This window comes from Verrucomicrobiia bacterium (assembly GCA_019634625.1).
Classification (GTDB): domain Bacteria; phylum Verrucomicrobiota; class Verrucomicrobiia; order Limisphaerales; family CAIMTB01; genus CAIMTB01.
Genome location: JAHCBA010000002.1, coordinates 1 through 57,671, shown reverse-complemented (window position 1 = coordinate 57,671; position 57,671 = coordinate 1). Strand labels below are relative to the sequence as shown.

The window sequence follows — 57,671 nt, the reverse complement described above, 5'->3', positions numbered from 1 at the left end:
GAGTTCCGGGGCTTCGCAAGGGTCGAGGAACGGAGGGTGGGCGATGCCGGTGCGCCCACCCTGGTGGTGCGGTCCGAGTTCGACACCGGACGCGGGTTCGCCGGGCGCAAGGGACGGCTGTTGCGCGAATCGCACGAGACGGAGGACGGCGCGGTGTTCTGGGAGGAGGCGACCGTGTGGACCGATCCGCCACGGGTTCTCCACCTCGGAACCAACGGCGTGCCCGTGACCCACGTGGCGCCGGTCGAGCGCACCCGGATCGTCCGCGAACTGGGGAGCGGTCCGCCGCGCACGATCCGGACGCGGTTCGAGTTCGATGCCTACGGCAATGCCACGCTCGAGGCGCAGTTCGGAGTCGTCGAGGGCGACGATCCCTCGGCGCTGGGGGACGAGCGCATCGTGAAGGCGACCCACGCGATCAACACCCGCGACTGGCTCGTGCGGTTCCCCCACCGCATCGAGACGACCGACCTCGCGGGCCATGTCCTCTCGCGCTCGGAATCCTTCTACGACGACCCGACGTTCTCCGGATCGAACCCGGGTTCGGTGACGGCCGGCCTTCTCACGCTGCGCCGGGAATGGGTGCATCCGGACCGGCCCGAGGCGTTCGTCGAGGCGGCCCGGTACCGGTACGATGCCTTCGGCAACCGGGTGTGGAGTCTCGATCCCCTGGCCGTCGCCCCGGGCGGCATCCTCGATCTGTCGGCCGGGCATGGGCGCGAAGTCACCTTCGATCCCCGCTTCCGGTCGTACCCGGTTCGGGAAACGCTCCATGTCGGAGGCGGTTCGGAGCCCCTGATCTTCGAAGCCGGCCACGACGAGGGGTTCGGTGTGGTGAGCAGCTCGACGGACTTCAACGGGCATCGCACGCGGTACGAACACGACGCCCTGGCGCGTCTGGTGCGCATCTTCAAACCGGGCGACGCCGCCGACCGGCCAACCAGCGTGTTCAGTTATGGCGTGGCGGTGCCGGTTCCCCTGCCCGGGCACGGAGAAGCCGCCGGAACGGACGCCAGCCGGCGGGTGAACTTCGTCGAGACCCGCCGTCTGGATGTCGCGCCGGACGCCCCACCGGGGCTCACGGACGATGCGGCGTATCCATGGGCGCGACAGTACTTCGATGGACTCGGCCGTCCGCGCCAGACCCGGTTGGAAGCCGAGCCGGCCACGCCCGGAGGCCCGGCGCGGGTGGTGGTGCGGGACGCCGTCCGGTTCAATGCACGACAGGGAATCGCCGCCCGGCTCAATCCGTTCTTCAGCCAGGTGGAAGGCGCGACTCTCGAGGCGCGGCTGGCCTGGGAATCCCTCGACGCGCCGGGCTGGACCGGACGGTTCGAGGAGGAAGGTGTCGAGCGGATCCTTGGTCTCGATGAGGCGCCCCGCACCACGCACGCCTGGGACGCCACCCTGCGCGAACTTTCGGTAACCCATCCCGACGGCACTCAACGTCGCCGCGCGTACACGCCGCTGGCCACCCGGTTCATCGACGAGAACGCCACCGCGCCGACCTCGCCCCATCGCGACACGGCGGTGGTTCATGACACCGACGGACTCGGACGCCTGGTGCGCGTCGAGGAGATCACCCGCTTGAACGACGACGGCACCTCGACGGCGCCCGTTGATCCGAAGGGGGCGGGTCCCGATCCCACCCTGCGCACCTGGACCACGCGACACACCTACGACGCCAACGACCAGCTCGTCCGCATCGAGGACGCCCTGGGCAACGTGAAACGGTACGCCTACGACGGGCTGCGACGTCTGGTCCTCCTCGACGATCCCGATCGGGGCCGGACGGAGTTCGAATACGACGCCGCCTCGAACCGGGTCCGCACCCGCGACGCGTCCGGCCGGGAGACGCGCTACACCTACGATGGTGCCAACCGGATGCGGACGGAGGATGACCTCGATGACGACCTGCCGTTTCCGGCCGGCTTCCGCTACGATCCCGCGCTGCCCATCACCGCGGAGAACCGGCCGGAGGTGGTGTACTTCCACGATGGGCCGGCCTCGTTTCCGGGCGCGGACACCGGGGGCGTTCCCGCCAACACCCGCGGCAAGCTCGCGAGCGTTTGGGATCTTTCCGGCGAGGAACACCGATCCTACGACGACCGCGGGCGCACGACCTGGCTGCTCAAGCGGGTGCGGGATCCGCTCCACGGGGAACTGGTCCCGTTCCTCACACGGTTCGAGCACGATGCCCTCGACCGGCTGACCCGGCTGGTGTACCCGGACAACGACGCCGTCGATTTTGGCTACAACGAGCGCCGGTTGCTGGAGACAATCCGCGGCGAGACGGCGGGCGTGGTGTACCGGGTGGAGGATTACAACGCCGCCGACCTGCCGGCCCGCGTCGCCTTCGGCAACGGGGTGAGCACCACCCACACCTACGACGCGCGACTGCGTCTCCGGTCCAGCCGCACGGTCCCCGGCGAGCCCGGGGCGGTGCCGTTCTTCGATCTGGCCTTCCGACTCGACGGCACCGGCAACGTGGTGGGAATCGACGATCGGCGTTCCTCCCCCGTTGGGGAAGGTTCCGCTTCGCCAGGCCGGACCCGCGAGTTCACCTACGACGACCGGCATCGGCTCACGGAAGTCATGTATCGCGGCGGCGCGGACGGACAATCACCGGACGGGACGATGGGGTTCCGCTACGACCGCATCGGGAATCTCATCGCCCGAACGGCGACGCCTCCTTCGACTCCGGGAACGGAGGGCAGTTCCAGCCCCGGCACGCTGCACCACGGTGGGGCGCGTGGATCGAGCGGCCGGGTTGGGGCCGATCCCGCGCATCCGGGGCCCCATGCCCTGACGGAGATCCGACCCGACACCGGACCCGCACTGACCCTGGAGTACGACCCCAACGGGAACCTGGTCCGGCGCGGCGACACGGCGTACCGCTGGGACTTCCGCAATCGGCTCGTGGGCATCGAGACGCCCCGGGAACGGTACCTGTACACCTATGACCACGCCGACCGGCGCGTCAGCCGGCATCGCGAACCGCGCGGCACGGACACCAACGGCACCGGAGGGGCACCGTCCGTGGTCCTCGAAGTGAACCGCCACTTCGAAGTCCGCGAGAACGAAGCTCCGACCAAGTATGTCCACGACGGCGAATCGCGACGGCTCCAGACCACGGGGTCCTTCTCGGCCCGGCCGCGCCGGCAATACCTGAGGCTGGCCAAGGGATGGAACCTCGTCACTCTCGCCGTCGAGCTGCCGGCGTCCGACGTCACCTTGCAGACCGGGGAGGCATCCGGGATCGGTGCGATTGCCGTGTGGGAGGCCGGGGCGGGCCGGTTTGGAGCCCTCAATCCGGCGCTCAGCCTGCCCGCCGGAACCGTTCTCTGGGTCCGCGCCAACCGGGCGTTCACCTGGATCCTGCATGGGTTCGCCGGGGACCATGAAGAGCCCGGACGGACCACGACGGAGGGCTTCGCGGGGGCCGCCGCACTGGCTCCGATCGACCTCGACGCCGCTGGATGGAACGGGACATCCGTCTGGCGGTTCGAGACGTCCGGTCAGCGCTGGGTGGCGCGTTGGAACGACGAGGGGGCGCCGCCCGCCGACGGACCGTTCCCCCGCTTTCTGCCCCAGGGCGCCGCGGCCTTCGTCCGGGGCACGCCTCCGGCCACGCCCGCCCAGGACCCGGCGCGCTGGCGGTATCTCCATGCGGACCCTCTCGGTTCGGTGATCGGGGTCACCGACGCGCTCGGGCGGTTGGTGGAGGAAATCGATTACCATCCGTTCGGGGAGGTGCGCCGGGTGCGGCGCGATCTCGCGGTGGCGACCCCGTTCGGGTTCAACGGCAAGGAGGCCGAAGCGGACCTGCACGCCTTCGAGGCGCGCCAGGTCGCGGTGGAAGTGGGGCGGTTCGTTTCGCCCGATCCCCTCTACGCCGAACCGTCGGCTCTCGATCCGGGGCGACGGGCGGAGTTCCTCGGCAATCCCCAGTCGCTGAACGCCTACGCCTTCGTCCTCAACAACCCGCTGACCTACCGGGATCCGACCGGACTCGAACCCGAACGGGCGATGGTGGCGCACAGGGGCGTGAAGGGCTTCCTCAGGAATGCGCAGCGGCGCGAGGCGGAGAATGCCGGCCAGGCGCAGACCGTCCTCTCCGGCCACGGCGAATTCCCGTACAACCGGACCGAAACCGACCCTGCGCTCCGCCAGGAGATCCAGAACCGGCCCCGGTTCATCGAGGTGCCCGAAGGCACCCGGGTGACCTTCTACGCCCGGCACGGCCAGGTCATCACCGATTCCCTGGGCCAGGCCATCGAGAAGAACCAGGTGCCGGTGAACCAGTACGCCGAGACCTTCGGCCCGGGCCAGCTCATTCCCAACTACCTGCTCCATCCCCCCACCGGACTTACCATCTCCTTCCGGGTCGGGGACGCCGCACCGGTCATCGTGGACCGGCCGGTGTTCCTCCAGGACCTGCTCAAACCCGGCATGGGCGAAGTCCACTGGGCCGCCTGCCTCGAAGATCGCGGCGGCGCCTCCGTGATCAAACAGCGCTCCGTCGATATCGCCAAACCGCCGGAACCCTGAAACGACCTCCAACACCCCCACAACCCACCGCAGCTCCTGGTCCGTCCCTTTCGTCCCTTTCGTCCCTTGAACCAGACCCGCGTGACCTCAACGCGAGCTTGCCCTGGGACTGCTTGCGCTGCTCAGTGTTCGGGGTCCGCGAAACGGTTGGAGGCCAATCGCGGATACCTGGAGGGCTTGGGCCATGCATGAGAACAAAGGGACAGGAGGGACATTGTCCAAGGACGGAACACCGCACCTTTCCCCAGGGTCCCTCCGGTCCCGTTCCGAAGGTGAGGGCTTCATTCCGCCCCACGGCGGCTACGAGCAACTCCTCTCCTTCCAGAAGGCCCGCATCGTCTATGACGGCACCGTGAAATTCTGTGACCGCTTCGTGGACCCGCGTTCCCGCACCCACGACCAGATGGTCCAGGCCGCCCGCTCCGGCAAACAAAACATCCTCGAAGGCAGCCAGGCCAGCGGCACCTCCAAGGAAATGGAGATCAAGTTGACCAACGTCGCCCGCGCCAGCCTCGAAGAACTGATCGAAGACTACCGCGACTTCCTGCGCGTACGCGGAATGGCCGAATGGCCCAGGGAACATTCCCACACCCGCCGCCTCCGGGAACTCAACCGCCAGCCTGACGCCAGCTACGACACCTTCAGGAAGGGCATCGAGCATCCCGACCCGGCCATCGCCGCCAACGTGATGATTGGCCTCATCAAGCTCACCAACTACCTGCTCGACCAGCAACTCCGCCGCCTCGAACAGGATTTCCTGAAAGAGGGCGGCCTCCGTGAACGCATGACCCGCGCCCGCCTCGCCGCCCGAGCCCAACCCCACCCCAGACGCCCGCCGGAACCCTGAAACGACCTCCTACACTCCCACAACCCGCCGCAGCTCCCGGTCCGTCCCCTTCGTCCCTTTCGTCCCTTTCGTCCCTTGATCCAGACCAGCGCGACTCTGCTTGCCATGCCGCCTTGCGCCGGCACCAGCGCAGGACCGCCTGACAACGTTTGCGCGTGACGCGGCCGGTGGGCGGATGAGAATGCCGGCCCGCCATGCAGTACGCCTCTTCGCGACGAACGTTCCTTCGGCAGATGGCCGCCGCCGTGGCGGTTCCCACGGTGATTCCAGGGCGGGTGCTGGGGGCCCGGGCGCCCAGCCGGCGCATTGCCCTGGGCTTCATCGGGGTGGGGGACCACGGGATCAGCCGGAATCTGCGGGGACTCCTCGCCCAGCCCGACACCCAGGTGGTGGCACTGTGCGACGTGGATGCACACCATCTCGCCCGGGCACGCCAGACGGTCGAGGAACACGCGGCCGCCAAGGGCGATGGCGGTGGGGCCAAGGGCCTGGTGCTGAGCCGCGATTTCCGCGACGTCACGGACCGCCCGGACATCGATGCGGTGGTGGTTTCCACCCCCGATCATTGGCATGTGCTGCCCTCCCTCCGCGCGGCTCGCGCGGGGAAGGATGTCCTGTGTGAGAAGCCGCTCTCCCTCACCGTCCAGGAGGGAAGGGTCCTGAGCGACACCATCGCCCGGACAGGGCGCATTTTTCAGACCGCGACGGAGAACCGGTCGCTGGCTCCCTACCGGCGCCTGGTCGAACTCGTCCGCAACGGGAGGCTTGGAAAGGTCCGCAGCATCCATGTGGAGCTGCCTTCCGGCCACTGGACGCGCCCGGCCAACCGGGAACCCGAGCCGCCGCCGCCGGAGCTGGATTACGATTTCTGGCTGGGACCGGCCCCGGAGGCGCCCTACTGCCAGGCGCGATGCCACTGGAACTTCCGTTGGATCCTCGACTATTCGGGCGGGATGCTCACGGACTGGGGGGCCCACATGATCGACCTGGCCCAGTGGTGCCTCGACCGCGAACGAACCGGGCCGGTGCAGGTCGAGGGGACTGGCGTGTTTCCAGCCGCGGGCCTGTTCAACACCGCGACCGAGTTCGACCTCCACTACACCTACGCCGACGGCGTCACCCTGCGCGTCTCCTCGAATCGCCCCGGGATCCGGGTCGTGGGCAGCGCGGGAACCGTATGGAACACCGACTGGAACGCGCCGCTCCAGGCCGACCCGGTCTCGATCCTGGAGGAACGGATCGGCCCGGAAGAGTGGCAGCCCTACACGGCCCCCGACGAACATCGCAACTTCCTCGATGGCGTGCGGTCACGGAAGGAATGCTACGCGCCTGCCGAGGTGGGACACCGAACCATCTCCATTGCCCACATCGGTCACATCGCCCTGCGTCTCGGGCGGCGACTCGACTGGGATCCCGCCACGGAACGGTTCCGCAATGACCCGGCCGCCGATGCCATGCTCAGCCGCCCCATGCGCCGTCCGTGGTCGTTGGAAGTTTAGAGCCTGACTGAAAACTGGAAGGGGCCCTGCGACGAGGGGTTTTGGTCTGGGCCAAGGCGGCGAGGCCGGCGCATCCCCTCAACGGGCTGTCACGGTCGAGCCAGCGCAGGCCCAGGCCGAAAGGACCGTCGCCCGAAGGGCCGTTTTCGGAGGGCCGAGTTCCACGAGGCCGCAACGGAGTGGAGCGATGGGATGCAGGAGTCGCGGAGCGACATCCCTCCGGAGGGATGTCGTTCTGGCGGCGTGCGGTGCGTTTCGATCAGGCCCCCATGCCGTCCTCGAAGGAGCCGGACGCAACCGGGAAGCACAGGTGATCGCGGACGTAGGCGATGCCGTTGGCGCTGGTGGCGTCGATGTCGCGGTAGGCGCTTTCGGCCTCGACCACCAGGGGGGCGGTGGAAGTGCCCATCAGGTCGCAGTACCGCTTCGGGTAGCCGGCGAGAATCAGCATCTCGACGTACCGGGCCATGTTCAGGTCGCCGCTGGGAAGGTCGGTGAACTGCATGCCGCGCCTCGGCCAGTCGGGTTCCATGGCGCGCACGGGGACATTGGGGCGGACCACGTGGTTCTTCACATGGGCGGCGTAGATGCGGGGCGCGACGGAGAGGAAGCGGGCCTCGAAGCCTTCATTCTCCCAGCAGTGGGAAGGGTCTGCATTGACGCCCAGGCAGGGATCGCCGTCGCAGATCTTCACCAGCAGGTGGAAGTCGTCGGCGCACATGGCGGCGGTGCCAGGGTGGATTTCGTGGCAGATCTTGATCCCGCGTTCGTTGGCGGCCTTGCGGAGTTTGGCGGTCTTCTTGACGAAGCGTTCCTTGCCGGCCTCGATGAGATCGTAGCCGGGCCCCTTCCAGAAGCCCCACGGGTAGCCGGTGGCCATTTCCCAGCCGAAGGCCACGCCCCAGAACATCGGCACCACGGCGATCTTCAGTTCCGCCGACAGATCGAGAAGTTTGAGGAGATAGGTCTCGGCCCACTTCTCGAGCTTCTCCGGGCTCAAATCCTGGGCCTCGGGCGGGATGAAGGGATGACCCGACTTGGTGCCGGTCCAGGCGCTCGTATGCACCCAGAACGGGCAGTGGGCCGAAATGCCGTCCAAGGTCATCCCTCGCGACTCGAAGGTCTCGCGGATTTCCTTCGCGGACTTAAACAGCTTGCCGCCCTGCAACATGTAGTTGCTCGGCTGGGCCCCGGTGGCGCCGGCGCGCTTGGCGTAATCGAGGAATTCCGCCAGGGACTTCGCCCCGTGCTGGGCGCCTTCAATCGACGGGTGATAGCAGACGTTGGCCATAGATGGTCCTTCGCGTGGTCAAACGGATGATTGCGGTCGGGCACCCAGCAATAAGAGAGGCCCCCCCTCGGGCGCAATCCGGAAGTGGCCTTCGACACGGGGAAATGCGGCGCGTGGACCAAACCGGAGGGCCGGGCCCCGCGCGGTCGCCATGGGCATGGAGCCGAGGCATGAGGATTTGCGAGGCTCGTCCCCTCGAACCCGGGCACCCGGTCCCGGCCCCTTGGCATGGTTCATCACCGGCCGGGCCGACGGCCGGACGGCTGTGGAGCCGGGTCCTCCTGGAGTGCGGGCAGGACCCTCTCCTGCGCGTAGGCGATGTCCTCGGGATAGTCGATCTCCGTCCATGGAAGGCCGGTGATGTCCTCATATCCGAACCGGCCCGCCCGGACGAGGGCTCGCAGGATTTCGTCCATGGAATCCAGCCGTCCGATCCCGGTGGCGCGTGCGTGGGTCTCGTGTTCGAGCAGGGGCCGGTCGGCGGGATCGAGCTTGAAGAAGCCGACCGATTCCCCGACCCGGTCGGCCTCGCCCGACCAGCGTTTGAGGAACTCGAACGGACGGTCGTTCCGGATCGGCACCAGAACCGGGTCGTCGTCGGTGCTCGAATAGGCGAAATCCACCAGCAACGCCGAGGGATGTGGGGACCCGAGGAGGCGTGGCAGCATCCGGCTGTCGTACAGGACATCGCCGTCCATCAGGAGGACCGGGCCGCCGGCGCGCTCGATGACGGGCAGCGAGACCAGCATGCTCACGGCGCTGCCTTCGCCGAAGTCGGGATTGAACAGTTCGACGGTTTCGACGCCATGGGACCGGGCAAGGGCGGGCAAGCGATCGGCAATGGCCTGCCGGCAGTGCCCCGTCACCACGGTGATCCGCCGCACCCCGGCGGCAGCAAGGCGGTGGACGTGCCGTTCGAGCAGCGATCGGCCGCCGATTTCGAGGAGGATCTTGGGCTGCTGCGCGAAGGCGATTCCAAGGCGCGTGGCCCGTCCGGCGGCGTAAATGATGGCGTTCATCCGGCGAGGGACATGGGAAGCCGTCCACAAGGGCCGGACTTCGCCGCGTCACGGAGGCTATGCAAGCCGGTAACGAATCCGCGACGCAAGCCCTGCTTCGCGGCGCGGGGCAGGGACAGGGTCCGTGCATCCTGGAGTTGTGGGTGAGGTGCGAACTTCGCCAGGCAGCGCTGTGGAAGGCCGGGTTCCATGAGGCCGCAACGGTGTGGAGCGTTGGGTTGGGGACTCGCTAAACCCGTCCCTCCGATTCGCGGCCGCCTCACCCGCAACCCGGGGATGCACCTGGAGATGGTTTGGCAGGTGAAACGGTTTGACTTGGCGGCACGCGGCCCGGACATACTTCGCCACCCGCTCCCACCATGGCAAAGCTCGTCGTCCTGAATGAATCCCTGAAAGGGCTCGCCCATGAGCTGAAGGTCGAGCGCACGACCGTCGGTCGAGTGGAAGACAACACCTTCCAGATCGCCGAACCGTCGGTATCCAGTCATCACTGCGAGATTCTCCTCAAGGGGAACGAAGTGGTGATCAAGGATCTGAACTCGACCAACGGCACCTTCATCAACGGGGAGCGGATCGCTGAAGCCGCCCTGAAGCCGGGCCAGACCCTCCGCCTGGGTCAGATCGAGTTGAAGCTCGACGGGCCGGCCCCGGCCAACCGGAAGCAGTTGGATGCCACCATGGTGATTCCGCAGGGAGTCAAACGGGACGAAATCGGGACGGCAGTCCACGCCGCGGCGTTGAGCGAGAAGGCCGGCTTCCACAAGAAGTCCAACAAGCTCAACCGGATCTTCTTCATCGGTGGCGGGATCGTTCTGCTGATTATCATCGGCCTGATCATCTACGCCTTCATCCAGCAAAGCGCGGGTCCGGGTTGACCCCGGCCCGGCAAGGTTGCCCGACGCGCCGACTCGGAGGCAGGGCAGGGGTCCATGCGGGCAAGGCTGCCCCCGATCCGAACGAAGGGAGGCTTCGGATCGCGATGAACGGTCACGCGACCTTCGATTCCATCTGAACCCTCGACCGCCTGCTGGATCACCGGATCATCGAACGGCTTCCGGACGACCGCGAACCAGCCGCAGCAGAAACGGCAGCGTGGCAAGAACGACTCCGCTCAGGACGGCGAGGGACTCGGGCTCCGGAACGGTGGTGATGAACAGGAGGTTGTCGACGTGATTATTGCCGACCCCGCCACCCGTCCTTCCGGCCATCACGATTTGCAGGGCGGATGGCGTCAGCCCGTAAGGTTCCAGGTCCAGATTGTCCAGGATGGTTGTGTCCTTGTAGCGAACGGTAAGCCGTTGATCGAGGCTCATCGAAATCTCGAAGCGCGCCCACCCAAGCCCGTCCGGCGATCCCGTGCCGACGTCGAGAGCGCCCCCTTCGGCCGCGCCATCGAACGGGCCTGTCTGGAGGCTGGTCGGATCGGTGACATCGCCATTCCGGACGGGCATGTCGTGTCGAAGGACTGTCGTGTTGTTGACGCGCACGATCAGTCCCTCAACGTCGGGCCCGTCCGGGAGTGTGTTGCCGCTCCACGAATCGAATCCCACGGCGATTCCGGTGGTGGTTCCCGCTTCGGGAATGCCGCCCGCAAAGGATGCATAGCTGGAGAGATTGCCGACCGCCTGATCGGCTGAACGGGCGATGCTGATGCTGAAGCCATCGGCTGGATGCCGACTGCCATTGCCGATCCGCACATCGCACGCGAACTGAAAGGCCAGCACCTCCTGCCCATCGTCGAAATCCGGAAACGCAATGCTCCGGAAGTGGCCTCCTGTCGCGTCGGTGACGGCCAGATAGCCGCCCGCGGCCGGATTGCCGCCGGAGGAGCGCAGCAGTCCGGCCCCGCTCGAGTCGTAGAACGCCGTCCCGACGGGCAGCGCCGAATCGAAGTCGATCAGGAACGTCCCGGACCCGGCAGTCGTCGCAGACAGGCAGAAAAGAAAGGCGGTTACCGCGAGGGACCGAAGGCGCATCCGGCCGGACGCACATTCATCCGCGGGTGGGGCCGATGCCGAATCCACCATCCAATAGTGCATGTTCATACGGAATTTGAGTATGCCGGGGGCCGGCTTGCTTATGCCGCCGTGCTCGCTCGCAAGGAACTCCATTGGGGCGAATCGGTGTGTCCGGATGGTGAACGGGCTGCTCCGCAGGGCGATCCGCCTGCGCATGGGGAACGGGTACCGGAAGGCAGACGCTGGGCATCCGTAAGTTGTGGGGGAGGATCGCGATGCGGTGGAACCAGCTCCGCGAGGCTGGCCGGCGGTTGATTTCATTCGGCAATCGTCCCCGCTCCCTCCCTCCCCCCCCCGCGCCCGGCCCCCGGAACGTGCTCGGAGCGCATCCGGATCCTCACTTGGGGTTCCGCCTTGGCAACAAATAGCAAGTCAGGCTCAAAGTAGATGACTTAAATAATAGAAAGTCAGGCTCAAAATTGCTGACGCGACACTCCGCTACATACCCTATCGGAGAGCTGGGGATAATCTTGTCGGGTTAGGCGTCAACAGTAACCAAATAAATGATAATAAACCGGACACTACATTTATTGACCATTGACCAAGTCAATAAAACACTGGGCTCCCGATTCAGCTTGTCCGGTGAACGAACCCGCTCGGCCTCGGCCAATTCCTCCCCGTGGGGCTGGATCGAAATCTCTGGCCCCCAAGAATGGCCCACCCCTGCCTGAGCCAGGACGGTCGCTGAGGACTTGGGCTCCGATGGTGGTTCGCGCATAGGCTTGCGCGGGCCGCGGGCGATCGAGAATGCTCCCGCTTCATGATCCCTCGGCGGCAGGACCGTGTTGACGCGCGCCGTGTGTCCCCCCGATGCACTTCTCCCACAGCACGCCTCCCGCCGGCCGTCGGCCGCATGACGTCGTGGCTGGCGGCCACGGGAAGCGTGCTCCTGGCTCTTCCCGCTCTGGGGCTGGGGAACGACGACGCTTTTCGTCGCCACATCGAACCCCTTCTCAAGGAGCATTGCTACGAGTGCCACAGCCATGAGGGAGGGCGCACTCGCGGTGGCCTGACCCTCGATTCGCGCCGGGGCTGGGAGGTGGGCGGTGATGGCGGGCCCGCCATCGTCCCGGGTCAGCCCGATGCCAGCCTCCTGATCCGGGCTATTCGTCGCATGGACACCGAGGCGCCGATGCCGCCCCGGACGGCGTTGCCGGAAGAGGCTGTTCGGGTGCTGGTCGAATGGGTTCGCCAAGGCGCCCATGACCCGAGGGTTTCCGAGGTGGCCGACCTGCACGGGGAACCCTGGTGGGCGGTGCAGCCGCTGATCCGGCCGGCGGTGCCGTCCGCAGGCGCTCCGCACCCGATCGACGCTTTCCTGGCGGCGGCGGGTGCTGAAGCCTCCCTGCCGCCCGAGGCGGATCGGCGTACGCTCCTTCGGCGGATGACCGTTGATCTGCACGGCTTGTTGCCGACGCCGGAGGCGGTCGAGTCCTTTGCGGCCGATCCCGATCCCCACGCGCTGGATCGGGTCATCGATCGCCTGCTGGCATCGCCGCGGTACGGCGAACGATGGGCCCGCCACTGGCTCGACGTGGTGCACTTCGCGGAGACCCACGGGCACGACCAGGACCGACCGCGCGATGCGGCGTGGCCGTACCGGGACTACGTCATCGACGCCTTCAATGCCGACACCCCCTACGGCCGGTTTGTCCAGGAACAGGTGGCGGCGGATGTGCTCTTTCCGGAACAGCCGACGCTGATCCCCGCGCTGGGATTCCTGGCGGCAGGGCCTTGGGACGAGAGTTCCCTGCGGGACATCCGGGAGGACACGCTGGACCGCGAGATCGGCCGGTATCTGGACCGGGACAACATCGTCGCCAATGTGTTCTCGACCTTTGCGGGGGTGACGGTTCACTGCGCACGCTGCCACGATCACAAGTTCGATCCGGTGTCGCAGGCGGATTACTACGCCTTGCAGGCTGTCTTTGCCGGCACCGAGAAGGCCGAGCGCCTCTACGACGACGACCCGGAACTCCATGCCCGGCGCCAGACGTTGATGCGTTGGAAGGTGGCCTTGGACCGGGGCGACCGGGAACGCATCGAGGAATTGCTGTCGTCCGCCTGGCGCCGGGACCTGATCGAGTGGCTTGCCTCGGCACAACCGGAACCCGGCGGGACCGGGGGTGCGCCGGCCGATGCTGCTCTGGCCGGGCCGGACCCGGTTCGGGACGCGCTGGGGAAGGCGCCTGCCGACCGCACCGCGGAAGAGACCTGGACCCTGAGCGCCCATTTCCTGCGTCGCCGGGTCGAAGCCGAACTGAACTCCCTTCCCACCCCGCGCCGAGTGTATGCTGGGGCCCATCTGTTTCCCGACAACGCGGGTCAAAAGCCCCTTGGCCGGGTGCGTCCGGTGAAGGTGTTGCGGCGGGGCGAGATCACCCAACCGCTGGGCGAGGCGGAGCCCGGGGCGCTGAGTTGCGTGGAGGGATTGCCGGCGCGATTTGGAGGCGACCTGGAGGAAGGCGCCCGCCGGTCCGCTCTGGCGCAGTGGCTCACCCACCGGGACAACCCGCTGCTGTGGCGCACGATCGTCAACCGGGTGTGGCATTACCATTTCGGTCGCGGCCTGGTGGACTCCCCGAACGACCTGGGCCGCATGGGAGGAACGCCCTCCCACCCGGAACTGCTCGACTGGCTGGCGGTGACCTTCCGGGACGATCTCGAGGGATCTTTCAAGCGGCTCCACCGGCTCATCCTGACCAGTCGCGCCTGGCGTCAGAACTCTGCGCCTCCGGACCGGGCAGCGCCCCTGCAACCCATCCGGCGTCGTCTCGATGCGGAGACATTCAGGGATTCGGTCCTGCAGATGGCTGGCCGGCTTGACCTCACCATGGGCGGACCGTCGGCACGGCACTTTGCCATGTCACCCGGGATCCACGTGACCCCGGTCGTGGACTATGCCGCCTTCGATGCGGATGCCCCGGCCGGGGCGCGGCGCGCGATCTATCGGTTTCTCTTTCGCACCCTGCCCGATCCCTTGATGGACGCCCTCGACAGTCCGCCTGGCGACCAATCGGCGCCGGTCCGCAGCGAATCCTTCACCGCCCTCCAGGCGTTCGCGCTCCTCCATCATCCGTTTGTGGTACGCCTGAGCGAACACTTCGCCCGGCACCTCGAGACGACGGCCCCCGGCGATCCCGTCCGCCAGGCCTATCGAGCCGCCCTGCAACGCGAACCGTCCCCCGAGGAACTGGCGGAAGCCCGGCACCACGCCGGCACCCACGGTCTCGCCCCGTTCTGCCGGCTTCTTCTCAACAGCAACCCCTTCCACTTCATCGACTGACGGCTGAGAACCGCTTCCACCGCCCCCGTCCCGCCCCCCGGACGAGACCGAAGCCGAGGCAGATCCCGGCCAGGACCATGGCCACCTCCGCAGGCTCGGGCACCGGGGCGAAACCGAGATCCCGGAACGACTCGAGGGTCGTGGCGCTGACGAACGTCGGCGCGTTCAACCAACCGGTCATGAGTTCGAACCGCATGTCCAGTCCGGTGCCGGTCTGGGTGATGCCCGTGTCCAAGGCGCCTCCATGAACTTCGTCCCAGTGGGCGTGGGCGGTTCCCGCCCCCCCGGTGGTTTCGACCGGCACGAAGGTGGCATCGGGCTGGTTGAATTCGGTGCGCCAGGCATTCAGCGCATGGGTGCCCGTGTACTGGCCGGCGGTAAGGTACAGGCCATTGTCCACCCACAAGGTCCCGAAGCCGAGCACGTGGGCCAGCTCATGCAGCACCACGTCGTAGAAGGTCCCGGAGGATTCCAGGCCCGGCAGATCCGCCGTGTCGAACAGCATGATCCCCTCGGTCGCCAGCACAAACCCCCCCTGCGAAATCGCCTCGGTCGGACCGGCCTGGGCGAGCACTCCCCCCAACGCATCGGTGAAGGTCTGCACCGTCACCACCGGGTTGGGACGCGGCCCGGCCTCCAGCACCGCCGGCTGATAGTCGTACAGCCACGATTGCCAGGCGTCCCGCGCGGCATGAATGGCCGAGACTTGCGAGGGCGAGAAACCGCTCCCCAGGTCGAGGGTGATGCTCAGGCTGACGGCACCGGCGCCCGGTGCCACGGCAATCGCCAGAAGTGGTGCCAGGGCAAGCCAGCGGGTCAGAGGGCCGGATCGGTGAGGGATGGCGATGACGTCGGATCGACTCGAAGGGTGGGTGGGATGAGCGTTCATGACAGGCGGGGCGATCCCGGAGGCTGAAGGGAGTCTGTCGGGAGGCGCGAACTGGCGCGCAGCATGGGCAAGCCCAGTTCCCCCTGTCAAACCGCCTCCCGTGCCCGGACGCCTGCCCGGCGTGGACATCCACACGCGCTCCGCACCATCCTTGGCGTCGTTCCCATGAAACCCACGCGCCGCGTCTTCCTTCAGCGCAGTCTGGTCGCCTCCGGCGCCCTTGCCGCCGCCCCGTCCCTCATCGCCCAGTCCCTTCCCCGGGCGCGCGTCCGCCCAACCACCCTCCCCCCGCATCAACCTCATCACGTTCCGGGTGTCCATGCCTACGCCGACGCCGAAAGCGTCCGGCCCGGCGAGGACCTCGTGTTTCGCATCAGCACGGAGGTCCCGGTGCGTGCGACGGTCTGCCGTCTCGGGACCGCGGTCGATGATCCGGATCAGGACGAGGTGCTGCACGATTTCGGGATCCTGCCGGCGCGCCTTCAACCGATCCACCCGGGCTCGTATGTCCACGTCGCCCGCGGGTTGTCCGGGCGCCTTGACGCCTTTGCCGCCGAACTTTGGGTCCGTCCCTGGCGGGTGGATCGTTCCATGGGCCTGATTTCCCAACACGATGCGGCGGCTGCGGACGGCTTTGCCCTGGCAATCGGACCCGACGGGACCCTCGGCTTTCAGCTTGGGAACGGGGGGTCCGGAACCGGCTTCTCCACGCACCGAACCGCCTCGGGCACCGTCACGCGGGGGCGTTGGCACCATGTGGTGGCGCGATGGGATGGGCGGCGCAAGGAGATCTGGGTGGACGGGAAACCGGTCGGTTCCTGGCCCTGCGAGGGATCTTTCCGTCCGGGTTCGCATCCGATTCGGATCGGGGCCCTCGGAGAATCGGGTCGCGCCACTCAAACCCTCGATGGCGACATCGCCATGGTCGCCCTCCACCGGATCGCCCCGGTGGACGAACTCATCCGGAAGCGCCATTCGGGGAACGGGCTGATTCCTCCCGGTCCGGAAGGATTGCTGGGCCTCTGGGCCCTGTCCGAGGAATCCGGGGACCGCCTGGCCGACCGTTCGCGGTTCCGCCGGCATGGCCGCGTCATCAACCATGGAACCTGGATGATCGGGGGCCCGTCCTTTGATGCCTCGGTGCCGCGGTTCGGCGATTACGATCCGGACCGTGATCCGCAGCGGGGGCACGGGCTGCGCCTGGCCTCGGACGACCTGTACGATTGCGGGTGGGAACCGACCTTGCGGTGGCGTGTCCCGGCGTCCGCGCGCTCGGGCATGGCGGTGCTGCGGCTGCAATGGGAGCGCGAGGGTGCGGCCTATGTTCAGCACGCCACGTTCGTGATCCGGCGGCCCGTGCGCCGGGCGCCGGCCCCGGTCCTTCTTCTGGCCGCCACCCACACCTGGCGCGCCTACAACGCCGCGCCGTTCGGACGTCGGCGTCCCGGATACCGTCAACTGGCCGGCACGGACGGTCTGCCGAATGAGGCGGGCGATCCGCCGGCCTTCTCGTTTTATCGTGGGCATGCGGCGGGTCAGGGGACGTACCAGATGGGAACCCGGGTTCCCTGGCCGGCGGCGGACCCGTACCTGCGCTACGGCGATGCCACTGAGTACAGCCATCTGGCCAGGGCGGATCGGTTCACCCAGGCCTGGCTGGAGCGGGAGGGCTACGATTATGAAATGGTGACCGATCTCGACCTTCACCGGGATCCCGGCTCCCTCCGGCGCCATCGCATCCTCATCATCAATGGCCACAGCGAATACTGGTCGATCGAGATGTTCCGAGGTCTCGATGAGTATCTGGGCTCGGGCGGCCGGGTCGTCGTCCTGAGTGGGAACACGCTGTTCTGGCGGGTCAGTTGGGATCCGGCCGGCACGGTGCTGGAATGCCGGAAGGTCGATGCGCCGGGTGATCAGTTGAAGCCGGAACAGCGAGGCGAAGCCTGGCACAGTCACGACCTTCTCCGTGGCGGCCTCCTCCGCGAATGTGGGTTCCCGGGCTGGAAACTCATCGGCCTGGAAACCCTCGGCTGGAACAACCAGGGGAACGTCCGCAATTTCGGTCCTTGGATCGCCGAGGCCACCGATCATCCGGTCTTCCGCTCCCCCGAGCCGACCGGACTCCAACCGGGTGACCGGTTCGGCTGGGCCGGCGAAGGCCGGGTCCCCATGGCCAACGGACACGAGTTCGATGTCCGGCTTTCAACCCTGGCCGCCCTCGCCACCCAACCCGTGCCCGAAGGCGCCGTCATGCCGTCCGACCCGCCCGGCATTCAGCGCCTCGCCAATGGGGTGATCCCGTGGCAGCACGGGGGCGCCGCCTTCGACTACTTCTTCCGGCCCATCCGCCCGGACAACGAACAGGGCGGCGAGATGATCTGGTGGGAACGACCCGAGGGCGGAACGGTGTTCCACGCCGGCACCATCGGCGCGGGCTGGGCACTCGAGGCCGACCCCCGCTGGGCGGCGCTGCTGCGAAACGTGCTGCACCATTTCGGGGTGGAGCGTCCCGGGGTTGCGGCTTAGAGCTCGAACTCCTCGGACTCCCCCGAAAGCCGGTCCGTCAGGAACCACCGGACCCATCGCGAGAAATAGTCCTCGGTCGTCCCGGCCAGGAGGCGCCGCCTCAGTGCGTGCAATTCGGTGGTGGCCACATTCGCCAGCACGCCGCTCGCGTCCAGTCGCCGCCCCCCCACCGCCTCGGCAAAGGCCGGCAGCCATTCGGGAACCGGAGGCGGTCCGTCCAGCACCTTCCAGTACCGCAACGTCGTGTCGCTCGCCGTCGTCACGAGTTGCTTCCCGTCCAGGGTGAACGCCGTCCTCAGCACCTCGGCCGTGTGGGGAAGCACCTCGCTCATCGGGTATCCGCTGTCAGCATCCCAGATTCTCGCGGTGCCATCGTAGGAGCCGCTCACCAGACGGCGCCCGTCCGGACTGAAGGCGACATTCCAGACGACCCCTGCGTGTTGCATCGGCAGGGAGGCGGCACGCCCGGCGCCGATGTCCCACAGTTGCACGTGGCCGTCCTCCGTGGCCGTCACCAGGCGCCCGCCATCCGGACTGAAACGGAGCGTCAGGACCGCCTTGCCGTGCAGGAAGGGCTCGCCAACCGGCTGTCCGGTGGCTCCATCCCACATCCGCACGGTGCGATCCCCCGAAGCGCTGGCCACCCACCGGCCGTCCGGACTGAACCGGACCGCCCAGATCCGGCTGCGGTGCGGTGCGGTTTCCAGGACGGGTTCCCCATGCGGCGAAGCCCAGAAGCGTACCCGGCCGTCGAGTCCCCCGGTGACGAAGCGCTGTCCGGATGGATGGAAGTCGCAGCTCAGGGGCGCGTCCGGATGGGGAAGCGGGGGGCTTGTGGGATTCCCGGTGGCCACGTCCCAGACGCGGGCCGTCCGATCGTATGAGGTCGTCACCACCAGCCTGCCATCGGGCGAGAACACCACGTTGCTGAGTTCGTCCTCATGCGCCAGCGGTGGCGTCCGCTCCCGGAAGGTCGAGGCGTCCCATAGATGGGCCGAGCGGTTGTAGGTGATGGTGGCGAGCGTCCGGCCGTCCGGACTGATCGCCCCCATGAAGATCTGCTTCTCGTGCACCATGGGCGGCCCCGCCGGTTCCCCGGTCGCCGCCACCCGGCGCAGCAGATTCGTGTAGGAACTCACGTACAGCCATTGGCCGTCCGGACTGAAGAGGACCTCCCGGATGCGCGGCAATCCGGCAAACTGACGCAGGCGCAAACGATGCATCCGCACATCCCAAACCTGGGCGGTCCCGCCGTCGGACGCCGTGGCTACCCGTTGGCCGTCGGGACTGAACCGCACCCGGGTGATGGCGCCATCCTGCTGCATCGGTTCGAGAACCGGGCGGCCTTCGAACCCGTCCCAGATCCGGGCGACACCGTCCGCCGTGCCAGTGACGATCCGGCGTCCGTCCGGGGAGAATTCGCCGGTTGCCACGATGCCGTTGGGTCCCATCGGCTCACCCAGGGCGTCGCCCGCGGCGACCGTCCACAGCCGGGGCGCTTCCAGATAGGGGAGGCTCACCACCCGCGTGCCGTCCGGGCTGACCAGCAGGCGAATCACCTCGTACGCGCCGGTCCGAATCGTGCGGGGCTCGCCTCCAGACGCACCGTCCGCGTGGTCCCAAAGCGCAATTCTACCCGCGCCGCCGGCAAGGATCCCCGCGCCTCCAGGCCGGAAGCGCGCCACCGCCACGGGTTCCGGGAGCTGCCATGACCCTTCCAGGCGTCGTCCCGACCCCACCTCGAATGCCTCGATCCGTCCGTCGTAGGTCGCCACCAGAAGGGCTTCGCCAGCCTCGCTGAAGGCGAGTGACCGGATGACCGAATTCCCGGTCACGGGACCGATGACCGGATCGCCGGTGTCCGTCTCGAACGCGGCGAAGTCATGGAGCCCGGTCCTCAAGACCAGATAGCGCCCATCCGGACTGAACTCCGCCATCGATTCCCCCAGCTCCGTGGCTGGGAACTCGCGTCGCACCGAACCGCCGGCCACATCCCACAAGTAGGCCCCTCCCGGCCGGCACACCCCCAGGACCCCGCCGCCGCGGGGATCGAAGCGGACCACCTGAACGGGACCGGGATGTTCCAGACGGACGCTCGGGGACGACCCGTCGAGAGCCCACAATCCGATCGTCCCGTCCAGGGATCCGGTGGCCAGCAGCTCCCCGTCCGGAGAGAAGGCGAGGTCGGTCACCCCCCGCCCGTGTTGCAGCGGCGCGCCGTGCGGAATCGGAAAGTTCCTGAGACTCAGCATCGAAAGGATGCGGGCGGCCGGAACCGACGGGTCCGGCGAGGTGCGAACCAGCCGGGCCAGGTACGCCAGGGAGGCGCCTGTCCGTCCGGTCGCCGCCAGTTCCTCCGCCTTCTGCCACTCGAGATCCCGGACGTTTCGCAGGAGACGTAGATTGGCCTCCTCGGCGGCCATGCGGGCCGAGTGGGTGCGGATTGCCGCGAACGTCGAGACAACCGTCACCGCCACCATCGCCAGCAGCGCGGAGGCCGCCGCCAAGGCCATTCCCGGACGGCGTCGCACCCACTTCCGGAGCCGCTCGGTTGGCGTGGAGGGTCGGGCGGCGATCGGTTGGTGGCAGAGCCATCGTTCCAGGTCGTCCGCGAGCGCCGCGGCGGACGGGTACCGGGCCGGGGGCGTCTTCTCGAGACACTTCAGGCAAATGGTTTCCAGGTCTCGGTCCAGCGAAGGGTTCAACCGGCCCGGAGGACGCGGGTCCTCATCGACCACCTGCCGGAGGGTCTCGACCGAGGTGCCGCCCGAGAAGGGAGGCCGGCCGGTGAGCAGCTCGTACAGGACCGCGCCCAGCCCATAGACATCCACTGCGATGGTCAGCGATCTCGCCTCACCCCGCGCCTGTTCCGGAGCCATGTAGGCGGGGGTGCCCAGCAGCGCCCAGGTCCGGGTCACCCCCCCGTCCGCCTCGATGGCCTTCGCCAGACCGAAATCGGTCAGATAGGGCGTGTCGTCACGGTCGAGCAGGACGTTGTTCGGCTTGATGTCGCGGTGCAGCACGCCGCGCTCGTGGGCGTAGTGGACGCCGCGGGCAAGTGTCGCCACCAGCGACGCAAACTGCCGGATCCGGTGGGCGTCCGGGCGGCGGTCCCCACCCTTCCACGTCCGGGCGCAGCGTTCCGCGAGGGTCTCCCCCTCGACCAGCTTCATGCTGAAGAACGGCTCGCCCTCCCGCTCCCCGATCTCGTAAATCGGCACGATGTTCGGGTGATCCAGGCCGGCGGCCGAACGGGCCTCGACCCGGAACCGTTCCGCGAACTCCTGCGAGGCGGCGTGGGCCGACAGGATGACCTTGAGCGCGACCGGCCGGTCCAGGGTGACCTGGCGGGCGCGATAAACCACCCCCATGCCGCCCCGCGCGATCTCGCCCAGCAACTGATAGTCGCCGAACGGGCGCGGAAATCCCCTGGCGCCGTCCAACCCGTGCACCGGCAACGCCCCCAGCATCCGCTCGAAGGCGCACCGCGTGCACAACCCTTCCGGGGCTCCCGCGGACAGCGGGGCCTGGCAGGTCGGACATCGCGTGCCGTCGGTCATTGATCGATTCTACCGCGGCAGGGAACGATCCTTTCGCATTGGGCGGGAACCCCGGGGCACTAGGAGGCCAGCGCCCGGGCCAGGTAACGGATTTCGTCATCCACTTCGGCCGGTTCCGCCACCGTCCGCGCAATTTCATCCAGGAAGAACTCCCGGTATCGGGACCGAAGGCGATGGATGGCGGAGGTGACCGCGGCGATGCTCAACCCGAGGCGGCGCCCCGCCTCGTCATAGCTGAGCCCTGGCGCATCGCCCAGGAGAAAGCCCCGCAGCACCTCGAATCGCTGCTCCTGGCCGGCGGCAACGAGGTCCGCTCGAACCCGTTGGGTGACCCGTTCCAGGACGATTTCGGCCCAGCGCCGTTCGAACAGGCGTTCCGGGCTGGCCTCGTCCGCAGGTTCGGCCAGGTACCGCTCCTCCTCCGCCTGCGCATCGATCGAGATCGGCAGCGCGCCGCCTCCGCGCTTCAACCGCTGGCCTTTGGCCCACTCATTGGCCAGATGATGGTTCAGCGAGGTGAGCAGGAAGGCCCGGAAACGTCCCTGTGCCGGATCCGCCCTCTGCAGGCCTTTGCGGCGCAGCAACCCCAGGAAGAAACTTTGCACCAGGTCCTCCGCCTCATGGGCCGGGTATCCCCGGCGCCGTACAAACGCGTAGATCGGACGCCAATACACCTGGCAGAGCTGATCGAGCGCCTCTTCGGCCCTCGGTTCACCCTCCCTTCCGGCCTGCAACACGCAGGACCAGTGCGTCGTCCTAAATTCCCCACCGGCTTCACCAGGCTCACCTCTCATGGCAATGCGAGTCCCTACCCTATCCAGCCCGGCCCGGCCTGCCAGCCACGAATCGAAAAGCATCGGGATCGCGGCATCGGTCGGACGGTCGTCCGAATCGTCCGGTGGCGACAGGGTTGGGGGAATGGAGACCGGCAGTTGGAACTCCGCGCTCTGGCGTGTCGGGGTATGGAATCGGATCCGGACACGGGGGTATGGCTGCGGTACCCCTCCCCAAGTTGCGGGTGAGGAGGCAGCGAATCCGGAGGAACGGGCTCCGCAAGTCCGCACCCAAAGCACCCCACCCTTCCGGCCTCGCGGTCAACATTGTCAATAAGTCAGGCGCTATGTTTTTGACGAATGTAGATGAAAGGCAGGCGGTCCTTTGTTAGCACTATTGGGTCAGGCATTAGTATTTTGACCCAGCGCTCCCTCGCCTGCTGTCCCGACCTCCACCCAAAATGCCATAAGGCCACCGCCGATGACTTTGTCGCTGAGGAGAGTCAACAGCACAACGCCTGCCAATTTTACGATCAGACAACGTTAAAATGTCGGGCTCATTAATTGGCCAGTAAAATAAATAGTCAGACGACTTGTTGATTGACGCCGCGCTCCCTGCTCCTATCCCGGCATCTGGTGGACGCTGCATAGGCCGCAGCGAATGAGCTCGGCGATCCTCAAGCCAGGACGTTCGCGAAGGATCCGGGACGATCGGATTCCCGGGCGATTGTTCTGGTTCCCTGCGGGCAAGAGCCTTAAGAGAGCGTCCCGTGCGTGCGGGCAGACAACTGGAGGGATGGGGCTCTCGCCTCGGCGTGATCATGGCGGTCGCCGGGAGCGCGGTCGGCTTGGGCAATTTCCTCCGCTTCCCTGGCCTGGCGGCCCAGTACGGGAGCGGGGCGTTCATGATCGCCTATTTCATCTCGCTCGTGCTGATCGGTATCCCAATCTGCTGGGCCGAGTGGACACTGGGCCGTTACGCAGGGCAAAAGGGTTTTCGCTCCAGCGCCGGGATCTTCTACGCCCTTATCCGGCACCCTGCGGGCAAGTACATCGGGGCCTTGGGAGCCATCATCCCAGTCACGATCTACATGTACTACGTGTACGTCGAGGCCTGGTGCGCCGGGTATGCCTGGGCCTTCCTGACCGGGTCCCTGGATCTTGGCAAGGACCCCCGGGCCTATACCGATTTCTGGCGCGGATTCATCGGGTTCCATGAGGACGGACTGGTTATGGGCGCCGGGGGCAACCAGGTGGTGCTTTTCCTCGTGCTGGTGTTCGTCATCAACTTCATCGTCATCTACCGGGGCCTGTCTCGTGGCATCGAGACATTCTGCAAGTTTGCCATGCCCGCCCTGATCGTGCTCGCGCTCATCATTCTCGTTCGCGTGCTCACCCTTGGCACCCCCGACCCCTCCCAGCCCGACCGCAATGTCCTGACCGGGCTTGGGTTCATGTGGAATCCCGGGGACGTGGCACACCAGCTCCTCAATCCCCAACTCTGGCTGGCGGCCGCGGGACAGATCTTCTTCTCCCTTTCGGTCGGGTTCGGCGTGATCGTCACCTACGCCAGTTACCTCTCCAACCGCGATGACATCGTCCTCAGCGGCCTTACGGCCTCCAGCGCCAACGAGTTCTGCGAAGTGGCCCTGGGCGGCATGATCACCGTGCCCGCCGCCTTTATCTTCCTCGGAGCCGCCGGCGTGGTGGGCCAGGGGACCTTTGGTCTCGGCTTCAATGTCCTTCCGGTGGTCCTCGCCAACATGCCCCTGGGCCAGTTCTTCGGGTTCGCCTTCTTTGCCCTACTGTTCCTCGCGGCCATCACCAGCTCGCTGTCGATGCTGCAGCCCGGCATCGCCTTCCTCGAGGAAGGCCTTGGATTGAACCGGAAACAGTCGGTCACCCTCCTCGGGGCCATCACCGCTCTCGGCTGCCTCTTCGTCGTGTACTTCAGCAAGGACATCAAGGCCCTCGATACCATCGACTTCTGGGTGGGGACCTTCCTCATCTTCGTCCTCGCCACGGTGCTCATCATCGTTTTCGGATGGGTCGTTGGCATCGAAACGGCGTGGCGCGAGGCCCATCGGGGAGCCCACCTGCGCATCCCGGATCTGTTCAAGGGCATCATCAAGTACGTCTCGCCGATCTACCTCATCGGCATCTTCCTCCTCTGGGTCTTCTTCAACGTGCTGGGCTGGAACCCGCAGACGGGTCATTGGACACCCTCCAGCTACGTCCTGGACCTCGTCGGAGGCCCCGACCATCCCCCCAGTACCGTCGCCCGCCTCAGCGTCGGCGTCATTGCCGTCGTGATCGTCTTTGCCCTCCTGGTGACCCGGGCCGCCGGTCGCCGCTGGGATCGCATACAAAACGGACAGGAGGCCGATTCCCCATGAGCCTTGCCGGTTGGTTGGTCATGCTGGTTTCCGTCGGAGGTGTCACCGCGCTCTTCCTCTGGTGCCTCTGTCGTGTCCTCTTTGGCCCGAAAGCGCCGGACCCGAAGCAGCTACACAGCTCCCTGGATACGCCCCCGGATCAGGGGGACCGCCGGGACTGAACCCCTTGGTGCGGGCCGATTTCCGAACTCCGAGGGTCGAATCCGCGGAGCCGGAGTGCCTTCCTTCGAAGCGCAGCCACTGCCCCGACACTCTGTGGACACCTTCGACCCCGGGCTGGGATGTCGTGGAACATGTGAGAGCTGTCACGGAATTGTGGCATCAGCAACACCGAATTTTACTCCGAAGCTGGCTGGGATGCATCCCCGCTCCAGAGGCCTTTCCGGGATCATTTCCGGGGCCCGGACGGACCCAATAATTGCAACGTAAAGTGTTTATAAACAGTGACTAAAATGACTTTCTGGGTGTTCGGATCGGGCTCTGCCGCAACCTTGGCACAGGGAAGATTGGTTCCGGCAATTGGCGTATCCGAATTGCGCTAAGCACGGTTCCGTGGATTTTTGCTGTAAGAAAATTCCCCGTACCCCCGTTTTCCGACGCGAGTACGCCAAAGGAGTGTGGGGGTGGGGAACCAGCGGCCGGATCCCCGGACGAGCAGTGCCCACGGCGGGTCCGATGAGGCCGCCGAGGTGACAGGAACGACATGATGCGGATGCCGACAGGCGTCGATCCGAGCGCCCGCCCGGGCGCGACATCGCCCGGGCCGTTTGGCTCGTTGCCGCCCCGGATCCACTGGAGGTGGGCCATGGTTTCCCCCAAGACTGATGCATGGTTCGAGTATGTGGGCCGAACGGCCCTGGTTCTCAAAGGCCCCTTCACGGGTCAGCGATACTGCTTTACCCGTCCGGGAGCGCGCCTGCTGGTGGATGCGCGGGATCAGCATGCGTTGATGGCGGTCCCGGTATTGAAGCCGGTGCTGGGCTGACCCGCGCCCCCCGGTCCCCCGGGCCCCGCGGTATCCCGTCTTCCCCCGCGGGCGTTTCGGATGGGGTTTGGAAGGCCCGGCCGAACGACCCCGAAGGCCCCGGGTCCGTCTTGACGTTCCGTATGGGCGAACCGGGGATGGCACCCCCCTCCCCCCGTTCATGACCGACCCGTTCCAGGTCCGGTTTGCCGGCGTTGGGCGTCTGGTGGGTCGTGAAGGATTGGCCCGGCTGTCCCGGGCGCACGTGGCCGTTGTGGGACTGGGCGGCGTCGGGTCCTGGGCGGTCGAGGCTCTGGCCCGATCGGGGATCGGTCGCCTTACCCTGATCGACCTCGACGAAGTCTGCCTGAGCAACGTCAACCGCCAACTTCCTGCCCTGGATGGTACGCTTGGCCGATTCAAGGCCGAGATTCTGGCCGAACGCGTCATCTCGATTCATCCCGGCTGCCGCGTCAGCCCGCAGGTGACCTTCTTCACCGCCGCCAACGCCGATCGGTTGCTTGACCAGGACCTGGACGCCGTGGTGGATGCGATCGATGCGGTTTCGAACAAGGCGCTCCTGATCGCGGGGGCGGTCCAACGGCACCTTCCGATTGTCGCGTGCGGGGCTGCGGGTGGCCGGCTTGATCCGACCCGCATCCAGGTGGCGGACCTCAACCAGGTGACCCATGACCGCTTGCTGGCCGAGCTGCGACGCCGACTGAGACGGCACCATCGGCTGGCCGCGCCTGGACGCCGGGCGGGAATCCCGTGCGTTTATTCGCCCGAACCGCCTGTCGTTCCCGAGGAGCCTGTCGAATGCGCTGCCCCGGGCGACTCATCCATGGCGGAAGAGGGGCTGCGCCGACTGGGTTGCGAATGGGGTTACGGCTCGGCGTCCTTCGTGACCGGGGCATTTGGCTTTGCGGCTGCCGCGTGGATCATCCGGCACCTTTCCCGGAAGGAACCTCCGGATACCGCGCCGCCCTCCCATCCGGCGTTCAGGGAATGACCGACTCCGCGGCAATCAGGCCATCCCGCAGCAGCTTCTGGAGCTTGGGGGTGATCACGTACCCGCAGTAGGGGTTCTGGCCCTTGTTCAGGTTGTAGTAATTCTGGTGGTAATCCTCCGCCCGATAGAACGCCTTGAGCGGCACAATCTGGGTGGCGATCGGCTTCTTGAAGTCCTTCTGGGCCTCGATCCGGGACGCCTCGGCGGCGACCCGCTGGGAGTCGGTCTCGTAGAGGATGATGGAACGGTAATGGTCCCCGACATCAGCCCCCTGGTAGGCGGTGCCCTTCGGATAACGCTTGCCCCGGATGACCGTGTCCTCCTCGAGGACGGAGGTGGGGTCGTGGGCGGCCCAGAAGACCTTGAGCAGCGTCTCGTAGCTCACCCGTACGGGGTCGAAGGTCAGTTGTACCACCTCGGCATGACCGGTCTTCCCCGTTGTCACCGCCTCGTAGGTCGGATTGGAGACCGTTCCGCCCGCGTAACCGGAGACCACGCCGACCACGCCATTGAGCCGCTGGAACACGGCTTCGATGCACCAGAAGCAGCCGCCGCCGAAGGTGATGCGCTCGTGCTCCTGCGGCGCGTCGGCGGTGGTGGATGCGGGTGCGGTCACGGGGACGGTCTTCATAGGAGGGGAACTTGCGCCCGCCGGGACGCCCAGCGCCGCGGCAAGCCCTAACAGGATGAACCCATGGCGAATCACGGCCGGCAGCCTAATGCGAACCGTGCTCCGGGCAACTCTTCGCCTTCACTCCGCGCTCCATGCGCCACTTCGCACCCTCCTCTGAAGTAAAACCCCTCCAATCCTCCAAACGCCAACGTCCGGAAGCGCCCCATCGAGCGATCCACTTCCCTGACCCCGGTCATTTTCCATACACGGGCCCCGTCAACGGGGGGGTGGGGGCGAGACGCCGGGTGCGTCCCCGGACCCATTGGCCGAGGTCGTCCAGCCACGAGTAGGCCACCGGAGTCACCAGCAGCGTCAGGAGCAGCGCCAGCGACTGGCCCCCGATCACCACGATCGCGATCGACCGGCGTTCATCCGCGCCCGGTCCCGTGCCCAACGCCAGAGGCAGCATGCCGCCCACCAGCGACAGGGTGGTCATCAGGATGGGGCGCAACCGGTCCCGATTCCCCTCGAGGATCGCCTCCAGCCGTTCGCGCCCCATGCGGCGCAGGGTGTTCATGTGGTCGATCTGCAGAATGGCGTTCTTCTTCACCACCCCGAACAGCACCAGCAGCCCCAGTGCGGAATAGAGGTTGAGTGTGCTGTTCGTGACCCATAACGAGAACAGCGCGAAGGGCACCGACAACGGCAGCGAAAGCAGGATGGTGAACGGATGGACCAGACTCTCGTACTGCGCCGCCAGGATCATGTACATGAAGATCACCGAGAGCAGGAACGCCCACAGAAACTCATTGAAGGTCCGCTCCAGTTCCCGTCCGCGCCCCGCCACCCGCGTCGAGTAACCGGGCGGCAGGTTCATCTCCGCCGCCGCCTGGCGCAGCGCCTCAAGCCGGTCCGCCAGCGCGTAGCCTGGTGCGATGCCCGACCGCAGGCTTACCTGCCGTTGCCGGTCCAGCCGGTCGATCCGCGACGCCGTCTCGACCGTCTCCAGACGCACCACGTTGTCCAGCCGCACCAGGCCCCCGCTGCGGTCCGGCACGAAGAGCCGCGAGATCGGTTCCACCCCATCGCGATCCGGAGCGGTCAGCCGCAACGTCACATCGTAATCCTCGTTCATCCTGAGATCCCGAAACCGCGAGACCTCATTGTCGCCCCCGACCATGAGCCGCAGCGCATCCGCGATGTCGGCCGTGGCCACATTCAACGCCGAGGCGCGGTCGCGGTCGATCGCCACCCGCACTTCGGGCTTGTCGAGTTTCAGCGTGGTGTCCGCATCCTGGAGCCCGAGTTCCTCCGAGCGCGCCCGCAACGCCTCCGCGTACTCCGACAACTTCTCCAGCTCCGGACCCAGGAACGCGAAGTCGATGTCCCACCGCGACCCCCCGAAGTTGAACGAGGCGATGTTGCTCACCGACGCCCGCAGGCCCGGCCTCCGCAGCCGCTGCCGCACCTCGCGCATCACCGCCGCCTGGGTCCGGGTCCCTTCGAAGGCCCGCCACGGACGCAACCGCACCGTCTCGCGCAGCAGCCGGGTCAGGGTGAAACGACGTTCCTCGAACGGCACCAGCCGGACATACATCCGCCCGTTGTTGATGCTGCCGAGAAACCCGCCCCCGGTGGTGGCCAGCACCAGTTCCACACCGTCCGTGCGCCGTACCACGTCCTCAAGCTCCCGCATCGCCGCATCCATGGACACCATCGCCGTACCCTCCGGCGCTGTCACCCGGACCTCGAACTCCCCCTCGTCGATGTCCGTCGGGATGTACTCCTGCGGCACCATCCGGTAGAGCGGGATCGAGGTCAGCACCACGCCCACCGCGCTCAGCGCCACCCAGCCCCGGTGCCGCATGGCCCACCGCAACAGGCTCAGGTACTTGGCTTCGAGCGAGGCATAGAATCCCTTCCGCGACCGCGCCTCGTGGCCCGTACCGCCATCCGTCCGCCGCAGCAGCCGGGCGCTCATCATCGGCGTGAGGGTGAACGACACCAGCAGGCTCACCAGCACCGCCACCGCCGCCGTGATGCCGAACTGGAAGAGGAAGCGGCCCGAGATGCTCGACATGAACGACACCGGCACGAAGATGACCACCAGGCTGAAGGTCGTGGCCATCACCGCCAGCGCGATCTCCGACGTCGCCTCCCGCGCCGCGTCGAAGGGCGACATCCCCTTCTCCTCGATGAACCGGAAGATGTTCTCCAGCACCACGATCGCATCGTCGATGACGATCCCCACCATCAGCACCAGCGCCAGCATGGTCACGCTGTTCAACGTGAAATCCAGCGCCCACATCATCCCGAAGGTGGCAATGACCGAGGTTGGAATGGCCACCGCCGCGATGAGCGTCGAGCGCCAGTTCCGCATGAACACCAGCACCACGATCGAGGCCAGGATGCTTCCCAGCACCAGGTGCACCTGGATCTCGTGCAGCGCCTGGTAGATGTACCGCGACTGGTCCCGGATCACCTCGAACCGCACGTCCGAGGGCAGTTGCGCCTCCAGTCCCGGCAACCGCTCCTTCACCGCCTCGATCACGGCCACCGTGTTGGCCCCCGACTGGCGGCGCACCTCGAGAATCACCGCCGGTTCCCCGTTCAACCGCGTGATCGAACGCTGTTCCTTGACGCCGTCCTCCGCCCGCCCGATGTCCCGAAGCCGCACCGCATGTCCATCCCGCGTGGCCACCACCAGGTCATCGAACTGCGACGCCTCCGTGAAACGCCCCAGCGTCCGCAGCGCCCGTTCCCGCACGTCGGCTGTCACGTTCCCCCCGGGGATGTCCACGTTCTGCCGGTTCAAGGCATCCCGCACCACGGTCACCGGCAAGCCGTAGGCCGCCAGCCGGTCCGCCTCGATCCACAGGTTCACCGCCCGCGTGGCCTGGCCCTCGATCTGCACCCCGCCCACCCCGCTCGCCCGCTCGATCTGCACCTTCACCACCTTGTCCGCCAGCTCCGTCAATTCCCGCAACGACCGATTCCCCGCCAGCGACAACGTCATGATCGGCGACTGGTCGTTGTCGAACTTCGACACCACCGGCGCCAGCGCCTCACGCGGCAGCCTCCGCGTCACCGTCGCCACCCGGTCCCGCACATCCTGCGCCGCCGTCTCGATGTTCTGGTCCAGCTCGAACGTGACGACCACGATCGAACTGCCCTGGCCCGAGATCGAACGGAGTTCGCTGATCCCCGCCACCGTGTTCACCACCTCCTCGATCGGCCGGGAAATCTGTGCCTCCACCTCCGCCGGCGACGCTCCGGGCAGCACCGTACTCACCCGGACCGTCGGCAGATCCACCGACGGAAGCCGGTCCACGCCGAGCTTCAGGTAACTGGTGCTCCCCACCACCACCAGCGCGAGAATCAGCATCGCCGCGAAGACCGGGCGTCGGATGCAGGTGGCCGCCAGTTGTTCCATGTCTCGTCGTTCCTGGGTTCGAATCGCGTCTTCCCGGCTCCTCTACGACACTCCCTCCCTGCCCGCTTCGGCCGCGTCCCCGCCCGCAATGCGTACGGGAACGCCGGACTCCAGCCCTTCCGGACGCCGCACCACCCGGGCCCCCGCTTCCACGCCCTCGAGCACCTCCAGCCATCCCCCCTCGCGCCGCCCCACCACCACCCGCCGTTCCTCCACCTTCCCCCCGACCACCACAAACACCTTCTCCGTGCCCGCAAACACCTCCAGCGCGTCCTCGGGAACCGTCAACGCCGGGGCCGCCTCCTCCACCACCACCTCGACCCGCGCAAACTGGCCAGGCCGCAAATGCCCCGGGTTCACCAGGTCCGCCTCGATCCGCAGCATCCGGGTCCGTTCATCCAGTGCCGGACTCACCCGGGCGATCCGGGTCGCAAACCGCTTCGCTTCCCCTTCCAGCGTCATCCGCACCGTCAACCCCGTCCGTACCCAGTGCGCCAGCCGCTCCGGCACCTCCGCCTGGAGCCGCAACGGATCCGTCCGCACCAGCGTCATCACCGGATTCCCCACGCTCACGTACTCCCCCGGACTCGTCAGGCGCTCCTGGACCACGCCGTCGAACGGCGCCCGCAACACCGTGTCCGCCAGCAACTGCCGCGCCATCTCGTACTCGACCCGCCGCTGACCGAGGATCGCCTGCCGCTCCAGCACCTCCTGCAGGGCGTCCAGGTAACGCTGGCGCTGCACGTCATGCTCCGCCGTCGCCCGTTCCAACTCGGCCGTGGAACTGATCCGCTCCGTCTCCAGCCGCCGCACCCGCTCCAGATTGCTGGCTGCCTCCTCGAACCGCACCCGCGCCTCGCGCACCACCCCGATCGACTCCGGATCCACCGAGTCGTCGTCTCCCGCCAGTGGCAGACCCAGGCGCGCCCGCGATTGCGACAATTGCGCCGCCGCCTGACGCACGCGCAGTTCGTAGTCACGCTCCTCCAAACGCACCACCGCATCCCCCGCCCGCGCCACGCTCCCCACGTCCACCCCCACCTCGCGCACCCGCCCGCTCGTCTTGATGCTCAACGTCGCCCGGTCCAGCGCCCGCAGCGTCCCCAGCACCGTCAACGTCCGCTCCATCGGCCGCCAGTCCGCCGTCCCCACCGTCACCTCGACCGCCTCCCGCTCCGGCCGAACCGCGCGGCCCGACTCGACCGGACGTCCGCAGCCGGTGCTCAAAAGAGCGAGGCCCGCCACCACCACGGCGGCGAGCCCCCATCGACCGGAGCCACTCTCGCATTGCTGCTGTTCCATTTCGGGTGCTCTCGCGCCCACCGCCCGCGACCTGCGGCCGCCCCCAGTCGCATCGGGACCGCGACACTCAGGGTCGCCGGATTCAGCATCCCATCCGGCTCCGGGCGTTCGGCGTCGAGAAGTCCCGTCAGAGTAGCGCCCACCCGCCTCGCGTCGAGAACCGACGCTCCACACCATTTCCCCCCCCTCGGTCCTCGTACTCAGCCCGAAGGGCGGTACTCGTAATCGTCCTCGTCCTCGACTCGCAGGCGCACCGTTTCAGCGTCGCCTCATGGCCCGCCCGACGGGTTCGATCCTGTTCGGACTTCCCATTCCGCATGGGAATTGGGGCGGGCGATTACGAGTACGAGACCGAGACCGAGACCGAGACCGAGACCGAGACCGAGACCGAGACCGAGACCGAGACCGAGACCGAGACCGAGACCGAGACCGAGACCGAGGTCTGCTGCGAACGGTGCGTCCCGAAGTCGTGGGTGAGGAGGCAGCGAATCGGAGGGACGAGTTCTGCGAGTCCTCAATCCATTGCACCCCTCCCCTGCGGCCTCGTGGAACCCGGCTTTCCGGGACGAGCATCATCCCGCCATGGCGGGCTCGACCTTCTCGACGACCGATGAAAATGCGATCTGAGACCACGACTCCATCAGGGCATAGTGCTGCCTCAGGGTTGGCACATCGGCCCATTGTACGGACATCAGGTCGGGTTCCTGGACGGTGTAGTCAGGACTGTCCACCCTGAGCAGATACACCAGTCCAAGATGCACCCTGCCCACTTCCGTCGAATCGTCCAAAATCGCCCCCACCAGATCCAGGGACAGCCTGTTCCCAAAGAGACGGATCTCCTCGCTTAACTCACGTTCGAGTCCGGCGAGAATCATGTCGCGGCCGTCCTCCCGTGCCTCGCAATCATTAATGTGGCCACCGATTCCCAGTGAGTACTTGTCATGCAGCCGGGATTCCGATTGTTTCCGGCCCCTCCGGGCCAATAGATACGAGCGGTCGTGTCCGACCAGGACATACGGTATGATCTGCTTGAAGCCAGGGTCATCCTCGACCAGATCGCGCCCTCTAAAAATGTGACTCCTCAGGATGGTGTCATACAGCCCGGACAGGTCATCCGTATTGAATTTGGAACGTAAATAAGGACGTATCGCGGCGTCCTCGACAACGAGCACGTTCTCAGGTTTCACAATGCGCTTGAGTCTGGCGTCTGGAGATTGGGGGCGGGTTGAGTATCGGCCCGGCGAGACTAGGGGCGGGTCAGGTCGGGTCAAGGCTTAACCCGGTCCGCACGGCGCTTGCCTGGGTCCCGGATTGGTGGAACTCCTCCAGCGCCCTCCGTGCCAACCCGACCGCGCCATCCACGGCATCGCCTTCCGGGGCGGCCAGTGTCACCGGACGTTCCAGCCGTGCTGCCAGTTCCGCGCGCAGGGCTTCCCGTACTCGAGGGTTGCCGGTCAACACGCTGCCGGTGATATGCACGGTCCGGGGTGCGGACGACAAGGGCCCGGTCAACAGGGGCAGGACGAGGTCCGCCAGGGCCAGGCCCGCGGCAGACTCAATGGATTCCCATTCCGGCAGCCGCGGCGTCATGGCCGCCAACCGGGCGCTCAAGCCGGCCAGGCGGCGGGCGACGTCCGGAGCGGAGTACAACGTCATGACGGCGGCGCCGACGCGGTCGGCATCCAGGTGACGGCAGACGGTGCGGCCCAGGGCGCCGGATCCGGCGGAACCCATCGTGGCTTCCTCGCGCTGGGCGAGTTGCAGCGCCCGGGCCGCCATCCAGAGCGCGCTGCCCGGGTCTGACTGCACCACCGGGCCCAGTCCACCGTGGAACCGGAACCCGCCGTCGGCATCGAGCCTCGCGGCCAGGGAGCCGGTGCCGGCGATCACCAGGCACCCTGGTCTTCCTCCGGTCGCTCCGTACAGGGCGGTCACCGCGTCGCCCACCACGCGGGTGCGAGGTTCCTCAAGGATTCCCCCGATCCATTCGGGAATTCGCGCCGGGTCCGGCCGGTCGAAGAGGGCGGCGGTGCCCACCACCGCGGCGGCAATCTCGCATCGGGATCCGAGCCCTCCCATCAGCGCCTCGACGAGACCGCGGAGCGACTGACGGAAGGTTGCCACGGAGGTGGTGAAGGGATTGAGGGGGCCGCCTTCCGCTTCGCCCAGTACCTGTCCCTCGGGGCTGACCGCACGGCCGCGGCTGCGGGTTCCGCCGCCATCGATGCCGATCAGGATCCCGGCCCGCCCCGGCTCCCTGCTGTCAGGTCCGGTCCGCATCGGGTTTCAGGGAAAGCCCCAGGTAGATGGCTCCGTCGTCGGGTGTGCCTGTGCGGGTCAGTTCGCGAAAGCCGAGCCGCCGGTAGAACACCTCCGCGCGCGAATTCCTCCAGGAGACACCGAGATGGACGCCGGGCGACCCCCCCTGTCGCAGGCGCTCCAGAAGTGCGCCAATCATGCGGCGGCCCCAGCCGCGTCCCTGGGCGCGCGGCAGCAGATCGATATGGAGGTGCGACGGGAAGGCGTCGTAAGGCTCGGGGCAGTAGGTCTCCGGATGATGGTAGAGGAAATGCGCCTGCTGCACCCGGGTCCAACCCGACGGGTCGCCAGTCGGCTCGGGAAACGTCCGGGCCAGGGCCGGGCACCATTCCCCGGTGTAGCGCCGGTAGAAGGCCTTCGAGTCCAGTGCTCCCAGCACATAGCCGGCCACTCCGGCGTCGTCCTCCAGAATCCATGCGAGGTCGGGCTCGAAGGCGAGATAAGGTCCCACATAGATCCGCCCCAGGGCGTCCGGATCCTCCCGGTAGAACGGTTCGCCGTCCGCTCCGTGATCCCCGGTTTTGAGACATACTTCATAGGCTCCCGCCTCGTCGCCGGGCCGAAAGGGCCGCAACCGGAACGACCCGTCGCCCTTGCCCTCCACGATCGTCGCGGGGGCGCCTGTCGGTAAGGTCCGGTCTTCTTCGACCGGAGGGTGTGCCAGGCCCGGACCTGGCCGGAATCCGCCTTCGTGGGTCGCGACCAGCAGGGTTTCCAGGCTTCGCATGAATCCTCCACGGAAGGTGTGCGGCAGGTGGAAGTCCGATCGGAACCCTTCCAGTGTCCCGTTCTGTTCGAGAGCCGCCACGGCTCCCAGGAGGAGGGTCATCTCCTCCTTCACCTCCCAGGCCCGACGGTTGAGGGCATAGAAGAGTCCGCGATCCCGCAGTTCACTGAGGCGCTCGAACAGTCGCACCAGCCGGCTGGCCCGATCCCGGAACGCCGCCACCCGTTCGCCCCAGGACGCAGCCGGGTTCGCCAGGAGCCAGGCCGCGTCCCAGGCCAGCGTCACGGCTCCGGCGCCGTTTTCATACGGCAGGTAGAGGCAGTCTCCCAGCAGCACGAGATCCTCGAAGGCGATGGGTTGGCGGGCGCTGTCCCAGGCCGGCCACCATTCGCGCAGGGCTTGGAGGTACGCCTCCCGGGGATCCCAGCCCCGGGCCGGGTCCGCCTCGATCCACAGGGCGAGTGTCCGCAAGGCGACCCAGTTCGCTTCGAACTCGCAGTTGGGATTGCTCAGCACGCCGGACACCGCGCCCCGCACGGCCGGATCCCGACCGGAATACGGACCCAGGTAAAGGCGCCGCAGGTCGTAGTCGTTGGCGTGCAGGTTGTCCCACAGCATCGGGGCGCGGCCGATCCGGCGGGCCAGCGCTTCCAGGGACGCCACGGTGATCTCGCGGGATACGATCTCCGGTCCGGTCCACAGCACATCGATGTCGCCCGGCAGGTGGGTCCCGAGGGTTTCGAGGTATTGATCCCCGCCCAATCCGGCCCGGACCATCCGTTCGCAATAGGGTGTGGGACAGAACAGGAACCGGCCTCCGGCGCGCCCGGTGACGTGCTTCCAGAGACGGGTCGCGACGGCGGCCTGCGCCCTGGCGAACGTGCCGTGGGTCCGTCGATCCGCCTCGCTCATCCCGTCCGGAATGTCATCGAACAGCAATGCGAAATCCCGGCATCCCAGATCCATCAATTGACCGCAGCGCGCCTCCAGGCGGCGCACCTCGGCGGGGTCGCTGTAGGCGATGTCCAGTCCGGGTGCCAGGCCATAGACAAACCGCAAGCCCTGCGCCTGGCAGGCCCGGATCACGTCGCCCAGCCGCGCGGCGCCGGCGGTGTCGTACGGCTCGCGCCACAGTGCCCGGTGCTGGAGGTCGTCCTTGGGCGCGTAGAAATAGGTGTTCAGACCCCATGCGCGCATCCTCCGGAACAACCGTTCCCGCTGCTCGACCGACCACGGTTCCCCATAGAATCCCTCGATTACCCCGCTGAGAAACGGCCTCGTGCTCATCGCGTCCTTGTGACCCGCCCAGACTGACATCGCGCCCCGCCCCGTGACCAGCCGTGTTCGGGCGATCCGGGGGCCGCAGGGGTGGATGGAAGGATGGTTCCGGGTTTGGCCACCCATCGTTGGGTGTGCACGCTTTAGCGTGTCTGGGTCATTTGGGAGGCTCACGCTGAAGCGTGTACACCCAGCCGTCAGGGCCGAGTTCCACGAGGCCGCAGGGGAATGGTGCGATGGGATGGAGGACTCGCAGATCTCGTCCCTCCGGATGAAGTCCCTCCGGAAGTGCAGCGAGGGGGCGAACACGACTGCATTAAGCCGGTTTCATCCGCGGTTCATCCCACTTTCATGGTGCGCTGCGCAGGATCATCCCATGACCTCGACTTGCGAGGATGGCGTGGCGCGACGACACCGGAGGACCGGGGTGTGGCGCGCTTTACGGTCGATTGCCTTCGGCGTGCTCGCCCTGATCCTGCCGCTGGGCGCCGCAGTCCAGGCCGCCCCGGCCGGGATCTCCCTGAGCGGGCCCAACCTCCATCTGCCCGCGCGCTATCTGCTCGAATCCGATCCCGCACGGGACCGGCTGGTGGTGGAGGTGTCCGGCGTGATTCAGCGCAATTCGACCTGCATCTCCCTTGGGGGTGTCATCGGCCCCTGTCCCGCGCAGGACACGCCGGTCCGCATCACGGTGGGACTCAGCAGCGGCGGACGTCCCTTCCTGACGACGGAGCTGACCGTGATCCGCAACGTGCCCGGGGTGGCGAGCATTCCCTTCACGGAGACCCTCGAACTCGATCCCGGGACGGTGTTGTCCGACACGGAGGAGTACACGCTGACGGTGACGCTCGAGCACGTGGACGACCTGGCAACGGGAGTCTATGTGCGGGATGCGACGCGGAATTTCGGCCCGTACCGGTTCGCGCATTTCACCGGGTCGATCCTGTTTGGCGAGGTCTCGGCGACGCTGAACACGCTGGCGGCCGAGCCGGTGTACCTCGGGAACTCCCAGTGGAACCTCCAGGTCGGGTCGGTCACCACGGCCCAGGGGCACACCGGCGTCCATACGCCGGCGACGCCTCCGCCGCTGACGGTGCAGCGGAACAGCCGGGGGAATCTTCAGGTGCTGGCCGGTGCGGTTGAAGTGGGCCCGGCGGATGCCTTCGACCTGTCGGGATGGACGGGACAGCGGGGCCCGGCGGTGCTGGGGACGAACGGACTGACGACGGTTTCCCTGACCCTGGACCTGCCGCCCGGTCTCGGCTGGCGTCAGTCGAACGAACGGCGCTTGCGTCCGACCTTCGCCCTCACCGGAGCCGCGATCCCCCTTGATGCGAACCTCCGCCCGGTGGGGCCTGCCAGCGGAACGTCGGGGGTGCCGATGCAGTTCCTGGCCGAGACATACCCGGTCGAGTTCGAGTCGTCGCAGTGGGCGTGGCGGGACGGCGTCCTGATCCTGACCGCGCCTTCGACTCGGTATCTGCGACAGGTGCATTACCAGGAATGGATCGACACGCTGGGCAGCGGGGACCTGCCGGAGAGCAACGACGGCGTCTGGTTCCTGCTGCGGCCGACGGCGGCGTCCGACCTGGTCATCCGCCCGGGATGGACGGGCGGGATCACCACCGAACTGCGATTCAACCCGGGCGACTTTTTCGGTCACTTCCCGTTGTCCGCCGTGCGTGCCGCGGCGGGGGGAACGATGCGGATCGTGAACAACCGGGTGGATCCCGAGGACTCGACGCTGCCGGGCGCGATGGTCCGGGTGCTGTACGGGAAGGGCTGCCGGGACGTGGGGGCGTTCGGGGCGCTGCCGGAGCCGGTTCAGGGCATGCAACTGGCCACGACGACCGTGCGGTTCACGCCGTCGGCGGGACTTTGGGCGGAAGGGGATCTGCTCCCCACGGCGGTCGAACCGGAGGTCGAACGGCACCTCGAGATCGGGCGCAACGCTGGCGGGCCGACACACCGCACCGATCCGTTCGCCCGCGCCCGGTTCTACCTGCCGGGGTCGTGGGTGCCGCACGCGGACGGCTTCGATCACCCCGGCGACGGCAATGAGACCGTGGACGAACCGGGCGAGGCGCCGCTGGCGTTCAATCCGGCGCGGTACCTGTTGAGCGGCCTCCGGGCGGATCAGGGTTACGCCCTGGAACATCCGGGGACGGCGGCTTACCTGGCGGGAGCCGGGGACTATGCCGGGTTCAACTTCCGGCATTTCGCGGGGTTGCAGGCGCGATCGAGGGTGGGCGGAGGCGAGACACCGATCTATCCGCTGGCGACCCACTCGAAGTACTACGCGCGTCTCTCCGGCGTCGCGGGCATCCACGAATCCTCCGAAGGCCCGCATCAACTGCCGGCCTACGGGTACGACGTCAGTCTGTCGAGCTTCGGACTGAGCTTCCTGGGCAACACGCCGCACGACAGCCGCATCGACGGGTCGGTGCAACTTCCGTACCCGACCGGATTCGCGCAGGCCTTCGACCGGCTGATGCTCAACTGCTGCGGCAACCTGACCGACGGGCAGATCGATCCGGCCGACACCCAGAAGCAACTGGCCTACTGGAGCGCGACCCGGATCGTCACGCGGTCCCTGCGGTTCACCCACGACCCGAACGAACCCTGCGCCACCGACGACGCGCTGCTCGAACTCGGCATCACCGCCGATGTGGCGCATCTCGACGAGGAACCCGCCGGGTTTCTCTATCCGCGTCCGGACGGGACGCTGGTCGCCACCGACGCGCTCGGTCGCGAGAGTCACCTGGTTCTGAGCCCGATGGTGGACCTGGCGGGGTATCCGTTCAGTGCGGTGCGGCGGACCTACTTCAACGACTACGCCGCATTCACCGCCGGCCCCGGATGGATCAACGTCGCGGGTGCGGCCGGCGTGAGCTTCTTCCGCGACCTCACCGTGCACGGGCATATCCTCGGGTCATCGGCCACCCCGGAGCCGCCGCTGTTTCTCAAGGGCGGCTGGGCTGCGGCGGGGAACACCTTCTTCAACCAGGCCGGGTTCGATGCCAACCATCGCGGGTATCCCCCGGGCCAGGAGGTCGAGGCCTACCGGACCGGCAACACCCATCTGCCCCGCGCGCAACAGGTGTGGTTCGGCACCGTGCCGTTCGACTACGCGGTCCGGTTCGATCCGCTGACCCGATCGTTCCGGTCGCCGGAACCCGAAGGGATCGACCTGGTGGTGCTGGGTTCCGACAGCGAGGTGGAACGGCTCAACGCGGAACTGGCGGATCTGCGGTTCAGCGCCTTTCTGAACCTCAGCCTGCTGGCGGCCCCGGAACTGCTGGTCGAGGAGGGTGCGTCGTGGATCACCGGGCATCTCGAGAACGCGGCGGTCGAGAGCATTCGCGCCGGACTGGACCGCCTGGCGGCCCTGCTCGACTCGCAGATACGACAGCTTCTGGACGAGGTCATCCTGCCCGCGCTGGAGCAGACCGTGGTGGTGCCGCTGGTGGCGCAGTTGCCGGCCAACGGCGCGGCGGCGGCCATTGACGCCGCGCTCGACGAGCACCTTGGCGACCCGTTGTCCGGAACGCTCTCGGGTCTCGCCGACGCCGCGGACGCCGCCCTCAATCTGACCGATCAGGCGAGCCAGGCGCTGTCCTCGGCCATCGGCACGCTGGAGACCGTTCGGCAGGTCCTGATGACCTTGCAGCAGGCCGAGACGCTGATCGTGGCGGGCCTCGAAGCGGTGGGGATCGATGTCGATGCCCTGCCGGCCGGGCTGCGGGACGAAGTGCTGGCCGAGCTCGAGTTCGACGGCGGTCCCGGGGTGGGCGCGGTGGGACGGCTCCTTGAGATTCGCGAGGCCATTGCCGAACTCGAGGTGTCCATCGGGCAACTGATCGCGGCGCTCGAACAGGGACAGATGTTCTTCGCCCAGCTTCGCGACACCGTCTTCACGCCGCTGGCCGAATACGTGCAGATGTCGAACCTGCTCAAGCAGCGGATCGGCACCTGGCTGAAGGGCGGGTACGGCCACGATCCGGGCGCCTATTCGGTGGAGGAACTTCGCGCCCGGGTGCGGCTCGAACTGCGCGACGCCTTCGCCGCCACGCCGGTCTCGGCGAACCTCCAGGCGGTGTTCCGGTCGTGGGTGTACAACACCGACTCGGCCGTGCGGTCCGCGCTGGACACCGCCTTCCAGGCGATCAACGACCAGATTGTCGCCATCGCCATGGTGGCCCTCGAGGAACTGATCGATGCCATCCAGCCGGTGAAGTCGTTCTCGAGTGTGGTCGAGTCGGTGAACTGGGATGGCCGCGCGCAGATCCGGGGCGACCGCCTCACCCAGCTCCGCATCGACAACCGGGCCGTCATCAACCTGCCCACCCCGGTGCCCGGCGTGCAGATCCCCGTCGAGTTCACCGGTTTCTACCAGTTCCGTGAACTGACTTCCGACGGGCCGGTGGGCTGCTGGGGCGGCGTGCCCGGCCGGGTGAACGAAATCCTGCTCGGTTCGTCCCTCGGGCCGGCCTCGATGTTCGGCGGATCCAGAATCACCGTGCAGTCGAAATTCACCCGGACCGAGGATGGCGAGCTGTTGCAGTTGGCGGGCGGGCTCGAACTCGAACAGCAGGGGTTCAGCATGCCCGGGCTCGGGTTGCAGGAGTTCTCCGCGACACTCTCGATCGGACCGGCCGTGCAGGAGTTCTATGTCAGCGCCTGGGCGCGCGGCGGCTTCGGGATCGGGAACACCGTCATCGACACCGCGGGCGGCGTGGTGATCGGGCGGACGTGCACCTTCGATGCCTTCTCCTGGGATCCGGACGCCGGGTTCGTGCTGGGGGGGCCGGTCGGACCGGGGCATGCGTTCACGGGAATCTATGTGTTCGGCGAGGCGACGGTTCCGATGGCGTCACTGGCGTGCCTTTACCGCGGTTCGGTGACGGCCGGGATCCGGGCCTGGGTGCAGGACTCCAACTATGACTTCGCCAATGTTGAGGTGGGCGGCCGTCTCGAGGGAGGCGTCTCCGCCGAGTACCTGTGCCTGGTCAAGGTGCGGGGGAGCGCCTTCCTCCAGGGCGGAATCTCGGGCGGGCTCTACCGCTATGTCGGCGGGGCCGAACTGTCGGGCAAGGTGGGTATCTGCCCGTTGTGTGTCGGGTTCGACGTCGGCATTCAGGCCGAACATGTCGAGGGCCAGGGCTGGAACCTCAATGATTAACATGATCCCCCATTCACTCCCTCCGATGCCATCCGTCCCCGAGTCCACGTCGCGGGAATGCCGCCTTCCCGACCCCTTCCGGCGGCGCCGGGTTCAACGGCTGGGCGCCCTCACCTGCCTGCTCGCCCTGATTGGCGCCCTGGCTCCCACCCCGATGAAGGCCGCGACGCCCATGCTGGGGGCCGTGGCCCAGGTGGGGCCGGCGTCCGCACCCGGACACCATCAGGTGCTGCTCCTGTGGCAGCCGCTGGACGGCTATGAACTCGCGCCGGCCTACGCCGTGCGCCGCAAGCCGGGTCCTCCGGGGGATGCCGGTGCTTTCTCGCTGCTCGCGGTGGTCCAACCGATCGCCCATGTGCCCACCTTGCAGGGAATCCTGGCCGAAGCCGCGGCGGCAGGGTTCGACCTGGACACGCTGGAGACCGCTCTCGAAGGCGTGCTGCCCGATCCTCCGGCCGGGGTGTCGCTGGCGGAGAAGATCGCCCTGGCGATGACCTCGCCGCTGACGGGATTCCCGGAGCAGTTGTTCTACGATCATCTGCCGCGACTGCATCCGCCCCTGGCGATGGCCCTCGGACGGGCCTACCTCGCCCAGGTCCCGAGCAGCGAAGTGTCCACGTTTGAACTTCGCGAATTCGACCCGACCACCGACACCGAGGGCGTGGTGGTGTCGAGCCTGACTTCCGGACTGCAACCGGCCGCGCTTCCGGCGCCGGGGATGCTCTCCGAGGCGGTCGATCCCAGTCCGCGCGGACATCTGCGGGTGCTGCTGCGCTGGTGCACCCCGCAGGCGCTGGCATTGCGGTCCCTTCACGTCGCCGGGTTCCAGCTCTACCGTGTGCATCGCAGCGCCTGGGTGGCGGCGCAGGGAGCGCCTCCGCCCGCCGCGCTGGATCCGGCCGGTCTCGCCGACGGGATCGCCTCGGGTCTCATCGTTCCGGTTAACCGGAGTCCGGTTCTGCCCGATCTGACCTTTGCCTGCCCGGCGCCGCCTCCGCCGGATCTGTACTACATCGCCGACGATCGGGATTCGGCGAACCTGCTCCGGTTCGAGGAGGGCGGTGAACCCTTCGCCCCCGGCGAGGAGGTGACCTATTACGTGGCGGCCCTCGACCACTTCCGGCGCGCGGGGGTTCCAAGTGCGGGCCTGGACGTCGTGGTGTGCGACCGGATGCCGCCACTGGTCCCGCGCGAGGTCCGGGTGGACAACCGGCCCCGGTACGACGAGGCGACCCAGCAGGGCGGCGAGGATCTGGTCGTGTCCTGGGCCCGCGAAGACCCGCAGGTGATCTCGCACTACTGGGTGTATCGATGGAACTCCCATGATGACGCGTTGCGCCACGCCGGGCAGCCGTCGATCTCGAATCTCCTGGTCCGCCTGCCGAACGCCGGTGCCTCGGCCCGGGTGGAATGGCTGGATGACGGTTCGATCCAGCTTCCCACCGCGCCGCCCGCCCCTGCGCTGCCCGGCGATGCGGGGCGCACCTTCTGGTACACGATCCGCAACGAGGCCTTTGCCGCCTGCCCCTCCCCGGCCGGCCACGGCAATCTCAGCGGCCCCGGAGCGCCGGCGTTCGGAGTGCTGCGCGACTGGAGCGCCCCCGGTGTGCCGGGCGGACGCATTCTCACCCGGTGCTGCCTGGTGACGGGGGCCTTCACAGCCGTGACCGGCCAGGCCGGACCCGCGAGTGCGGTTCCCATCGAATTGCTCCCCGGCGACCCGGGAATCGTCTGGGCGCTGATTCGCGACGGGCTCAGCGGCACGGTGCTGGGGCAGTATCACTTCGACACGGTGTGGCCCGGAACGCTGCCCGCATTGGACCTGTCGGGATTTGCCAGCTTCCGGCTCGAGGCGCGGTTCGGCACCGCGGGAGGCCATGCCTCACCCTGGATCCAGGGTCTCAGCCTGACGTCCGCGGGCGCGGTGCCGCTGCATCGCTGGACCGCCGCGCTCGACTGCGCGCCGCGTCCGTGGCCCTGCCAGCCCGGCTTCGCCGATCCCGTCGATCCCGAAGGCGGCGGCATCACCGGGGTCTGCGGAGTCGTGGAGCCCGTGCCCGGGGCGGTGGAATGGCGCGTGTACCGGCGGACGGAGGGTTACCCGCGGCTGGTCCAGGTCGAGAGCGGGAAGTTCCCGGATTCCGAATGGTGCGACACGGCGACCCCGGCCACGCCCGCGACGCTTTGCTATTACGCCCAGGTCTTCGATGGCGACGGCAATGCCAGTGCCATCGCCAGGCTGGGTTGTGTGGAGACCCTGGGCACCGAACCGATGCCGAAACCCGAGATCACCCGGGCCATGGCCCTTCCCGGCCCGGTCCAACCGCCCGTCGTCGTGCCGTCCGTGGTGGAATGGTTCTGTCCGCCGCCGGGCCTTGAACGATTCGAGATCGCCTTCCTGCCGCCGCCGCCCGGAGCCCCGGAGGTGGCGTGGCTGGTCGTGCCGGGCGCCCAGGAAGTCATCGCCACCGAGTACGGATTGTACCGGTCGCCGAGGATTCCGGCCGGGTTCGGGGAAGGCGGGCCGGAGTTCGGGCAGGGCTTCGGACTGTTGTCCGCGCTGGAGTACCGGGTCCGGGTTCGCGCCCTGCGTTCGCATGTGGCCGACAACGGGGTGGTGTCTGTCGCCTACGGTCCCTGGAGCGACGAGGTCCCGGTGTCGCTGGTCCAGGGAAGCGCGCCCGGCGGACCGCAGGTGCCGTGGCCGGCGCGCCCGGTGCCGCCCATCCTTCCCGGCGTCTCGCCGCGGGCCGAGTACGATCCCCAGGAGGAATTCGGGCGCGTCGAAATCGGCACCATCGCCGAGGAGGATCTTCTGTTCCCCGGCACCGGCACCGCTCCCGCGCAGATCCGGGGGACGTCCCTGCTGCCCTACCTCACGGTGCCCGTTCCCCTGGTGGTGTATCGGCACCAGACCTCGGCGTACCGGCGGAGCGAGATGACGCAGATCACGCCCTTGATGCGGGATTTCCGGGTGCAGGTGACGGGTGCGCCATTGAATCCCGTGATGCATGTCCACGACCGGTTCCTGGCCATCCGGCGCCGTTCCGATGAACCCGCCGGGCCTTACCGGATCTGGGTCTGGGACACCCAGCCCGCCATTCGCGGTCATGCCTACGCCTACACCGTGGTCGGGCATCACGACGATCTCGAGATCGCCGCGGTGCTGGCCTCCAACTCGATCACCATCCCGGACTGACCTCATGAAACCTGGAACTTCCCTGCGACGAGGGTCCCTCCTCCTGGCCTTGGGCGTCGCTGCCCTCGCCTCCGCGCCGCTCTCCGGCAAGGCGTTCATGGACGGTCCGGATTGGACCGGGCCGATCCTGCGGGCGGGCGATTTCGACGGCGACGGCGCGCCGGATCTGGCGTTGTGGCAGGGCGGCAGGCTCTGGATCCAGTACCGGACCGGCCGGCCCGACGGCGCATGGCAATCCGTCCCGCTCGATGACCACGCCTGGTTTCACACCCTGTTCATCCATGTGGCGGACCTGAATGGCGATGGAAGGGACGACCTGGCCCTGGCCCATCCGGATGCCAACCGGGTCCTGGTCCTGTTCGGTCCGGAACGGTCGGAGACACAACCCGGGATCCGGATTGTCCCGCTGGCAGGGGGTCCGATGGATTGGGCGGTGGGTTTCGGGGATGGACGCGATGCGGCCGAGTCGCTGACGGCACTCGCGTTGGAGACGCCGACTCCGTACCTCGCGACGATCTTTGGAAGGCGGGACACGTTGCCCGGGGACCCGGGGGCATTGGAGATCCGGCGTCGCCTGTTCCCCGCCGGGGAGTTTCCGGGCCACGGGTCCCTCGGCGTGGCCTCGATGGGCGACCTCTGGCCGGGCATCAACACCAATGTCGTTGAACTCACCTGGCACCATCAACCGCCCCGAACCGGCCCCGAAGTGCCCGTGCCGCAGCTCTCCCTGTTTCGCGGATCGGAGGAGGCCGCCGGTCTGGCGAAGATCGGCGATGTGACCCTGAAGCGCGGGACGATGGGATTGCTGGACACGAGGCGACCGGGGGATCCACCGACCCGCGCCACGCTGGTTGCGTGGGGACCCGGCCTGTCGGAGTTGCTGGTGATCCCGTGGGAGTTCGGCGAGGGGCGTCTGCCGGAGGTCGCGTCGATTCCCTTCGAGTACGACGTCCTCTCCTGGCAGTCCCTCCCGCGGGCCCGGTTCGATGGGCGCTTCCTCGTCGCCCGCGATCTCACCCGGGAACAGGCCGTCTATCGATGGTCCGCCACCGGGTTGCTCGAACGGGTGGATTCGGCCACGCCGCCCGAGGGTCAGGACTTCGCCCAGCCGGGCGTCTGGACCGGCGAGGGATTGGCCACGTTGCTGCAACCCACCGGCGATCCGATGGGAGACGGAGGGCCGACGGCGATCGGGCACTACGCCCTGCGCGACGGCAGGCTGATCTTCGAAGGGACGTCTCCACTGCCCGCCATGGCGTCGAGACCCGTGGTGGCGCGGGTGTTGGTGTATGACCGCGATCCGTTCGCCGATGCCAGGGCCCTTGAATTCGCGCGACTCGCCGCCGGCGACTGGACGCGCGGGGCGCAGGTTCAGGATGGCGCGGTCACCGCCTCCACCGCCACCTATCGGGATTCGGTCCTTGGACTGGGCGGCGACACCAGCCGATCCCTTCCGTTGCCCGGCCGTCTGCCGGGGACGGCCTTCGCCCTGGCCAACCAGTGGGAGCCAACGTCCAGCCTCCATTTCCAGGCCGGCCCGGCGGCGATGCTCACCGCGGCCGTGGGCGTCGCACCGTCTCCCGGCAGTTACCCGGGCCCGATTGCAGTGACCTTCTCCTCGGCTCCGGACGTGGTGGTGGTATCCCGCGTGGAGGCGGGGCCGTGGCAGACGGGACCCGGACCGGCATCGGTGCCTGGCACGGCGACGGTGTCCTTCTACGGAGTCGACCCCTCGGGAATCGCCGGGCCGGTGCAGACGGTTCTATACACCGTCGGAGGGGCCGCCCATTCCCAGGCAACGGGGGAGGCGAACGACAGGGACAGGGACGGTCTCGACGATGCCTGGGAGCGGCGGTTCTTCGGAAGTCTGGCAGCGGACCCGGAGGCCGACGACGACGGCGACGGATTCACCAATCGCCAGGAACACGACGCGGGAACCCATCCGCTCGATCCGACGTCCCGCCCGGACGGCGACCCGACGCCGGTGGAGCGGCCGCTGTTGGGTCTTGCGGTGGCTGCGAACGGTGCGGTCAGCCTGTCATGGCAGGGCCCGGCGGGGGCGCGGTTCACGGTCCAGACCTCGGACACGCTGCCGGCCTGGGTGCCGTCGCCGGTCGCGCCCGAGTACGGGGATGGCGTTCATCGCTGGACGGACCCGGAGCCTCTGGAGGGAACGCGCTTCTACCGGGTGGTTCGCGAACCCTGATCGACTGGCTCCAAGGAAGAGGGCCGGGAATCGCCCCCGTCCGGAAGGCGCACGGTGAAGGTGCTGCCGCGTCCGAGTTCGCTCTGGACCGTGATGGTGCCGCCATGGGCGGAGACCAGGGAACGAACAATCGACAGACCGAGCCCGGCGCCACCCCGTTCACGCGGGCGGGACGTCTCGACGCGATGGAAACGGTCGAAGATGCGGTCGAGATGGTCGGCCGGGATCCCGACGCCCTTGTCGGTGACCTCCACCACTGCGCCGCCTTCCCCGGAGAAGGCCCGCAGCGTCAGCATCTCGCCGCGCGGGGTGTAGCGCAGGCCGTTGTCCAGAAGGTTGAAGAGGACCCGTTCGAGCGCCAGGCGGTCACCGAGGACCGGCAGGGTGGCCGTCGCCTGCACATCGAAGACGGCCCCCTGTTCACGGGCCCGGGGTTCGAGGCGTTCGGCCGCCTCGCGACACAGCGTGCCGAGGTCGAGGGATTCGCGCAGTTCGAGTCCGGCGCCGGAATCCAGCCGGGCAAGGGCGAGCAGGTTCTCGGTCAGGCGGGCCAGACGTTCGATTTCCTCCCGGCAGTTCTCGATCGTTTCGCGGTATTCGGGCCCGGACCGTTCGCGACGCAGGGCAATCTCGAGTTCCCCGCGGAGGACGGTGAGGGGCGTGCGGAGTTCATGGGCCGCGTCGGCGACGAAGCGCTGCTGGGATTCCTGGAGGGATGCCTGGCGGTCGAGGAGCTGATTGAAGGTGCCCGCCAGTTCCACCAGCTCCGGAGAGTCGGGCGGGGCGACAAACCGATGCCGTCCCGCCCCGTGCGTGGCAATCCCCCGGGCCGTCTCGGCGAAAGTCACTAGAGGAAGCTGCCATTGCCGCAGCACCAGGTGCAGCCCCGCCGCCGTCAGGGCAATGCAAAGAAGGGAGCCGCCGGCCAGCCGGAGCGCCAGGTGCCGCAAGGGGGCGTCGCGGTCCGACACCCGGACCGCCACCAGCGCGTAGCCAAAAACCTCCTCGCCCCGTTGAACGGCGGCTGTCGCGGCGCGGTAGGCCGTCCCCACGGCGTCCACGACATCGTCCACATGCATGCCCAGTGGATGCCGGGCGAGGCGCCGGAACTCGTCCGTCACGAGAATCGGATGATCCAGGCGGCTCGACACGAACCGCGGGTCCCAGGCGACATCGAAGGATTGGGCGTAGGGCGTGAAGCGGTCATCGCGCCAGTCGCGTTCGTTGAACTCGACGAACGCGGGGTTGGCGGGATTGACGCCGCGTGCCAGGAGCCGCGCCTTGTCGCGGACAAACTGGTCGGCTTCGCCAAGCACCTCCTCCCGCGCGATGCGGTAGGCGAAGAACGCGTGGAGCCCCAGGGCCAGCGTTACCAGCGCCAGCACACCACTCTGCAGCCGGCTGCGTGAGGTCTTCACCAGATCGTCACGGTGGATGGCGGCGGTGCCGGCCCGGAGGTCGGGGCGCATCCGCACACCTTGAGGCCCTTCCCATGAATGGCCGATGAAGCGCGCATGAACGGGTTTTCATGGGACATGTACCCCCTGCCCGGCATCGCCAGGCCGGCGGGCCGGACATGGCGGCGCTGCGCCGGGACATTCCGCCGGCAACCGTCTCAAGCAACGTCCTCCCCGGCAGGTCCGGTTTCGGGGCGCAGCACATAGCCCCGGCCCCGCACGGTGTGGATCAGCCGGCAGGGGAATCCCCGATCCACCTTCTCCCGCAGGTGGTGAACCGTCACGTCAATGACGTTGCTCATCGGATCGAAGTTCTCGTCCCACGCCTCCTCCGCAATGCGGGTGCGGGTTGCCACCTCGCCCGGCCGCCGCACCAGGCACTCCAGCACCGCGAATTCCTTGGCGGTCAGGGATACCGCCCGTCCCGCCCGGCTGACAGTCCGGCGCCGGGTGTCGAGGTGGAGATCGGCGATGTCGAAGGTCGCCGGCTCGGCGGCACGCGGACGTCGCAGCAGCGCCCGCACCCGGGCCACCAGTTCCGCGAAGGCGAAAGGCTTGACGAGGTAGTCGTCCGCCCCGGTTTCCAGGCCCCTCACCCGGTCGTTCACTGCGTCGCGGGCCGTGAGCATCAATACCAGGACGGTGGAGCCCCGAAGCCTGAGGCGACGCAGCACCTCGAAGCCGTCGTGGATGGGCAGCAGCACGTCGAGGATGATCAGGTCGTGGACGTCGGACGACGCCTGATAGAACCCCTCCTCGCCGTCGCCAGCCTGATCCACCTGAAAACCCTCCTCCCGCAACCCGCGACACACCATGCGGGCTACTTTGGGGTCGTCCTCGATCACCAGGATTCTCACGCGGCGTTCCTCGAAGCGCCGAGTGTCCGAAAAGTGGCCCGGGCGCGCAACTCCGGCACCTCCATCCGGGACACTTGAGATCCATTGCCCCCGGTCCGGGAGAATCATCAGAAATCGACCCTTTCCATAAATAGTGGGTCAGGCGCATTGGTTGTTGACGTCGTAATCTATTATGGCAGGCGTATTAATATTGACGCCATGAACAATAGCAAGTCAGGCGACTTACTGTTGACGTAGCATGCCCCAGTCACCCCCTGCTGGCTCCTCTGGCTCCGGCCGCGGTGGATGACCTGCTCGCCTTGAGGTCAAAGTTATTTTGCCGGGCTTATTATAGATTGTGCAGGCCGACAACCCGGCGTCGGCTGAAGGCTTTTGCCGCGGGACCGAGACTGATAGAAGCTCCGCGTGTCGTCGGCGGATGATTCCGAGACCCGCGACTCCTTGGCGCTGCGCTGCCCCCACCGTTGAAACCCGACCCCGACGTCATGCGGCGCCCAACCCCCATTCCGAGCGCCCCGACGACGTCGGACCCGGCTGGCACGGCTTTCGCCTGCATTTTCGGGCTCCTGCTCGGGGTGGGACTGCTCAAGTTCGGCAATCCCGTCCTGCTCGATCGCCTGGTGGACATGCCGCGGACACTCGACGAATGGCGAGCCTTCGCCTGGCCTCTGCGCCTTGCGTTCCTGGCGCTAGTCCCGGTGGCTTTCTTTGGACTCTGGGTCGGTCTGCGGCTCCCAAGTCGCCCGGTCGCCCCCCGGCTCCTGCTGGCACTCCCCCTGGTCTGGCTCGCCTGGCAAACCCTGGCGGCCAGCCAGACCATTGACCCCGCAGCCACTCGATCGGTCTTGCCCCAGTTGGGGGCCACGGTGGTCTGCTTCTTCCTCGGATACGGGGTCCTGTCCCGTGTGGCCGAACCCAGGGTCTTCTGGTTATGCCTCACCTTTGGCCTGGTGGGGGTCCTCGGGATGGCCTTCGAACAGCGTTTCGGCGGTCTTGAGGCCACCCGCAGGATGATCCTCGAGCAACCCAATGCCGCCGCCCTGCCCCCGGAGTATCTGGCCCGGATCCAGAGCGACCGGGTCTTTAGCACCCTGGTCTACCCCAACGCCCTCGCCGGTGCCCTACTTCTCCTCGTTCCCGTGGGCGCCACGGTCGCCTGGCATTTCGGTCACCGCTGGGGGCAACCTGCTGCCCGCGCCCTCGGAGCAGGCGTGATCCTGGCGGGCATCGCCGCACTGATATGGTCCGGCTCGAAGGCCGGCTGGCTCATCGCCATGGGACTCGGGGTGGTCATCCTCTGTCACTCGTCCCTCAGCCAGCGCTTCAAACTTACCCTGGTCGTGGGGCTCATGGTCACTGGCCTTGCCGGGTTCGCCTGGGCCTATGCCGAAAAACTGCGCGGTGGGGCTACCAGCGTGGCCGCCCGGTTCGATTACTGGGAGGCCGCTCTCGAGGGTGCTGTGGAACGCCCCCTCGTTGGACACGGTCCGGGCGCTTTCAAGCGGGTGTACAGCCGCCTCAAACGACCCGAATCCGAAATGGCCCAACTCGCCCACAACGACTACCTCCAGCAGGCCACCGACTCTGGATGGCCCGGATTCCTAGCCTACTTGGGCTGGATCTGGGGCGTTATTGGATATATTTATCGAAAAAGCAGTGGGAATGGCACCCCTATCGAGCGCGCCGTGGGCCTCGGGCTCCTCGGTTGGTTTACCCAAGGCTGGGTTGAGTTTGGTCTCTACCTGCCCGCCACCGCCTGGTGCGCCTTCACGCTCCTTGGCTGGCTCCTCGCGCAATGGTCTTCCACACGCCCTCCTTGACCGGTAACCTGACCCCGAAATGCGCGTTCTCTTCCTGAACGGACCGAATCTGAACCTCCTCGGTACCCGTGAGCCGGCGGTCTATGGAAGCCTGACCCTCGCCCAAATCGAAGAGCGGCTTCGTGAACTCGCGGACACCCTCAACGTCGAGATCGACTTCCGCCAATCCAATCATGAGGGCGAATTGGTCACTTGGATCCAACAGGCTGCCGAGTCCTGCCAGGCGATCGTCCTCAATGCCGCTGCCTATACCCACACCAGCGTGGCGATCCGCGATGCCATCGCGGGTGCCGGGGTGGCCACGATCGAAATCCACCTCTCCAACGTCCACGCCCGCGAATCCTTCCGCCACAGGTCCCTCATCGCACCAGTCTGCCGTGGGGTGATCGCCGGGTTCGGGGCAGAATCCTACCTGCTGGGTCTGCGATCGGCTGTAACATTAACGAATAGATAAATGAAGGCGGTTCGAGCCCAGAGAAGCAACCGGTTCTTGGCGGTTCCGGGAGATTGGCGCCCTCAATCAAGGCTTGACCAAGGGGAAGGGGATCGTTAGCGTGCCGCCGTTGTCTAGGTGATCATGCAGGAGTCGAGCATGCGGCTGCTGCATTTTTTTTGTTCCGAACCGGGACGTGGGACGGGATACCTGATCATCCTGACCGGACTGGAGACGCGCTGTGGATTTGAAAGATATCAAGGCGGTCATCGACCTGATGCGGAAGAACGCGATTTCGGAGTTCGAGTTGGAGCGTCAGGACTTCAAGATCCGACTCAAACGTGGGATGAATGGGAGCCAGGGGGTTATCTATGACGATACAGTTACCTCGATTGGGCCTTCCCCAGGAGCACCACCTCCCCTGCCGGCTGCCGCTCAGTCCGGCAAAGTCGTCGAAGGCTCCGTATCCAATCTCGATATCAAGTCCCCGATGATAGGGACATTTTATCGTTCACCCTCCCCGGATGCGAGTCCCTATATCGATGTTGGCAGCGAGGTTGGCCCGGAAACGGTGGTCTGCATCATCGAGGCAATGAAGGTCATGAACGAAATCAAGGCGGAAGTGCGCGGAGTCGTGACCCAAGTCCTCGTCGACAATGCGAAACCGGTCGAGTTCGGTCAGCCCCTCTTCAAGGTCCGGCCCCTTTAGCGCCTGATCCGTCCACCGACTCCCTTCCCCTTCCTCCCGGCCCCGGCGCTCAGAAGTCATGTTCGAAAAGGTCCTGGTTGCCAATCGCGGTGAGATCGCCGTCCGGGTCATCCGCGCCTGCAAGGAACTCAATATCCGGACCGTCGCGGTTTACTCGGAGGCTGACGCCAACTCCATGCATGTGCATCTCGCCGATGAGGCGATCTGCATTGGGCGCGGGCCTGCCGCGGAAAGTTACCTTCGCATCGACCGCATCATCAGTGCCGCCGAGATCGCCGATGTCGATGCCCTTCATCCGGGGTATGGCTTTCTATCCGAGAACGCCCACTTCGAGGAGATCTGCACCAGTTGCAACATCCGGTTCATCGGCCCCAGCGCCCGGGCCATGACCGCTCTCGAGGACAAGAACGTCAGCCGGGCCCTGGCCCGGAAAGCGGGTGTCCCCACGCCGCCGGGCTCGGATGGCGTGGTCGAGAACGAACAGGATGCCAAGGCCGTGGCGGGCAAGATCGGGTATCCGGTCCTGATCAAGGCGGTGGCCGGAGGGGGGGGGCGCGGGATGCGGATTGCCCACAACGACATTTCTCTGGTCACCGGGTATCACACGGCCCGGACCGAGGCCGAGAAAGCCTTCGGCAACTCGGCTGTGTACGTCGAGAAGTTCATCGAGAATCCCCACCACATCGAGTTTCAGATCCTCGCCGATCACCGGGGCAACGTGATTCATCTGGGCGAACGCGACTGCTCGATCCAGCGCCGCAATCAGAAGCTGATCGAGGAGACGCCTTCTCCGCTGATCGAGAACAAGCACCGTGACCTGCGCAAGAAGATGGGCAAGGCCGCCATCCGTATCGCCGAGGAAGCCGGCTATTCCAACGCCGGGACGGTCGAGTTCGTCGTCGATGGGCAGGGCGCCTTCTTCTTCCTCGAGGTCAATAAACGCATCCAGGTCGAGCATCCCATCACCGAAGAAGTGACCGGTGTGGACCTGGTCAAGCAGCAGATCCTCATCGCCATGGGTGAACCGCTCCGTCTGCGCGACGCGGATATCGCCTTCAAAGGCCATGCCATCGAGTGCCGGATCAATGCCGAGGATCCCTTCGACGACTTCCGTCCATCCCCCGGGCGGATCGAAATGTACTACCCTCCTGGCGGCCACGGTGTCCGACTCGATTCCCACGCCTACGGCGGTTATGTGATCCCGTCCTACTACGACTCGATGATCGGCAAGCTCATCACTTACGGCAAGGACCGCAGGGAGGCGATGGATCGTATGAGCCGTGCCCTGGGCGAGTATCTGATCACCGGGGTCAAGACGACCATCCCCTTCGAACAGGCCATTCTCCAGGACCCCAACTTCCGTCGGGGCGTCTATTCCACCAGCTTCGTCGAGCAGCTTCTCACTGGAGGACGGCGCGATCTGCTCGAGGAGCGCGCCTGAGAGCCGGTCTGAAAACTGGAAGGGGTCCTGCGACGAGGGGTTTTGGCCTGGGCCAAGGCGGCGAGGCCGGCGCATCCCCGCAGCGGGCTGTAACGGTCGAGCCAGCACAGGCCCAGGCCGAAAGGACCGTCGCCCAATGGGTTGTCGCGGGAAAGGCCGGCTGGCTTCGTGGCTCCTCGGTCACAGACCGCTGGCGGGTAGGCTCCCTCCTCGCGCCTCGCCATCCGGCCTTTTCCGCGACAACAGGGCCCCTTCCAGTTTTCAGACCGGCTCTGAGCCCCAAGGCGTCAGATTTCTGACCCAGTGGGCGCAAAGCGGGCCCGGATTGCCTCGACCCGGCGGCGATTGGTCCCCAGATCTGAATGGCCCCGGCGCGAGGCCGACCGCACGTGGATCACCCGGGATTCCTCGTCCAGCAACAGTTCCACGTCGTCGACAAAACCGAATACCGCAGTTCGGAAGGCGTAATGGCGGTAGTTCGGCTCCTCCCGGACCAGTGTCGCCCCGCGCATCCCTCCCAGTGCCCGATGCAACCGGGCCCAGGCCGCCGCCGGGATGTCGCTGAACCGTAGGGGCTCGACCCGGTGGGAGCCCTCCTCGCCCTGGCTGCCGACGCAGTTCGGCGAGGCCGGGCATCCTGCCAGGTGTCCGTCGTTCACGCCAAGATGCGGCGGCGCCGGCAGGCTCCCGTTCACGACCCGGACCATCGGCACCAGAATCGCCACCCCGAACAGGGCCAGCCAGCCCCGGCGCGACTTCGTTTGGGAGGGGTCAGATGGCATACCCGTCGGCACTTGAGTCAGGGAATGCCTTGGCCCGGCCGGGCTTCACGTTGACCCGGAACGCCGGGATGGATGTGGCGGCACTCATGCTGCGCCCCTCTGTCTATAGAACCCCGCCCCGCCCGTCCACATCGGGGTCACATCTCTGAATTTGACAAATCGTGCAGGGCGGTGGACGGGCGGGAGGCTCGAGCATGTCCAATGCAGAGATCCCGGGCCTCAGTCACCCAGCGTTGTCAGGTATTTCACGAGGGCCTCGATCTGAGTGTCGGTCAGCACCCCCTCGTAGCTCGGCATGCCCGTGTCGGTCCCCTCAAACCCCCGGACCACCTCCGCGTCGGGTTCTCGAATCGCACGCCGCAGATAGGCTTCGTCCGCCACCACCACTCGTCCGTCCGTCAGCATCCGTTCACTGCGGAACAGCCCCTTCCAGGTCGGGCCCACCCGACCGAGGGTCGAACCGTCCACCGAGTGGCAGGCCACGCAGCCCATCAGGTCCGCCAGGCGCTGCCCTTCCTCGACGCTTACTTGGGACCCGACCGGCACCGACCTCGCCGAGGGAACCCATTCCTCGAAATTCAGACGTCCGAACCCCTCTGCCTCCGGCACAAACGGCGACAACATCGACAGGGAGAAGTAGGCATTATTCCGGACGGATGTTCCGTCCGGTGTCTCCAGCGCCCAACCGATCCGCATTTGCATCGCGGGCGCCATCCCCTCGACCGCGACAAAGACGCTTCGACCGTGGTCAGCGAGCGCCACCCCGCGTACCGGCAGCGTATCCTGTCCTCGCGATCCGTCCGCCCGGTAATGGGCGGACCCATAGGCATCGCTGCGCCGGTAGTTCCAACGTTCGACCGAGTAGTTCGCCGGATTGCTGACGGTGCCATCGTGAAGGGGCACATCAAAACAAAGCAGGATCCCGTCCTGAAATGGCGTCACCTCGCGTGGGAGAAGGCTCGGCCCTCCGCCAGGACGCAACCGGGCCAGTCCGCTCACCGCCGGAGCCACGGTGCCCCAGATCTGGAAGCCTATGACGTACACCTCCCCATCCTTCGGATTCACCGTTCCGGCCAGCGGGGGGAAGCTCAGGTCCCGGGTCAGACTCATGACCGCCGCACCCGGAACCGCCGCTCGCGCGAAGGGCCGGACCGCGAACAGCTCGGGCCGAAAATAACCGAGGTGGATCAGGGCCCCATGGAGCGGACCCATCCGGGTGTCGGACGCCCAGACCTGACCTGACGCCGACGCATTGATTGCGTGAGGGATCCAAGTCAATGGGTCCGCGATCGGTTCCGGATGGGCGTTGCGCGGCAGGATCAGCGGCAAGAACCCGTGGTAACGCGATGGACCACCCGCGATCTGGTGCAGCGCCGTGGTGGGAACGTAATGTCCCTGCTGGTCGCTCACCGTGATCGTCCCGGTTTCCGGATGCACCCCAAGGAACGGTTGCCTCAACCCATGAGCCAATACCGTCGCCGGTCCGCCCTCCGCAGGCACCCGCAGCACCATCCCGGAATGCCGACCCAAGGTGGCGCCCCGCTGTCCACCCTTGGCCAAAACGAATGCCCCGTCGGGCAAGACCCGAAGGCCCAACGCGAATTCCCGTGTCTCCGCCGTCTGGGCCAGGTCCGTGGGCAGCCGCTCGTGCCGGTCCGCCTCGCCATTGCCGTCAGTGTCCAGCAGACGCCAGATGCCATTCCGATCATGCACGAAGACCACATCGTCCCGTACGCAAAGTCCCAGCGGTTCGTGAAGGCCGGAGGCGAACCGATGCCACCGCACTGAATCCAGTCCTCCTTCCAGCCCCGTCACCCTCCAGACATCGCCGTCGAATGTCACCGCGGCCGCCATTCCGTCCCGGAAGAACCCGAGATCCGCCAGTCGCACATTCCGGCGCCAGGGATTGTCCAGCGGCAACCCTACCGAGTCGACTTCCAACGCGTCCGCACGGGTCGTTGCGATCCGCCGGGTTCGCACCTCGCCCTGCCAATGCCGGGCGGGAGGGTCGGACGGCGGCGTATTCCAGTCGACATCCTCCCCTTCCGGGATCCCCGTTGGGGCCACTGTGACGCGGAATCGCAGGGGCAGCGGCCCTTCGGCCACTTTCAGAACCCATTCGCCCTCGTATGCCCCATCCTGATCGAGAATCACCCGCCCATCCCCGCCCTTGGCCCACGCCTTGATCTCCAAGCCCGGCGCCAACCGGCCTATCGCAACGTTCAAGGGTTGGGGCACCCATGCCACTTGGAATTCGCGATGTACCGCATGGCCCACCGCCCGCACCCACTCGACCACCGGGACACCCGCAACCTCATACTCGAGCACGACGCCGTCTCCGACCCACCGCAGCGCCCGGAATTCCCCAAGGTCAGGAGGCAATGGACCCCGCCCCACCTCACGGGCATCCGGTCCCGGATCGCGCGGATCTCTCCAATCCGCCCCGTGGCCGGTATGCCAGCCGGGCCTGATACGGGTGGCCAGCCAGGGAGTCCCCGTCGGTTCAGGCAGCGAATCGATCCCTTCGGGCGCCTTGTGTCCCGGATCATGGTAGGAACCCTGGGCCATCGACGCCGGGGACACGCCTTCCCCACGCCAAACCAAGGCCACCCGCAACAGATCCAGATCGAAACAGGCCCAGTACCCACGCCCCAGATTCAGGATGATACCGCTCGAGGTCAGATTATCCCGCGGCCATCCGGAACCCAGCCGCCTGGCGTCCAGCACTGACCCGAAGAACGGGAACTCCGGTTCCACGAACGCCGCCCAATCCGAACTCACGGCCGATTCAGCGACCGCCAAGGCTCCACCCAACAGCAACGTCAGCGACTTCATGTCTTGATCCGATAGGCGGGCATGGGTTCTCCCCCTCACCCGTCTTCAACCCCGCCGGCCTTGTGGAGCTCGGCCCCTCGAACTCACACCCAAGTTGTCGGGACGGACTCCGCCCAGATCCTAGGCGAGCCTCCGGCCAATGCACCTCCAGACGCACTCCTTATGGATCTATGGCTGCCGCTGGGGCTGCTCGGGCGCGGTGAACCGGCAGTCGTCCGATCCTACGACTCGCTGACCCACCTTGATCGGCCTTCTCTGTCCATGGTGGGCAGATGCCAAGCGATAATCTTGCTACCACTTCGATCTCGGGCTGAATCTCGTTTCGCCTCGGATGCGGCAAGTTACCCAACCGCATTCACTCGCAGATCCCGCAACACGGTGAGCCCCGGGATGGGGGCGCCATAAATGGTCCGAGCGCCGCTCTTGCGCCGCTTGCCGAACTTG

At 67.0% G+C, this 57,671-nt stretch carries 32 protein-coding genes (1 of these 32 running past the window's edge); 16 read left to right on the top strand and 16 right to left on the bottom strand.

Features of this window, described 5'->3' with window-relative positions; translation table 11 throughout:
- From KF833_01340 to KF833_01330, 3 genes are all read left to right on the top strand, one after another.
- On the top strand, nucleotides 1-4,551 hold the 3' portion of the coding sequence (locus KF833_01340; protein ID MBX3743929.1) for a VCBS repeat-containing protein. The gene continues 2,313 nt to the left of window position 1, outside the view; 4,551 of the gene's 6,864 nt are visible here — the last part of the coding sequence; the start codon falls outside the window, past its left edge; its stop codon occupies nucleotides 4,549-4,551.
- Nucleotides 4,552-4,735: 184 nt separating this feature from the next.
- Complete coding sequence (locus tag KF833_01335; GenBank protein MBX3743928.1) at nucleotides 4,736-5,398, top strand: four helix bundle suffix domain-containing protein; 663 nt, start codon at nucleotides 4,736-4,738, stop codon at nucleotides 5,396-5,398.
- 194 nt (nucleotides 5,399-5,592) lie between these two features.
- A complete protein-coding gene (locus KF833_01330) occupies nucleotides 5,593-6,897 on the top strand; it encodes a Gfo/Idh/MocA family oxidoreductase (protein MBX3743927.1) in 1,305 nt (434 codons plus the stop codon).
- Between the two features lie 259 nt (nucleotides 6,898-7,156).
- Here the strand turns inward: KF833_01330 and KF833_01325 are convergent, their stop codons facing one another.
- Nucleotides 7,157-8,188: a sugar phosphate isomerase/epimerase gene (locus KF833_01325; protein ID MBX3743926.1), complete on the bottom strand. Its 1,032-nt coding sequence runs from the start codon at nucleotides 8,186-8,188 to the stop codon at nucleotides 7,157-7,159.
- Nucleotides 8,189-8,424: 236 nt separating this feature from the next.
- Nucleotides 8,425-9,207 (bottom strand): phosphocholine cytidylyltransferase family protein, encoded by a 783-nt coding sequence (locus KF833_01320; protein MBX3743925.1) that lies wholly within the window; start codon nucleotides 9,205-9,207, stop codon nucleotides 8,425-8,427.
- A 359-nt stretch (nucleotides 9,208-9,566) separates the two neighbouring features.
- Between KF833_01320 and KF833_01315 the strand changes: the two genes are divergently transcribed.
- The gene (locus KF833_01315; GenBank protein ID MBX3743924.1) at nucleotides 9,567-10,082 is read left to right on the top strand and encodes an FHA domain-containing protein; all 516 of its coding nucleotides are present in this window, start codon (nucleotides 9,567-9,569) and stop codon (nucleotides 10,080-10,082) included.
- Between the two features lie 165 nt (nucleotides 10,083-10,247).
- On the opposite strand, the gene KF833_01310 is transcribed toward KF833_01315, so the two are convergent.
- The gene (locus KF833_01310) at nucleotides 10,248-11,183 is read right to left on the bottom strand and encodes a hypothetical protein (protein MBX3743923.1); all 936 of its coding nucleotides are present in this window, start codon (nucleotides 11,181-11,183) and stop codon (nucleotides 10,248-10,250) included.
- Between the two features lie 895 nt (nucleotides 11,184-12,078).
- Here KF833_01310 and KF833_01305 point away from each other — a divergent pair.
- Nucleotides 12,079-14,511 carry a PSD1 domain-containing protein gene (locus tag KF833_01305; GenBank protein MBX3743922.1) on the top strand — a complete coding sequence of 811 codons (2,433 nt, stop codon included), beginning with the start codon at nucleotides 12,079-12,081 and terminating at the stop codon, nucleotides 14,509-14,511.
- Here KF833_01305 and KF833_01300 read toward each other — a convergent pair.
- The gene (locus KF833_01300) at nucleotides 14,501-15,400 is read right to left on the bottom strand and encodes a peptidase (protein ID MBX3743921.1); all 900 of its coding nucleotides are present in this window, start codon (nucleotides 15,398-15,400) and stop codon (nucleotides 14,501-14,503) included. The genes KF833_01305 and KF833_01300 overlap by 11 nt on opposite strands.
- 165 nt (nucleotides 15,401-15,565) lie before the next feature.
- On the opposite strand from KF833_01300, the gene KF833_01295 reads away from it, so the two are divergent.
- Nucleotides 15,566-17,929, top strand: coding sequence for a LamG domain-containing protein (locus tag KF833_01295; protein MBX3743920.1), 2,364 nt, complete (start codon nucleotides 15,566-15,568; stop codon nucleotides 17,927-17,929).
- Here KF833_01295 and KF833_01290 read toward each other — a convergent pair.
- Both KF833_01290 and KF833_01285 read right to left on the bottom strand, forming a co-directional pair.
- Nucleotides 17,926-21,489: a protein kinase gene (locus KF833_01290; protein ID MBX3743919.1), complete on the bottom strand. Its 3,564-nt coding sequence runs from the start codon at nucleotides 21,487-21,489 to the stop codon at nucleotides 17,926-17,928. The two genes, KF833_01295 and KF833_01290, sit on opposite strands and share 4 nt — an antisense overlap.
- 59 nt (nucleotides 21,490-21,548) lie before the next feature.
- Nucleotides 21,549-22,283: a sigma-70 family RNA polymerase sigma factor gene (locus tag KF833_01285; GenBank protein ID MBX3743918.1), complete on the bottom strand. Its 735-nt coding sequence runs from the start codon at nucleotides 22,281-22,283 to the stop codon at nucleotides 21,549-21,551.
- A gap of 800 nt (nucleotides 22,284-23,083) precedes the next feature.
- Here KF833_01285 and KF833_01280 point away from each other — a divergent pair.
- The 3 genes from KF833_01280 (at nucleotide 23,084) to KF833_01270 (ending at nucleotide 26,634) form a co-directional block, all read left to right on the top strand.
- Nucleotides 23,084-24,658 carry a sodium-dependent transporter gene (locus KF833_01280; GenBank protein ID MBX3743917.1) on the top strand — a complete coding sequence of 525 codons (1,575 nt, stop codon included), beginning with the start codon at nucleotides 23,084-23,086 and terminating at the stop codon, nucleotides 24,656-24,658.
- Nucleotides 24,659-25,463: 805 nt separating this feature from the next.
- On the top strand, nucleotides 25,464-25,643 hold the full coding sequence (locus KF833_01275) for a hypothetical protein (GenBank protein MBX3743916.1): 180 nt from the start codon (nucleotides 25,464-25,466) through the stop codon (nucleotides 25,641-25,643).
- A gap of 160 nt (nucleotides 25,644-25,803) precedes the next feature.
- Nucleotides 25,804-26,634 (top strand): tRNA threonylcarbamoyladenosine dehydratase, encoded by an 831-nt coding sequence (locus KF833_01270; GenBank protein MBX3743915.1) that lies wholly within the window; start codon nucleotides 25,804-25,806, stop codon nucleotides 26,632-26,634.
- Here KF833_01270 and msrA read toward each other — a convergent pair.
- The 6 genes from msrA to KF833_01240 form a co-directional block, all read right to left on the bottom strand.
- Nucleotides 26,624-27,265 (bottom strand): peptide-methionine (S)-S-oxide reductase MsrA, encoded by a 642-nt coding sequence (gene msrA, locus KF833_01265; protein ID MBX3743914.1) that lies wholly within the window; start codon nucleotides 27,263-27,265, stop codon nucleotides 26,624-26,626. The genes KF833_01270 and msrA overlap by 11 nt on opposite strands.
- A gap of 235 nt (nucleotides 27,266-27,500) precedes the next feature.
- On the bottom strand, nucleotides 27,501-30,680 hold the full coding sequence (locus tag KF833_01260; GenBank protein MBX3743913.1) for an efflux RND transporter permease subunit: 3,180 nt from the start codon (nucleotides 30,678-30,680) through the stop codon (nucleotides 27,501-27,503).
- A gap of 42 nt (nucleotides 30,681-30,722) precedes the next feature.
- Nucleotides 30,723-31,982 carry an efflux RND transporter periplasmic adaptor subunit gene (locus KF833_01255; protein ID MBX3743912.1) on the bottom strand — a complete coding sequence of 420 codons (1,260 nt, stop codon included), beginning with the start codon at nucleotides 31,980-31,982 and terminating at the stop codon, nucleotides 30,723-30,725.
- A gap of 572 nt (nucleotides 31,983-32,554) precedes the next feature.
- Nucleotides 32,555-33,169, bottom strand: coding sequence for a hypothetical protein (locus KF833_01250; GenBank protein ID MBX3743911.1), 615 nt, complete (start codon nucleotides 33,167-33,169; stop codon nucleotides 32,555-32,557).
- A 70-nt stretch (nucleotides 33,170-33,239) separates the two neighbouring features.
- Nucleotides 33,240-34,262, bottom strand: a complete 1,023-nt coding sequence (locus KF833_01245) for a hypothetical protein (protein ID MBX3743910.1) — start codon at nucleotides 34,260-34,262, stop codon at nucleotides 33,240-33,242.
- Entirely contained in the window at nucleotides 34,246-36,315 is a 2,070-nt protein-coding gene (locus tag KF833_01240) for a GNAT family N-acetyltransferase (protein ID MBX3743909.1), read from the bottom strand. The genes KF833_01245 and KF833_01240 overlap by 17 nt, the downstream gene beginning before the upstream one ends.
- Nucleotides 36,316-36,682: 367 nt before the next feature.
- Between KF833_01240 and KF833_01235 the strand changes: the two genes are divergently transcribed.
- Genes KF833_01235 through KF833_01225 form a run of 3 tightly spaced genes read left to right on the top strand, consistent with a single transcriptional unit; the run spans nucleotide 36,683 to nucleotide 46,893 of the window.
- Nucleotides 36,683-41,488, top strand: a complete 4,806-nt coding sequence (locus tag KF833_01235) for a hypothetical protein (GenBank protein ID MBX3743908.1) — start codon at nucleotides 36,683-36,685, stop codon at nucleotides 41,486-41,488.
- 25 nt (nucleotides 41,489-41,513) lie between these two features.
- Nucleotides 41,514-44,687, top strand: coding sequence for a hypothetical protein (locus KF833_01230; GenBank protein ID MBX3743907.1), 3,174 nt, complete (start codon nucleotides 41,514-41,516; stop codon nucleotides 44,685-44,687).
- A gap of 4 nt (nucleotides 44,688-44,691) precedes the next feature.
- Nucleotides 44,692-46,893: a VCBS repeat-containing protein gene (locus KF833_01225; GenBank protein ID MBX3743906.1), complete on the top strand. Its 2,202-nt coding sequence runs from the start codon at nucleotides 44,692-44,694 to the stop codon at nucleotides 46,891-46,893.
- On the opposite strand, the gene KF833_01220 is transcribed toward KF833_01225, so the two are convergent.
- Together KF833_01220 and KF833_01215 are read right to left on the bottom strand one after the other, a co-directional pair.
- Nucleotides 46,869-48,362: a hypothetical protein gene (locus tag KF833_01220; protein MBX3743905.1), complete on the bottom strand. Its 1,494-nt coding sequence runs from the start codon at nucleotides 48,360-48,362 to the stop codon at nucleotides 46,869-46,871. The genes KF833_01225 and KF833_01220 overlap by 25 nt on opposite strands.
- A 146-nt stretch (nucleotides 48,363-48,508) precedes the next feature.
- On the bottom strand, nucleotides 48,509-49,207 hold the full coding sequence (locus KF833_01215; GenBank protein ID MBX3743904.1) for a response regulator: 699 nt from the start codon (nucleotides 49,205-49,207) through the stop codon (nucleotides 48,509-48,511).
- Nucleotides 49,208-49,692: 485 nt separating this feature from the next.
- On the opposite strand from KF833_01215, the gene KF833_01210 reads away from it, so the two are divergent.
- The 4 genes from KF833_01210 to accC all read left to right on the top strand — a co-directional run bounded on the left by KF833_01210 (nucleotide 49,693) and on the right by accC (nucleotide 53,610).
- A complete protein-coding gene (locus KF833_01210) occupies nucleotides 49,693-51,027 on the top strand; it encodes an O-antigen ligase family protein (GenBank protein MBX3743903.1) in 1,335 nt (444 codons plus the stop codon).
- A gap of 19 nt (nucleotides 51,028-51,046) precedes the next feature.
- A complete protein-coding gene (gene aroQ / locus KF833_01205) occupies nucleotides 51,047-51,481 on the top strand; it encodes a type II 3-dehydroquinate dehydratase (protein MBX3743902.1) in 435 nt (144 codons plus the stop codon).
- 220 nt (nucleotides 51,482-51,701) lie between these two features.
- On the top strand, nucleotides 51,702-52,169 hold the full coding sequence (accB, locus tag KF833_01200) for an acetyl-CoA carboxylase biotin carboxyl carrier protein (protein ID MBX3743901.1): 468 nt from the start codon (nucleotides 51,702-51,704) through the stop codon (nucleotides 52,167-52,169).
- Between the two features lie 58 nt (nucleotides 52,170-52,227).
- Nucleotides 52,228-53,610: an acetyl-CoA carboxylase biotin carboxylase subunit gene (gene accC / locus KF833_01195; protein ID MBX3743900.1), complete on the top strand. Its 1,383-nt coding sequence runs from the start codon at nucleotides 52,228-52,230 to the stop codon at nucleotides 53,608-53,610.
- A 287-nt stretch (nucleotides 53,611-53,897) separates the two neighbouring features.
- Here the strand turns inward: accC and KF833_01190 are convergent, their stop codons facing one another.
- Both KF833_01190 and KF833_01185 read right to left on the bottom strand, forming a co-directional pair.
- Nucleotides 53,898-54,317 carry a DUF1499 domain-containing protein gene (locus tag KF833_01190; protein MBX3743899.1) on the bottom strand — a complete coding sequence of 140 codons (420 nt, stop codon included), beginning with the start codon at nucleotides 54,315-54,317 and terminating at the stop codon, nucleotides 53,898-53,900.
- A gap of 294 nt (nucleotides 54,318-54,611) precedes the next feature.
- A complete protein-coding gene (locus KF833_01185) occupies nucleotides 54,612-57,227 on the bottom strand; it encodes a cytochrome c (GenBank protein ID MBX3743898.1) in 2,616 nt (871 codons plus the stop codon).
- Nucleotides 57,228-57,671: the final 444 nt, after the last annotated feature.

Coding starts and splice junctions, on each gene's coding strand:
- KF833_01225 (MBX3743906.1), top strand. CDS start 44,692: ATGAAACCTGGAACTTCCCTGCGACGAGGGTCCCTCCTCCTGGCCTTG.
- KF833_01320 (MBX3743925.1), bottom strand. CDS start 9,207: ATGAACGCCATCATTTACGCCGCCGGACGGGCCACGCGCCTTGGAATC.
- KF833_01245 (MBX3743910.1), bottom strand. CDS start 34,262: ATGCGGACCGGACCTGACAGCAGGGAGCCGGGGCGGGCCGGGATCCTG.
- KF833_01210 (MBX3743903.1), top strand. CDS start 49,693: ATGCGGCGCCCAACCCCCATTCCGAGCGCCCCGACGACGTCGGACCCG.
- KF833_01185 (MBX3743898.1), bottom strand. CDS start 57,227: ATGAAGTCGCTGACGTTGCTGTTGGGTGGAGCCTTGGCGGTCGCTGAA.
- KF833_01275 (MBX3743916.1), top strand. CDS start 25,464: ATGGTTTCCCCCAAGACTGATGCATGGTTCGAGTATGTGGGCCGAACG.
- KF833_01300 (MBX3743921.1), bottom strand. CDS start 15,400: ATGAACGCTCATCCCACCCACCCTTCGAGTCGATCCGACGTCATCGCC.
- KF833_01305 (MBX3743922.1), top strand. CDS start 12,079: ATGACGTCGTGGCTGGCGGCCACGGGAAGCGTGCTCCTGGCTCTTCCC.
- KF833_01270 (MBX3743915.1), top strand. CDS start 25,804: ATGACCGACCCGTTCCAGGTCCGGTTTGCCGGCGTTGGGCGTCTGGTG.
- KF833_01255 (MBX3743912.1), bottom strand. CDS start 31,982: ATGGAACAGCAGCAATGCGAGAGTGGCTCCGGTCGATGGGGGCTCGCC.
- KF833_01235 (MBX3743908.1), top strand. CDS start 36,683: ATGACCTCGACTTGCGAGGATGGCGTGGCGCGACGACACCGGAGGACC.
- KF833_01335 (MBX3743928.1), top strand. CDS start 4,736: ATGCATGAGAACAAAGGGACAGGAGGGACATTGTCCAAGGACGGAACA.
- KF833_01260 (MBX3743913.1), bottom strand. CDS start 30,680: ATGGAACAACTGGCGGCCACCTGCATCCGACGCCCGGTCTTCGCGGCG.
- KF833_01315 (MBX3743924.1), top strand. CDS start 9,567: ATGGCAAAGCTCGTCGTCCTGAATGAATCCCTGAAAGGGCTCGCCCAT.
- KF833_01325 (MBX3743926.1), bottom strand. CDS start 8,188: ATGGCCAACGTCTGCTATCACCCGTCGATTGAAGGCGCCCAGCACGGG.
- KF833_01295 (MBX3743920.1), top strand. CDS start 15,566: ATGAAACCCACGCGCCGCGTCTTCCTTCAGCGCAGTCTGGTCGCCTCC.
- KF833_01330 (MBX3743927.1), top strand. CDS start 5,593: ATGCAGTACGCCTCTTCGCGACGAACGTTCCTTCGGCAGATGGCCGCC.
- KF833_01240 (MBX3743909.1), bottom strand. CDS start 36,315: ATGAGCACGAGGCCGTTTCTCAGCGGGGTAATCGAGGGATTCTATGGG.
- KF833_01280 (MBX3743917.1), top strand. CDS start 23,084: ATGGCGGTCGCCGGGAGCGCGGTCGGCTTGGGCAATTTCCTCCGCTTC.
- aroQ (MBX3743902.1), top strand. CDS start 51,047: ATGCGCGTTCTCTTCCTGAACGGACCGAATCTGAACCTCCTCGGTACC.
- KF833_01285 (MBX3743918.1), bottom strand. CDS start 22,283: ATGAGAGGTGAGCCTGGTGAAGCCGGTGGGGAATTTAGGACGACGCAC.
- KF833_01290 (MBX3743919.1), bottom strand. CDS start 21,489: ATGACCGACGGCACGCGATGTCCGACCTGCCAGGCCCCGCTGTCCGCG.
- KF833_01230 (MBX3743907.1), top strand. CDS start 41,514: ATGCCATCCGTCCCCGAGTCCACGTCGCGGGAATGCCGCCTTCCCGAC.
- KF833_01220 (MBX3743905.1), bottom strand. CDS start 48,362: ATGCGCCCCGACCTCCGGGCCGGCACCGCCGCCATCCACCGTGACGAT.
- KF833_01310 (MBX3743923.1), bottom strand. CDS start 11,183: ATGCGCCTTCGGTCCCTCGCGGTAACCGCCTTTCTTTTCTGCCTGTCT.
- msrA (MBX3743914.1), bottom strand. CDS start 27,265: ATGAAGACCGTCCCCGTGACCGCACCCGCATCCACCACCGCCGACGCG.
- accC (MBX3743900.1), top strand. CDS start 52,228: ATGTTCGAAAAGGTCCTGGTTGCCAATCGCGGTGAGATCGCCGTCCGG.
- KF833_01190 (MBX3743899.1), bottom strand. CDS start 54,317: ATGGTCCGGGTCGTGAACGGGAGCCTGCCGGCGCCGCCGCATCTTGGC.